Genomic DNA, 57,671 nt, shown 5'->3' on the forward strand with positions numbered 1-57,671 from the left:
CCTTTATGCCTAATGGGAATTCAAACATCGTAGACTGAACTTTTCTTTCTACCATTGTTTGGAAGTTTTTTGTTTGCCCTGTGCCCAGGATAATTGGCGCCATTGGCTCATACTCGTAAGCGACTACCCTATCACTAAAAATTAGTGAAGGCGTTGCCCTGATATCGAAGTTATCAGAGATCATTCTATTCATTACAAAACCCAATCCAAAACCTTGAGCTGGTGGGCTGGAAATAGAATTTAGTGTTGAGGTAAGCGGAACGCCTGGATTGTAAGATGGATCAAACGAATTTGGCACCTCATAAAAAGGGGATCTCCAATTTGGCTTTTTAAGGATTTTGTATTCGGACGAGATATACTGAAAATTAAAACCAAAACTCCAATCTTCATCATCTATTCCGCCACCCCAATTCTGAGCAAAGGTGGTTGCAGAAACCATAAAAAATGAAAGAATGAGGCTTAATTTTCTGATCATTTGGTCCCTACATATATCGAACTTATTCCAAACGTTAAAATTCTTTGTTTGGTACTTTTAAACCCAACTTTTTCCATCAGTCTGGTAAAATCTTCCCCGTCTGGAAAAGCAGCTACCGATTCTGGCAAATAAGTGTAGGCTCTATGGTCTTTAGAAAAGAGTTTTCCAAAAAACGGTGTTACCTGTTTAAAATAAAAACTATACAATTGTTTTACCGGGAAAACCTTTGGTTTTGAAAACTCCAGTATTACCATTTTTCCGTTAGGCTTTAATACCCTGTACATATCAGTCAATCCTTTTTCGAGATTTTCGAAATTACGTACACCATAGGCGCAGGTAATGGCATCAAAAGTATCATTTTCGAAATGCAGGCCTTCAGAGTCGCCTACCTGAACGGTAAAAACTTCATTTAAGCTGCGCTCGTTAATTTTCTTTTTGGCTACTTCTAACATTCCTTCTGAAATATCAACACCAATTACCTTTTCTGGATGCAGCTTTTTAATGGCTTCAAAAGCAAAATCGCCTGTTCCTGTAGCTACATCAAGTAAAGTTCTTGGATGGATGGAAACCAGTTCTTTAATGGCTTTCTTACGCCATAATACGTCAATCCCTAAAGAGAGAAAATGGTTTAAAAAATCGTAAGTGCCCGAAATGTTGTTAAACATGGTTGCAACCTGCTCTTTTTTAGTTGCATCTTCTACCTGGTATGGAGTAATATTCTGATTCATGATATGAGGCAAAGATAGAGAAAAGTCGGGAGTCTTTAGTCCGGAGTCCGAACTCTTTGGTGCAAAGTATTCAGTGTAATGTCAAAAATCATGTTTAAAAAATTATCGATTTGTACTTCGGAGTTCCGACTTCGGACTTCGGACTCAAAACCCTACCTTTGCACCATGATTATCAAAACGGCAACATTTGTTTGCAGCAACACCCAGATCTCGGCACTACCGGTACCAACCATGCCCGAATATGCATTTATTGGTCGCTCTAACGTGGGTAAATCTTCATTAATCAATATGCTGGTTAATCAGCATGGATTAGCTAAAACCTCTCAACGTCCTGGAAAAACACAGTTGATTAACCACTTTTTAATTAACGAGGCCTGGTACATTGTCGATTTACCGGGTTATGGTTATGCCAAGGTTTCTAAAACCAGCAGAGAGAAATGGGAAAAATTTATCCGCGCTTATATCACCAAAAGAGAAAGTTTACAATGTGTTTTTGTACTGATAGACAGCCGTTTAGAACCTCAGGGAATTGATATTGAATTTTGCTATTGGTTAGGTGAAAAACAGATCCCTTTTTCGCTAATTTTTACCAAAGCTGATAAACAGGGTATGACTACCACCCAGAAAAATGTAGCTGCCTTTAAGAAAAAATTAGGCGAATTTTTCGAAGAGATTCCAGCCACTTTTATCAGTTCTGCCGAAAAAGGAACTGGAAAAGATGAAGTTTTAAATTTCATTTATGAGGTGAATAAAGATTTCGTGGTACCAACGGATTATAAGAAGTTTTAACCAGTTTTCAGTTCGCAGTTCACAATTTTCAGTTAACCATTAAGAAATCTGTGTAATCAAATAATCTGTGTAATCATCCCCTAAAGGAATTAATCAGTTCTTAAAAAATGAAAAAATACTTTTCACTCGTATTATTCGCTCACTCCGTTTTTGCGCTTCCATTTGCCATGATTGGTTTTTTTTTGGGTGTAACCACTACAGAAAATCCATTTTCATGGTATAAACTCATTTTAGTTTTGCTCTGCATGGTATTTGCCAGAAACTCGGCCATGGCTTTTAACCGTTATCTCGACAGAAACATTGATGCAAAGAACCCGCGTACTAAAATGCGCGATATCCCTGCAGGTAAAGTTTCAGCAAATGAAGCATTGATTTTTGTTATCGCCAATTGTGTGCTTTTTGCCATTACCACCTACTTTATTAATCCACTTTGTTTCTATTTATCGCCTGTGGCTTTATTTGTGGTTTTGTTTTACAGCTATACCAAACGTTTTACTGCGCTTTGCCATTTGGTATTGGGCTTAGGCCTGGCACTTGCCCCTATTGGCGCTTATATTGCCGTAACCGGACATTTCGCCTTAGTACCTGTGCTCTATTCCTTAACAGTATTGTTCTGGGTGAGCGGATTTGATATTATCTATGCATTACAGGACGAAGAATTTGATCGCGAAGAAAAATTACATTCCATTCCATCGGCACTTGGCATTAAAAATGCTCTGAATGTTTCGGTGCTTTTGCATATACTTTCTGCAACTTGTGTTATTTTGCCTGTATTTTTTACCTCTTTTAGCTGGGTTTATTATGTAGGTATTGCGTTTTTCTGTTCAATGTTGATTTATCAGCACTTGTTGGTAAAACCAAACGATATCAGCAAAGTAAACAGGGCATTTCAAACCTTAAATGGTTATGCATCTGTTGTATTTGCTGTATGCTTTTTAATAGATGCGTATTTAAGACATAAATAAATGAGTGAATGATTGAATTTTGGATGAGAGAATATAACATTGCGCCATAAACTATTCACTCCTTCAATCATTCTCTAATTCAATAATTAACTATTATGATAACTAAGAAAATTAGAACATATATTCCACAGGAACTAAACATTACCTGGGAAAATTTAGAACCACTTTTTACTGAACTACAAAACCGCGAAATAAGCAGCACAGCGGAGTTAGAACAATGGTTAAAAGACCGTTCGGAACTTGAAGCTGCCCTGGAAGAAGACTTTGCCTGGAGATATATCAGAATGAGCTGCGACACCGCAAATGAAGAACTGGTTAAAAACTTTCAATATTTTGCGACCGAAATAGAGCCAAAAATTTCTCCGTTAGCCAACGAATTGAACAAAAAATTTGTCGAAAGTCCATTTATGGATGATCTGGACAAAGAAAAATATTTCGTGTACAGTCGCGCCATTAAAAAAGCTCTTGAACTTTACCGCGACGAAAACATTGAACTCTTCACTGAACTTCAGGTAAAACAACAGAAATACCAGAGTACTACAGGCGCCATGAGCGTTGAGCTTAACGGGCAGGAATATACCCTGGAGCAAGCCTCTATCTTTATTAAAGACTTAAACCGCGAGGTACGTGAAAATGCGTGGAAAACAATCCAACAACGCCGTTTGGTTGATAAAGATGATTTAAACATTTTATTTGATGAGCTGATTAAGCTGCGCAATCAGGTAGCTTTAAATGCTGGCTTTGAAAACTATCGCGATTATATGTTCCAGGCTTTAGGACGTTTTGATTATACCCCGCAAGACTGTTACGATTTTGCCAACGCGATTGAAAAGGAAATTGTTCCGATTTTAAAAGAACAGGCTGAAAAACGCCGTGAAGCTTTAGGTTTAGAGGTATTAAAACCCTGGGACCTTGAAGTGAGCATTAGTGGCAAACCAGCGTTGAAACCTTTTAACAACGGCGAAGAACTGATTGATAAAAGTATTGCCTGTTTTAATGCCATTGATGAAAAATTAGGTTCAAAATTGGCGACAATGAAGGAGAATAACCTTTTTGATGTGGAGAGCAGAAAAGGCAAGGCACCTGGTGGTTATAACTATCCTTTAGCAGAAACCGGGGCACCATTTATCTTCATGAATTCGGCAAATTCGTTGCGCGATTTAACTACAATGGTTCACGAAGGAGGGCATGCGATTCATACCTTTTTAACGGCAAATTTGGAGTTAAACGACTTTAAACATTGTCCATCTGAGGTGGCTGAACTGGCATCGATGAGTATGGAATTAATCTCAATGGATAATTGGGATGTTTATTTCGACAACGAAGAAGACCTAAACCGTGCTAAAAAAGAACAGCTGGCTGATGTTTTGAAAACATTGCCCTGGGTTGCGGTAATTGATCAGTTTCAACATTGGATTTACACCAACCCGAACCATACCGCGGCCGACCGTGAAGAAACCTTTAAACAGATTTTTAACCGTTTTGGCGCAGGCTTTGCCGATTGGACAGATTTAGAACAGCAGTTTGGAAATGGCTGGCAAAAACAATTGCATTTATTCGAAGTTCCATTTTATTATATCGAATATGCAATTGCCCAGTTAGGTGCCATTGCTGTTTGGAAAAACTATAAAGAAAATCCGGAAAAAGCTTTAGAACAATATTTGGCTGCACTTGCTTTAGGTTACACCAAACCGATGAATGAGATCTATGAAACCGCGGGAATCAAATTTGATTTCAGCGCGGAATATGTAAAGGAACTGGCAAGTTTTGTGAAAGATGAGTTAGAGAAATTAGGTTAATCAATATGATATTTATTAAGTCGCGGTTAATCTCCGCGACTTTTCTATTTTTAGAAAAAAACATTTTTATGCGCATCCCTAAAACAGTATTGATCATTTTAATATTTGCGAAAAGCATTTGCCATGCGCAACAAAATAATACCATACAGAAATATACCTTAACCGGTTTCATAAATAAGAAAATTCCGGTTGAATTAAACATTTCTGTCTCTAATCAGCTCATTTTAGGGGATATCAGGTATTTAAACACAAGATTGAAACAGCCAATTAAAATTATTGGCCGTGTGGAAGATCAAAATCTGTATTCGCTGCATGAATTTGAAAGAGATGGAAATATTAGCGGGAGTATTGATGCAACGCTTAAAAACAATAAACTGGAAGGTGACTGGTCTTCTACTAAATCAGATACCAGCTATACAATCATATTAGCGCTTAAAACCAATCAAAATCTTAAGCCGGAAATATTTTTACCTCTTAAACCAGATCAACTGGCAGGAGAATATGCTTATCAATACGGTGAAAAAGGGTACCAGGGAAGCATCACCATCAAAAAAATAAGTGGCAATACCTATAGTTATGATATTGGTTCGGTTACCCATGATCCTGGAAGAAACATTGCTGATGCATCCGGAAAGGCTGTTTTAAAAAATAACCAGCTGATCATTAAGGTGAACAAATCATGTGCATTCAAAGTTAAATTCTATAATGGCTTTTTAATCATTTCGCAGGAGAGTCCGTTCCAGTTAAATGATTGTGAATTCGGATTCAACGCCACACTAGAAGGCACTTATCTGAAAGTTAAATAGTAAACACCTATCTGGTCTTAGCGTCTCGCTAAGCGTTTTTTTTTGCCACGGAAACACTGAAGGCACGGAAATTAAGCAAGAATACAGAATCTCCACATAGTAAAATGTTTTTCGATAATAAAAACCAATGTTTTACCTGCTAACCCAAATAATAGACCTGATGGAAGTGAAAATCCCTTTTGGATATTGATGCATTATTTTTATCAACTATTCCCCAAAAGGATTGTAACAAACAGCAGGACAGAACCCAAACTACATAGTGCAGACGCTGCTCTTCAAAAAAGAATCATAGTTCCAATCACTTTAATGGCATCTTAACTAGTCTTATCTTCTCGCTAAGACTAAAGTTTAATTCTTATCAAGGAGCATGGATATTGTAAAAGACGCTTCGACTCCGCTCAGCGTGACAGCCCGAGGAGTACCATATAGCAAATGCTGAACTTCTGTTATACACCACTACAAATAATATAGTATGTAAAAAAATGTTAATTGGGTTAAACATTGTTAAAATCTACCAATTAATGCAACTAATGATCTAGTTTCGTTAAATTCCTAATCAGATAAAGGAAAAACTAACCATCAGATCTAATTAACAATGAAAATATTCGCTCCCTTCTTCACGATACTTGCTTTATTTTGTGTCAATCTACTTTATGCCCAAACCGTAAAAACCCATGTTACTGGAACAGTTATCGATAAAAACAACACAAAAGTTTTGGCTACGCTCACATTTAAAAGTGCAACAGACTCTTCCTTTATCAAAACCGTGACAACTAACGAACAAGGGAATTTTACATTGGATAATTTCCCGTCGGGTAAGTGTACAGTAGAAGTTAAATCACTTGGTTATAAAACACTTTTAGAAACTGTAGAGTTAGCGCCAGACAAAATCGATATCAATTTAAGCTTTACGTTACAACCGGATATAAATGAACTGGAAAGTGTTGTTATTGCCGGCCGCAAGCCTCTAATAGAACGCCATAACGATAAAACGGTGATGAACGTAGAGAACAGTATAGTTTCGACCGGAAATACTGCCCTTGAAGTGCTTGCTAAAATGCCTGGTGTAACGGTTAATCAGGATGGGATAATCAGTATCAGAGGCAGATCTGGTGTCAATGTGCTTATTGATGGAAAATCGACCTATTTATCTACCGAACAGTTGGCTACCAGATTAAGATCGTTAAATAGTAACGAAATAAAAACGATCGAACTGATTACCAATCCTTCTTCTAAATACGATGCTGAAGGAAATGCAGGGCTACTTAATATTCGGTTAAAAAAGAACACCAGCTACGGCACTAATGGAAATGTTGACTTAGGCTTCGGATATGGCAAGAATCCAAAAAGCGATGCCGGGATATACATTAACCATCGAAACAAAAACTTTAATGTTTTTGGCAGCTTCGCCAATAACAACAATAAAGCCACCGAAAACCTTGACATTTTGAGGGTAGTAAATGGCAGCGATCAAAACACCTATTTCCATCAATCGAATACACAGACGAGATCCACACATAACAACAATTACAAAGCCGGGATTGATTATTTCATCAACGACAAAAACACTTTAGGTTTCCTCACTACGGGTTATTTTAACAATGGTCACGATTCATCTAATGGCCTTACCGCTATTGGGCAAAGTTTTACAAAGGTTGATTATTCTATCGTTGCCGATAATCCAGCAAGGAATAAATACCGCAATCAGGCTTACAACCTCAATTACAAAAGTGTGGTGGATACTTTAGGTCAGGAATTTTCTATCGATTTAGATTATGCCAAATACCATAGTGAGGAAAATACCATTTATCAAAATTCCTTTTTAGATCAAAATGGCTTGAACTATAAATCGCCGGCCATCTTTAGAAATGCTACCCCATCTTTTATTAAAATCAAGGCTGCAAAAATTGACTATGTACTTCCAATCAGCGCGAAAACTAAACTAGATGCCGGCTTAAAAAGCAGCTGGGTGGGTACAGATAATGATTTTCAATTCGAAAACCTGATTGGAACAGATTGGAAGAATGATACAGGCAGAAGTAACCGCTTTATTTACGACGAAAACATCAATGCTGCTTATGCAACCCTAAAGCATGAATTTAAATCGACCAGTGTTGAAATTGGTTTACGAACGGAACAAACCAACTCAAAAGGGAATTCGATTAACGACAATAAGATTGTAAAACGCAGTTATTTTGATTTTTTCCCAAGTTTTAACATCAACCAAAGCTTAAATGCTAATCATGAAATCGGGTTTTCATACAGTAGAAGGATAGATCGACCTGATTATAAATCACTTAACCCTTTTGTTTATTTTGTTGATTTATATACTTTTAGTCAGGGAAATCCCTTTCTTAACCCGCAGTACACCAATGCTTTTCAACTGGCGTACAATTATAAAAAAACATTAAATATTTCATTGGGATACAGCATCACCAACGACTTAATTATTGACGTTTTGCTGCCAGATCATGAGAAGAAAACACTGTACCAAACCGTGCAAAACCTAGATAAACAATACGCTTACGATTTAACAATCGGTTACCCTACAACCGTTACCAAATTCTGGAGCATGGATAATACACTTACCAGCACCTATAACCAGATTAAGGCTGCTAATTTAGGTAACAATGTTTATGATCGGAAAAAGGTGAATTTTATGATCAATAGCAGTCACACTTTTACCCTAAGCCCGTCAACATCAGCAGAACTTTCAGGAGAATATGTCTCTTCGCAGATTTATGGCACTTATGCCATTAAGCCCTATTATGGAGTGGATTTCGGAATCAAAAAATCATTCCTCAATAAAAAACTAAATGTTAAACTTACGGCCAATGATGTTTTCGATACCAGAAAAGCAAGAATCAGCAGTGCACTTTCGGGTTTAGATTATAACCTCATGCAAAAACAAGAAAGCAGGGTTTACAGACTCAGTTTAAATTACATTTTTGGTAGCAGCAGTATTAAAGGTACCCGAGAGCGAAAAACCAGCGTAACTGATGAGCAAGGCCGGATCAAATAATAAATTACACTTCATCTTTTTTACGAATCCTTAAAATGATAAACATCACTAAAACCGATATTAGGATCATGATCAGATAACTATAGCTTAGGTTACGTTCATCTTTGGCAGGAATCAGGTTTACGATGCCATAACTCAAAAAAGAAACAATCACATAGGTAATCCCTCCTGTTAAGCCGCCTGCAATGCCCGCGTTTTTTGGGAATTTGCTCAGACAGAAGGTAAAGTAATTATTAAAGGTAAAGCCTGCTCCGACATGGATCAAAAAAGCAAAGAAAATTAACGACCAGATATTAGAAACAAAATTTAAGCTTACAATCATCAGGACTACAAAAGCTACCTGAAACAGCGAATTGATCATTAATCGTTTAAAGAAGGGCCTGTTAATGGTGGCCTTGCCAATAAAGCCGCCAACCATCCACGCAAAACCTAAAAATAAGGAACTATAACCTGCAATAACCGGTGAAAAATTAAAGTGGTGCTCAATAATAAACGGACCGGTCATGTTGTAAACCATCACCATACAATAGGCTAAGCCCAACATCACGATACCCAGTGTAAAACTTGTTGTTTTGATCATTTCGATATAAATACCGGTGATTTTTTTTAGTTGAAAAGCGGTAAAATGCTTTAGTGTTTCGCCACTAAACAACAACTCCAGAACCGCAAAAACAAGTGCAAAACCAGCTAAGAAATAGAAATTAGATTCCCAGCCAAATGCTGTTTGCAAGTAACCACCAATAAAAGGTGCTACAATTGGTCCGGTAGACCAGATGATGGAAAACAGACTGAGGTAGTGTTTTAACTGGTCGCCTTCGAAGAGATCGACAAAGTATGCCCTTTTCGCTACCACAATTGCGCCTACAGTAAGTCCATGGATGATGCGCATTACATAAATCAGGTAAATGTTATGGGTTGTGGCAATAACGATACTTGCTGCTGCAAAAATCAATAACGCATACAGGCAGATCTTATACCTGCCAAAGCTATCGAGCACGCTCCCGATAAAAAGTTGCGAAACACCATAGCTAATTAAAAAGATACTTAATGTAAGTTGAACCTGAACACTGCTTACCTGCATTTCGCCTGACATAGTTGGTAACGAGGGAATGTAAATATCGGTAGCAAAACCTGACAATGGAATTAAGGCAAAGGCCAGTAGAGTAGCTAAACCTTGGTGACGTTCCTTAATGTATTTTATTTGTGCTGTATTTGAATGCATATTGGTACTATAATCGTATATAAATATTCCAATCAAACATCTATTTACGCGTTCTTAGTTATTTGATTGATTATTAACTGCAAAAATAAGACTTTCACCCACCCTAAAATTATGCAAATCAAACAAAGGATTATTCACGGCAAATAATTACAAATTTTTACTTTAATCTAATAAATGCCTTTTTTAAGATGCCATTTTAACATAGAAACCTAGTGTATTGAAAATTCTATCCTGCTTTAAACGTTTTTAACCAAACTTTTTATAAGTTTGAAGAAACAAGCAAACAAAAGATGTTCGAAAAGCTATTCAGAAAGAAATCTATTTCCAAGATATTAAAAGATGCGGCAAACGGCTATGGCGACCACGAAAATACATTACATAAAACACTCGGTGTACGCGATTTAACAGCTTTTGGAATTGCAGCAATTATTGGGGCAGGAATTTTTAGTACGATTGGCAAAGCAAGTGCAGACGGCGGTCCGGCGGTAATCTTTTTATTTATTTTTACAGCGGTAGCCTGTAGTTTTGCAGCTTTTGCTTACGCAGAGTTTGCTTCAATGGTACCAGTTTCTGGTAGTGCTTATACCTATTCTTATGTGGCATTTGGCGAATTGGTGGCCTGGATTATCGGATGGTCGCTCATTATGGAGTATTCCATCGGTAATATTACAGTGGCGATATCCTGGTCTGATTACTTTACCGGACTACTCTCCACGATCAAAATACCTCCCCTCGGCATAGATGGCATCCATGTACCCGATTGGATGACAATGGACTATTTAAGCGCTTATAACGGACATCAACATGCTGAAGCACTATTGGCCGCTGGCAAAAACCTGGCAGATTTAGATTTGGCTACAGCTTTAGCGAATAATGCATGGCTTACCGCTCCAAAAATCGGCAGTTTTCACATCGTTGCAGATATCCCTGCCTTAGGCATCATCATTTTAATTACCTGGTTAATTTATCGTGGCATGAAAGAGAGTCGCAATGCCAGCAACGCCATGGTGGTGGTTAAACTTGCGGTAATTCTTTTGGTATTGGCGGTGGGTATATTTTATGTAGATACAAAAAACTGGGATCCATTTGCGCCTAATGGTGTTGCAGGAGTTCTAAAGGGCGTTTCGGCAGTATTTTTTGCTTATATCGGTTTCGATGCCATTTCTACAACTGCCGAAGAATGTAAAAACCCACAACGCGATTTACCCCGTGGAATGATGTGGGCCATTATTATCTGTACCATCCTTTATGTGGCTATTGCACTGGTTTTAACCGGCATTGTTAAATCAGACACCTTAGCCGTTGGCGATCCCTTAGCATTTGTTTTTGATCAGATTAACTTAAAATTAATGAGCGGTATTATTGCCGTAAGTGCGGTATTTGCCATGGCAAGTGTACTTTTGGTTTTTCAGATGGGTCAACCACGGATCTGGATGAGCATGAGCAGAGACGGGTTATTACCAAAATCTTTTTCTAAAATTCACCCGAAATACAAAACACCTTCATTTGCAACAATTGTGGTAGGTTTTGTAGTTGCTGTACCATCATTGTTTATGAATCTGACCATCGTTACCGATCTTTGCTCTATCGGAACACTTTTCGCTTTTGTATTGGTTTGTGCAGGGGTTTTAGTATTACAGAACAGGCCTGATGTTCAGCGTGGAAAATTCAAAATACCTTATGTAAACAGTAAGTTTATTATTCCAATCGCCTTAATTGCGACCATTATTTTTGCTTTCACAAAGTATGGGAAAGAAACTAAGGCATTCTTTTTAAATTCGCCTAAAACCATCCAAACCGTAACTTTTGTTACTTCGCTAAGTGGCGATGAACTAAAAATCGTTAAAGAGGAAATTGTTAAAAATGCTGCGCCACAAATTTTATTGACAGAAAAAGTAGATGCAGAATCTTATTTGAGTGCGTTACCTGCTGATCGTTACGAGCAGTTTATTTCAGCCTCAAAAATACCTGTAGAGAAAAAATACGAAAGTGGCTGGGGTTTATTTAAGCACAAAATCCCAATGTGGATTTTCTTGATTATTTGTGTGGTCATCACCTACTATTGCATTACCAAAAACCTATCATTAATTCCTGTTTTGGGATTGATTAGTTGCTTATATATGATGTGCGAACTTGGAATTTCAAACTGGATCGGTTTCGGCATCTGGCTGGTAGTCGGTTTGGTGGTTTATTTCGCCTATGGTTACAGACACAGTAAACTGGCAAATCCGGAGGTTTAAATTAAATGAAATACAATCCTTTAATACATCATCGAAGATCGATCAGATTAAAGGGTTACGACTATTCAAAAGCAGGGGCATATTTCATCACGATCTGCTGTGAAGATAGAATCCATAGATTTGGAAAAGTTTCAGGTGATGAAATGATCTTAAATCAGTCTGGAACTATAGCTTATAACGAATGGATTAATTTAGCGGAGAGATTTCCGAATTTTGAACTTGATGTTTTTCAGATCATGCCGAATCATATGCATGGCATAATCATTTTATCTGATGTCAGGGCGACCCTTGCGGTCGCACAAGAAGACGATAAAATAAAAAGGGCGACCGCAAGGGTCGCCCCGACAATTGCTGAAATCGTAGGAGCTTACAAATCAATTGTTTCAAATGCATGTCTGCAGTTGTTCAAATCGCATAATAAAACAATGGGAAAGCTCTGGCAGCGTAATTATTACGAACACATCATTCGTGATGAAAGAGCATATCAGAACATTTCAAATTACATCATCAATAATCCCGGCGAATGGAGCGAGGATAAATTCCATTTATAAAGAAAAATCCCCTTTCTTGAGTAGAAAGAGGATTGTATTTATTTTTTCTTGATAAATGCCATTGCGGTAATCATCACGAGTCCTAATCCAGATGCGATCATATAGTTATTCGCATGATTAAGATGGTATATTTTGGCTGCAGGACCTGCCATAAATAACACGGTACCTAAAATTAAAATCGCAGTTCTCATTTAATTAAACCGGGAGTCTGTGTAATTCAATATCATCAGGTGTAACGAAAATCAACGGTACCTTCTCTACATCCACATAACTGCTATCCAAACCAAAACTTCGTTCCTCAGACAAACTCAGTTTTTTAAGGATAAAATAGTAATCCATAATCTGTCTCTCGTAGAAACTTAACTTGGTAAACTTAGATAAATGTTTTTCCAACAGTACAAACCTGAAATCGCCTGCAATTTTATGCTTGTTTAATGAGGTGTACTGGCTGGTAATATCGATCTCACCATTTTTCACTAATTCTTCTACCACCTTACGGTATAGTAAATTTACACGTTGCTCAATCCTGAATCCTAACCTAAAGTCGATCCTGATTAATTTACCGGGAATTAAGAATTCAACTTTATAATCTAAAGTATATGGCTCATCCATTACGTCAACATGTACCAGCCAATATACGTCAGCACGTTTTGGCTCTTTTTGAATAATGGAATAGATAATTTTGGATTCGATCTCCGTTTTAAAGTTGGCACTGGTTAAATAAACCAGCTGAGAAGAGTATTTCGGAACCGATTCATCGCTGCTCAGTTCAGTTAAAATCTCATAATAATCTTCAATTTCGACATATTTAACAAATCGATTTTTGATTTTCCGGGCTACAAACCAACTCCACATCACCGTAAATAAGAAGGAACCGATTAATACGGTTACCCAACCGCCATGTAAGAATTTAGTTAAATTACTGATCAAAAATGTACCCTCAATAATGACATAGGTAAAAAAGAATAACGCGATCAGATACCTCGGAAAACGTCTGCTTCTTAAATAAAAACTCACCAGGATGGTGGTCATTAACATGGCTATGGTTATAGATAAACCATATGCCGCGTCCATTCTCTCTGCTTTCCGAAACAAGAATACAATACCACAGCAACCAATCCATAACATCCAGTTAATAGAAGGAACATATAACTGGCCTTTAGAAACTGATGGATAGACGATTTTAATTTTTGGCCAAAGGTTTAAGCGTACTGCCTCAGCAATTAAAGTAAACGACCCACTAATTAAAGCCTGACTGGCAATTACTGCTGCCATAGTAGCGAGTATAACCATTGGAATTTGAAACTGATCTGGAACGATCTGGAAAAATGGGTTCATTTTAGCTCCCGGCACATAACTGCCACTGTTCTGCAAAATCCAAACACCCTGTCCCAAATAGTTTAGAATAAGGGTCAGTTTTACAAAGATCCAACTGATTCTAATGTTATTTCTACCGCAGTGACCTAAGTCAGAATATAAAGCCTCTGCCCCGGTTGTACATAAAAACACACCGCCCAGAATTAAAAATGCCAGTTTGTTGGTCACCAATAGATGAATGGCATAGTAAGGGTTAAATGCTTTAAGGATGCTTAAATCTTTAATGACAAAAGATACACCCAAAATACCTAATACAGCAAACCAAACAAACATTACGGGACCAAATAGCTTGCCTACCATATTGGTACCGAACTGCTGGATAATAAATAAGATGGTTAAAATGGTGATTACAATTGGAATAACCGGCACATCAAATTTACTGGTAAGCCCTTCAATAGCTGATGTTACCGTAATACTGGGCGTGATAATACCATCTGCAAGTAGTGCACAACCACCTATAACGGCTGGTACCACCAGCCATTTAGCCTTTTTGCGCACCAGGGAAAATAAAGAGAAAATACCGCCTTCACCTTTATTATCTGCCCTAAGGGTAATAATAACATACTTAATGGTGGTTTGTAAGGTTAATGTCCAGATGATACAAGATAAAACGCCTAAAACGTTTGTTGGATTAATATCTTGCTTTCCCCCTAAAATCGTTGTAAAAATTGCATTTAAGGTATACAAGGGTGATGTACCAATGTCACCAAATACAATTCCTAAACTAATTAGAACACCGCCGGCGGTTAACGCATTGACATTTTTATGATTTGACACTTCGTTGATTATTTAAGTGCGGCAAAAGTAAACTAACTATAACAATTTAACAACCAAATTATTGTGTATTTTCAACACTATGAAAATTAAATTTTATTGTTAAATTGTGTTAAATTATGGGTTTTAAACAAAATGTTTAATTTCTTTGTTTTAAATTAATACATTTGCTATACCAATTTGATGAAACTCTACACTAGGATAACGTTACTCACAAAACTCGCCTGCACATTGTGCATTGTTTTGTTATGCAGCTTAAATTCCTGGTCACAACAGAGTGATAGCATTCACATCAGCTTAAAAAACAGAACAAAAAAAATAAGCCGAATTCCTGAAATCAAAGCCAATATTACCCCCTACAAGCCGTTTTACATGACAATTGGTGGTTCAGGAATGTTCAATACTTCTTCTACAGTTCCTAAAACTGCAACTGTTGTAGCAAAAGATAAATTGTTAAGTATTTTAAAAATATATCCTAATCCGGTAGAAGATCAGTTGAATATTATTTTATCTATTGGAAAAGATGGAACCCAAACAACGATCAAAATTATCGATTTATTGGGAAATGAAGTAGCAACACTTTTGAACGAACGTTTAAATGCCGGCGAGCATAATAAAAACTTTGTCGTTCCTAATAGAATTAACCCAGGCATCTACTTTTTAAGGGTTATTGCAGGCTCAGAAAGCCAGGTAAAACGGATCTCAGTTTTATAACACCATTTTCTTTTCTATTTTTGATTGATGCGGAATTAATTCCCGTCTATTTTATCATATTTCATATTCTTAAGAATGAAGATCATCGCCATTGGCCGAAATTATGCCGAACATGCAAAAGAGCTGAACAATCCAGTTCCAACCACACCAGTAATTTTCCTGAAACCTGATACAGCTGTTTTAAAAGATAATAAACCTTTTTACCTGCCCGATTTTTCTGATGATATTCATTACGAACTTGAAGTGGTATTAAAAATCTGCAAGGAAGGAAAACATATTGCCGAAAAGTTTGCAACTAATTATTATGATGAAGTGGGATTAGGAATCGATTTTACTGCACGAGATATCCAGAGCAAACATAAAGAGAAGGGATTACCCTGGGAGTTGGCCAAAGCTTTTGATCACTCTGCGCCGATCAGTATTTTTCAGCCTAAAAGTGATTATGAAGACCTTTACAATTTAAATTTTGAGTTAAAGATAAATGGCGAAAGCCGCCAGATTGGCCATACTAAAGATTTGTTATTCTCGTTCGAGAAGATAATCAGTTTTGTTTCTCAATATATAACTTTAAAAAAAGGAGACTTAATTTTTACCGGCACACCTCAGGGCGTTGGAAAAATCAATAAAGGCGATAAACTGGAAGCCTGGTTAGAAGGAAAACAACTTTTAAATTTTGATGTAAAGTAACGAATGATTAAAAAACCGATCCAATATAAGTTTAAATTTCCCATTTCAATTTGCCTTTTATTTGCTTCAACCTTTGTTCAGGCGCAACAGATTTATAGTACGAATAAATACCCGATTACAGATTTCAGGCAACCTTTAGATATTAGCCCTCCTGCCCTGGCGGGTTCATTCGGCGAAATCAGAGGCAATCACTTTCATTCCGGAATCGATTTCAGAACCAATCAGCGCGAAGGTTATCCTGTTTATGCAGTAGCCGATGGTTATATTTCGAGGTTAAGGGTTCAAAACAGTGGTTTCGGACAGGCCTTGTACATTAATCACCCTAATGGGTTTACTACTGTTTACGGCCACTTACAGCGTTTCGCTCCAAAAATTGCTACGATTGTTAAAAATCTTGAATACGAAAAAAAATCGTTTGAGATTGATGAATTTCCGGATGCCACATTAATCCCGGTACATAAAGGCGAAATTATTGCCTGGTCTGGTAACCGTGGCAGTTCAGGCGGACCGCATTTGCATTTCGAAATCAGAGATACTAAAACTGAAGAAACCATAAATCCGCAATTTTTCGGGATCATCATTCCGGATAATATTCCGCCTGTTATACATGGATTGTACGTGTACCGTTTAAATGGCAAAACCTTTAACGAAAATACACCAAAACAGGCAATTGGCATTAGCGGAGCAAATGGTAGTTATAAAACCGCTGCCCCCATCAGTTTAACCGGTGAGGTTGGTTTCGGTATCGTAGTAACCGATCGGCATAATGGTTTATCGGGCACCAATGGTGTATATTCTATTCAGCTCGAAGTAGATGGCAAGAAAGTATATACTTCAGCACTTGAACGTTTTGCTTTCGAAGATAGTAAAGCAATAAATTCGCATATCGATTATCCTACCTACCTAAATACCAAAAGAAGTATCCAGAAAAGTTTTGTTGAGCCTGGCAACCCTTTAAAAATTTATAGCGGTTTAATCAATAATGGCAGAATTAATTTTAATGATGGCGCCATGCATCAGCTTCGCTACATCATTACCGATTCGAAAGGAAATTCATCTGTTTTGCCTTTCACGGTAAATGCGGGTTCAGCACCTATCGCAGCACCGGTTATTCCCGCTGGAATAATTTATCCATATAATAAGGTGAATGAATTTAATACCGACGATATTAAGGTAGTTTTCCCGCAAGGAACATTGTACAGCGATTTAAACTTCACTTATAAAAAACTACCCAAACCAACAGGAAATGCCTGGTCGGCCCTGCATCAGATTCACAATCGGCATACTCCATTACATATTGGTTTCAATATTTCGATTAAGGCTGATAATCTTCCGGAGAACTTAAAAAACAAAGCTTTGATTGTAAACTCAAACGGCTCATCGCAAGGCGGATTTTTCGAAAATGGTTATGTTAAGGCTACGCCAAAAAACTTTGGCAGCTTTTATATTGCAATCGATACCATTCCGCCGAGGATAATCCCAGTAAATATCTCGGAAGGGAAAAATATGGCCGGTTTATCTAAAATATTTTTTAAGATCAGCGATAACCTATCCGGGATAAAAAGTTTTAATGGCTATATTGATGGTAAGTGGGCTTTGATGGAATTCGATACCAAAACCGCAACCTTATGGCACAGTTTCGACGAAAGAACAGCTTCCGGAAAACATACACTTGAGCTGGTTGTGGCAGATATGAAAGAGAATACCCGAAAATACAAGGTAACATTTATTAGATAAGGACAAGATATATTTGATTTCGTGACCATACCAATACCAACTTTTCACAAATTAAACCAAGAAATGTCATCTTTTAATATATATCCAACAGTATAATACCATAAACTGTTTAAATTGCAAGCATGAATTAAACATGCTATCATTCAAAATTCAATCGTTTAATTATACTCCATCATTAAAGCATTCAAATTCAATCATTATAAATATGGCAGAGTTAAAAGAAGGTGATCAGGCACCGGCAATTACATCAAAAGATCAAAATGGAACTGAAGTTTCGCTAAGCGATTATAAAGGCAAAATAGTTGTACTTTATTTTTACCCAAAAGATGATACTCCTGGTTGTACCGCCGAAGCTTGCGATTTCAGAGATAACTACCAGGGGTTACAGGCCAAAGGCATTGTAGTTTTAGGCGTTAGCGTCGACGATGAAAAATCGCACCAAAAATTTGTAACCAAACACAATTTACCATTTACCCTGTTGGCCGATACCGATCAGAAAATTGTAAATGACTACGGAGTTTGGGCAGAAAAAAACATGTATGGCAAAAAATACATGGGCACGGTTCGAACCACCTTCATTATAGATGGCGATGGAAAAATTAGCCATATCATCAAAAAAGTTGACACAAAAAACTCAACACAACAAGTACTCAATTTAATCAATAACTAATTATGATATAGCGGTTAAAATATTAACTTTGCTATGTAACAACAACCTCTTATTTTAATGAAACATACAATTAAAGAGCTAGAAGATATTGCCTCTCAAATCAGAAGAGATATCGTAAGAATGGTTCATGGATGCCAATCTGGCCACCCAGGTGCTTCACTTGGATGCGCTGATTTTTTTACCGCTTTATATTTTGAAGTGTTGAACCACAAGACAGATTTCACGATGGAAGGCGCAGGTGAAGATTTATTCTTCCTTTCGAATGGACATATTTCTCCGGTTTGGTACAGTACATTGGCTCATGCTGGTTATTTCGATAAAAGCGAACTGGCAACTTTCCGTAAACTGGACTCTAGATTACAAGGTCACCCAACTACCCACGAGCATTTACCAGGTATCCGTATTGCTTCAGGCTCATTAGGCCAGGGCTTATCAGTTGCCATTGGTGCAGCGTTGGCTAAAAAGTTAAATGGCGACAAATCTCATGTTTTTGCCTTATTGGGTGATGGTGAATTACAGGAAGGACAAAACTGGGAAGCAGCAATGTTCGCCCCTTTCAATAAAGTTGACCATTTAATTGCATCGGTTGATTATAACGGACAGCAGATTGATGGCCCTACGAGTAAAGTTCTTGCCTTAGATGATTTACAAGCTAAATTCGAAGCTTTCGGATGGCACGTAATCAATACTGACGGTAATGATATGCAAGCTATAGTTGAAGGTTTACATTATGCTAAAACCTTAACCGGAAAAGGTAAACCAATCATGAATTTAATGAGCACACAGATGGGTGCCGGTGTAGATTATATGGTGGGTTCACACAAATGGCATGGTACTGCACCAAATGATGAGCAATTAGCAACTGCATTAGCGCAATTACCAGAAACTTTAGGGGATTACTAAATTAGATTGGAGATGTGAGATATGAGATGTGAGTCTCATGTCTAATGTCTAAAATCTCATATCTAAAAAACAATGAAAACCTGCGAAGCAAGCTTGAACGCAGCTAATTAAAAATATAAAAACGTGAAAAAATATACATATACAGAAAAAAAAGATACACGTTCGGGTTTTGGAGCTGGCTTACATGAAGCCGGAAAGAAAAACGAAAATGTGGTTGCCTTATGTGCCGATTTAGTTGGATCGCTTAAAATGGATGCCTTTATTAAAGATTTCCCGGAGCGTTTTACACAGGTTGGTATTGCAGAAGCAAACATGATCGGTATTGCAGCAGGTATGACTATTGGTGGTAAAATTCCTTTTACAGGTACTTTTGCCAATTTTTCTACAGGCCGCGTTTACGACCAAATCCGTCAATCAGTAGCTTATTCTAATAAAAACGTTAAAATCTGTGCATCTCACGCAGGTTTAACCTTAGGCGAAGATGGAGCAACCCACCAGATTTTAGAAGATATAGGCCTAATGAAAATGTTGCCGGGAATGGTTGTAATCAATCCTTGCGATTACAATCAGACTAAAGCAGCAACTATGGCCATTGCAGAATACGAAGGTCCGGTTTATTTACGTTTTGGTCGTCCGGTAATTCCAGTATTTACAGATCCAGATCAAAAATTTGAGATCGGTAAAGCATGGATGGTTAACGAAGGAACAGATGTTACTATTATTGCTACAGGCCATATGGTTTGGAAAGCGATTGAAGCTGGTGAGAAATTAGCTGAATTGGGTATAGATGCCGAAATTATTAACATCCATACCATTAAACCTTTGGATGATGAGGCCATCTTAAAATCTGTTAAAAAAACCGGATGCGTGGTTACTTGCGAAGAGCACAATAAATTTGGCGGCCTGGGCGAAAGCGTAGCACGTTTGTTAACTACTGAATTACCAACTCCACAAGAGTTTGTAGCCACTAACGATACTTTTGGCGAAAGCGGAACACCAGATCAATTAATGTCTAAATATGGCTTAGATGCTGTAAACATTGTTGAAGCAGTTCAAAAAGTAATTGGCAGAAAAAAATAGATTTGAGACATTAGATATGAGGTTTGAGACATAATTCAAATCTCATATCTCAATTCTTACATCTCAAATCTATACAATAGAATGAAACAAGTTGAAGATTCAGAAATTCTTGCCATGTTTGCTGTCGAGCATACGCGTAATGAAGCCTTTAACCTGTTGCTAAAAAAATACCAGCAAAAAATATACTGGCACATCCGCAGGCTGGTTTTAAACCATGATGACTGTGATGACCTCTTGCAGGAAGTATTTGTTAAAGTTTGGAAAAATCTCGATAAATTTAGAAGCGATTCCCAGCTCTATACGTGGATTTACCGTATTGCCACCAACGAATCGATTACCTTCTTAAATAAACAAAAGCAGCGTAACAATACACCTTTGGATGAGGTTTCATCCGAACTTGCCGATAATCTGGTGGCATCATCATATTTTAACGGCGATAAGCTTGAGCTTAAATTGCAAAAGGCAATTCTCACCTTACCTGAAAAACAACGCATTATCTTTAATATGAAATATTTTGATGATATGAAATATGAAGAGATTTCGGAGGTACTGGGAACCTCGGTTGGCGCGCTAAAAGCATCATTTCACATTGCTGCAAAAAAAATTGAAGCTTTTATTACAAATGATGAAGTAGACTATTAAACCTTTTCACTTTAATTGTATCATATATCTGTGATGAACGAAAATATAGAAAATAACGATTGGATGAACGAGGCTCCTGCACTTGCGGCTATGGGGAAACGTAATCCTTTCTCCGTTCTTGATGGATATTTCGAAAATAGTAATGAGGCGATTTTTTCTGCTGTTTTCTTAGATGGATTGCAACAGAAAACCAGTAAAAACAATTTTGGAGTTCCGCCGCATTATTTTGAAAACTTAACGGAACAAATACAAACCCGAATTGCCCTGTCTGAAATGCCCAAGGCAGAAAATACCTTTACAGTACCTGAAAATTATTTCGACAAACTACAAAGTAGAATTACCGATAGGATTGCAGTATCGGAACCTAAAAGGGAGGCTAAAGTTATTCCTCTATGGCGAAGAAACATCTTTAAATATGCAAGTGCGGCCTGTTTCTTATTAATGGCATCGTTTGGCATTTATTTTTACCAGAATAGCACCAATACCGTTCAGCAAGTACAATCTGCCGAAACAGTAAATGAACAAATGTTATACGACATTGACGAAAGCACGATCATAGATCATTTAGAAACACAAAACGCTACATCATCTAATATAAAAACTACTTCTGCGTCAGATACAGAAATGGAAAACTACATCCTGAGTAACTTCTCGTCAAGTGATTTATCTCAGGAGCTAAATAATTAATACAGAAATGAAGAATTTACTTTTTGTTGCTTTGATATTTTTATTTCCATCTTCCTTACTTGCACAAAGGCTAAGGGGAGAAGAAATAGAATCACTTAAAATAGCTTTTTTCACTCAAAAACTGGATCTATCTCCGGAAGAGGCTAAGATTTTCTGGCCAATTTATAATAGTATGCAGGCAGAACAAAATGCCCTGCGCAAAGAACGCATGCAAAAAATGATCTCTTTCAGAAAAGTGGATGAAATTGATAATTTAACCGATGCACAGGTACAGGGCTTAATTACCAGCGAATTTGATTTCAAACAAAGAGATCTTAACCTCGATAAAAAATATTACAACAAGCTTAAATCGGTATTGCCAATAAAAATTGTTGGGAAGTTTTACCGGGCCCAGGAAGGTTTTAAACGCGAGTTACTCAACCGATTTAAAGGCGGCCAAAAGCAATAAAGAAAAAGACTTACAGCAATGTAGGTCTTTTTTGTTTTAAAGCACTCTTTCATTTCCGTACTTTTGTGCTATGCTTACCCAACGTCAGTTGTTTTTACAACACAATGCACAAACCTCTCCAGAGCCGCTAATGCTCGAATTTGTAAGGGCAAAAGGAATCTACATTTACGATGCACAGAACAAAAAACACATCGATCTTATTGCCGGTATCGGTGTAAGTAATGTTGGTCATTGCCATCCTGCGGTAGTGAAGGCCATTCAGGATCAGGCAGAAACCTATATGCACCTCATGGTTTATGGCGAATATGTACAAACTCCTCAGGTAAATTTTGCTAAAGCACTTGCCGAAATTTTACCCGAAAGCCTGAGCTGCACTTACTTTTTAAACTCTGGAACCGAGGCTGTGGAAGGCGCTATGAAACTGGCTAAACGTTATACTGGCCGAAAAGGATTTATTGCCTGCAAAAATGCTTATCATGGTAGTACGCAAGGTGCAGAAAGTTTAATGGAAAGTGATTTTTATTCGTCTGGCTACGGGCCTTTCTTGCCACATGTAAGTTTTATAGAGCATAACAACCTTGCTGACCTCGAAAAAATTACTACAGAAATTGCTGCTGTTTTTATTGAGCCTATACAAGGTGAAGCTGGAATAAGGGTTGCTGATTTGAAGTATATGCAGGCTTTACGGGATAAATGCACAGCAACAGGCACATTATTAATTTTCGATGAAATACAATCAGGTTTTGGCCGCAGCGGTAAAATGTTCGCCTTTCAGCACTATAATGTAGTACCAGATGTGCTACTGTTAGCGAAGGGAATTGGAGGTGGAATGCCAATCGGCGCCTTTATCAGTTCGTTAGCGATTATGTCGGTATTATCACATACACCAATCTTGGGTCACATGACTACCTTTGGCGGTCATCCGGTTTGCTGCGCTGCCGGATTGGCTACTTTACGCACCTTGGTTGATGGTCATATCGTGGATGAAGTTGAAGAAAAAGGTCAGTTGTTTAAACAGCTTTTAAAACATCCTGCCATTAAAGAAATCAGGGGAAAAGGTTTAATGCTTGCGGTGGAGTTTGAGAATTTCGAGATCAATAAAAAAATTATCGATGCCTGTATTTTAGATGGCGTATTGTCAGACTGGTTTTTACATTGCAGCAATTCTATGCGGATAGCTCCTCCGCTAATTATTACTAAAGAAGAAATTAAAGAAGCTTGCAAGACCATCTTAAAAAATATTAACTTAGTTGCAGGGTAAAAGCAAAGGGCATAGCTTAAATGCTGAAAAATAAAACTACTAACTGTTAGCTGAAATGAATGTATTAATCGTTGAAGATGAAAAAAGCCTGGCGCTTGAAATGGATGAATTCTTAAGCAAAGAGGGATTTATTGTAGAGCATGCCTGGAAAAAATCTTCTGCTGAAGAAAAGATATTTGTAAATAATTACGATTTTATTTTATTAGACCTGGGCTTACCAGATGGTGATGGTTTTGAAATTTTAAAACAGTTAAAAGCCATGAAAGATCGTGATGACGCTGTAATCATTTTAACCGCCCGTAGTGCTGTTGATGACCGGATTAAAGGTCTTGATGAAGGCGCAGATGATTATTTACCAAAGCCATTTTCACTAAACGAACTCTTAGCTCGAATGCACGCCATTACGCGTAGAAAACATAAGTTAGAGAAAAACGAGGTAAACATTCACGATTTCATGCTCAATATCCAGAATAGAACTGTTTCTTTTGGTGATGAAAGATTAAACCTCACTAAAAAGGAATTCGAGATATTTAACTATCTGGTGTTGAACAAAAACCGAGTGGTATCGAGAATGAGTTTAACTGAACATGTTTGGGGTGATATTTTAGAAGTCAATTCAGATTCAAACTTTGTTGATGTTCATGTTAAAAACCTGAGAAAAAAACTTGCAGGGATTAGTCCGATAGATTGGTTTGAAACGGTAAGAAGTATAGGATATAGGATTAATTGTTAGGAGTCAGAGGTCCGAAGATTAAGGGTTTGATAGTTCATAGTTTAATAGTTGATAGACTATAGCCAAACTACTAATCATATTTAATGGATAATAGCTTCAATAATTATAATTTATAACGCTATGCTATTCAACTATGAACCATCAACTACAAAACCATGAACTATAAGGTAAGTTAGGTTTGAACCTTTGGTGGTTAGCCCTTAGCTTCAATCACCAATTTAACATTTAACCAGTTAACCCAACGATAACTAAACCATAGTCCATCTTACATAAAACATCATCCATATAAATGAAGTTACAGGTTAAGTTTTCTTTATATAATGCAGTAACCAAAATTGCCATCATCCTGGTATTGGGTGCTATCATTTTATTCTCATTAGACAGACTTGCTTATAACCAGCTTGACAACCGTTTAATCAAAAAGAAGAACAAAATCATCAAAAATTTAAATGATAATGAGATCGACAGCCTTTTAAATAAAGAACAATCATTTACCGACTATAATATTTTAAAGGAAGAATTTATTGTGTTAACGGATATACCCGACAATCAAAAAGATTCTACTGCGAAGGTATTTACCGAAAAAAGAGAAATAGAGGGCGATATTGAAGTATACCGCATTTTAAACTACAAGTTCTCTTACCATACAAACTGGTACAACTTAGAGATTGGGGAAACAATGACAGCACTTCAATCTATTAAAAATTCGATCCGTTTTTATATGCTGATTGTACTTGTTGCTGCTTTGTTGATTACCCTAGTTGCCGACTTTACCTTCTCTAACTTTCTGCTCAAACCATTTTACCGCATTATTGATAAAAAAATTAACCTGGTTGATGATCCCACTCATTATAATTACCAGAATATACCTACCAGTACCAGTGATTTTAAAATCCTCGATAATAGCATAAATTCTTTAATGCGCAAAATAAACACACTTTTCGCTTTAGAAAAGCAGTTTATTGCCAATGTTTCGCATGAACTGCTTACCCCAATTTCAATTTTAAGTACCCGGTTTGAAAATATGCTCAACACTCCGGATATTCCAGTAGAGCATGAAAATAAAATATACGCCTCATTAAAAACCTTGAACCGCTTAAAGGTAATTATCAATAGTTTATTACTCATTTCGAAAGTTGAAAACAATCAGTACCTAAAAACAGAAGAAATTAGCCTCAAACAGGAAATCGATGATATATATGAAGATCTGGAAGATCGGATAACTGATAAAAACATCAGTTATAGTGCCAACCTATCAAAAGACTTCCACTTTACAGGAAACAAAGCATTAATACACACGCTATTAATCAACATCATCAATAATGCAATTAAATACAATGTTGATGGAGGAGCTATTACCATAACTGATAATACAGAAAATGAACATTATGTCCTCACCGTCAGCGATACCGGATCAGGGATGAGCGCAGCGTTGGTAGAAAATGCTTTCGATCGTTTTAAAAGAGGAAATAGCGAAGAAAATGGCTTTGGTTTGGGGCTCGCCATTGTGCAAAGTATCGCCAGATTCCATAAAATAGATGTTGATATCAAATCTGAAGAACATAAAGGAACCAATATTTCCTTATTTTTTTCAAAATGATAGGCTGCAGATAATGCTATTGCCCCCTTCTGTAAATACACGTTTATAATCAAAACTGGTCAGGATATAAAAGACGGGAAGGGTGATATTTTTGGCAAGGCCTTTGCTTACTACTAAAATCAATCCGATAAGCAAAAAACATATCTTAATGAAAAACATCATCCCAATACTTGGAGCCACAACTTTATTCATGGCATCTTGCCAGGGCGGAACAGCAAAGAAAACACAAGCCAAAATAGATTCTACTATAGTAACCAATGCAGCGGCAATAACCGATTCTACTCAATGTTATCAGTACATTAAAAATCGTGATACCGCTACCCTAACACTGAAGACAATTGACAATAAGTTAACAGGCACTTTGGGCTATAATTTATACGAAAAAGATAAAAATGCAGGCACTATAGACGGGGTTGTTAAAGGCGATACCATAATTGCAAACTATACTTTTCAGTCTGAAGGCAAAACATCAATCAGGGAAGTGGCTTTTTTGAAAAAGGGCGATCAGCTGGCAGAGGGATTTGGCGATGTAAAGGAAGTAAAAGGGGAAACCAAGTTCAAAGACCTAAGCAAACTAAAGTTTGATGGATCGATGACTTTTGACAAAATTGATTGTAAATAATACATCGTCATCTCAATCCATAAATCGTCATTTCGACCGCAGTGGAGAAATCTTTTACATAGTTTAAAGATTTCTCCATTTCGTTGCGCTTCAGTCGAAATGACGACCTTTCTTAGCTTTATTCACTATTTACTCACAGCATCCTTGGCTGCTTTTGCCCAGTCCTCGCTTACCTTAATCATATATTCAGAATACTTTTGTATTTCGTCTGGTTTTAATTTACTGGCCCATCCTGTTGCCTTATTAGCCCATACAGTGTATTTATCGCTTATGGCTTTAATTTCTGCAGCATTTTTACTTTTTAAAGCTGCAACGTATTCGTCTTTTAATTTGCTGTACTCCGCCAAACCTTTGTTTACTTCTTCACTTGAGAAAGTTGGAACGTCTGTTTTAATGGTTTCAGTGGTGGTAGTGGTAACTTTGGTAACAGTATCGCCGTTTACGGCAATTTTGCTCGAATCTTTGGTCGTTTCTGTTTTTTTTGTGCTGTCGCAAGAAACTAATGTAGTAGCCAAAAGGCCAACTGCTGCGATAGATAAGATAGTGTTTTTCATGATTAATTTGGGGTTTATATTTAACAGACTAATATGATGCCAAATCATAAAAAATCCGGTCAAATATTTAAATATTGTGACCGGATATCTTAATTATACCAAATATTGTTGTGCTATAAGTCTTCGAAGCGTTCCCAAAAACCATCAACAGGTAATTTGGCGAATATGTTTACAGGTTCTTTTTTTACCGGGTGCATAAACTGTAAGCGCCTGGCATGCAGGCAAATACTTCCTTTTCTGCTTCCCCGCGGATAACCATATTTATTATCACCCATGATCGGACATCCCATTGATGAAAGCTGAACCCTGATCTGGTGTGAGCGGCCTGTTAAAGGATCAACTTCCAGCAGGTAATAATCGCCTACCTTGGCTTTTACTTTATAAGAAAGCTCAGCCCGCTGACTGCCGGTAACTTCAGTGTTATAATAAGAAACCACATTTTTCTGTGGGTTTTTAACCAGCCAATGCACCAAAGTAGCCGACTCTTTTTCTGGCTTGTTCTTCACCACTGCCCAATAGGTTTTCTTTACTTCTCTATTTTTGAAAACAGCATTCATCCGTTCTAAAGCCTTACTGGTTTTAGCAAACAAAATTACACCGCTCACCGGGCGATCTAAACGGTGTACCACTCCTAAAAAAGCGCCATTTGGCTTATCGTACTTTTTAGCAATATACTTTTTTACCTGCTCATCCAAAGGCTCATCGCCGGTTTCATCAACCTGTACAATATCACCTGCCCTTTTATTAATGGCGATTAAATGATTGTCTTCAAAAAGGATGTCGTTATCGGTAATTGGCATCGGTTAGTTTATTGGTTCATTCGTCCTTAGTTCATTTGACAAAGCAAATCGTCTATTGCGAATTCTATTGGTTAATCTGTTAGTTGTTAAAGCTGGATAGTTTATCTGCGCTTGAAAAAGCTCCAAACTCAAAACGCCTAGCTCCAAACTTAGTATTGTTCTTTTTCGTTCGGGAAATCGTTTGCTTTTACATCACGAATGTACGATTGTGCTGCGCCTAAAATTTCATCGTATAAATTAATATACTGGCGTAAAAAGCGTGGTTTAAATCCTTTGGTTAAACCAATCATATCATTTACTACTAAAACCTGCCCATCACAGTTTTGTCCGGCACCAATGCCGATAGTTGGAATATGCAGGCTTTCTGTAACTTCTTTGCCTAGGGCAGCAGGAATTTTCTCCAATACAACTGCAAAACAACCTGCAGCCTGTAAGGCCAAAACATCTGTTTTTAACTTATTTGCTTCTTCCTCTTCCTTTGCACGAACGGTATAGGTTCCAAATTTGTAAATTGATTGCGGTGTTAAACCCAGGTGTCCCATTACAGGAATTCCTGCTGTAATGATGCGTTGAACAGATTCAATAATTTCTTCACCTCCCTCTAATTTAACACCGTGGGCTCCTGATTCTTTCATAATCCTTATCGCGGAGTTCAAAGCTTCCTTCGAGTTTCCCTGATAGGAGCCGAAAGGTAAATCAACTACCACAAAAGCACGTTTAACGGCCCTGATTACAGATGCAGCGTGATAAATCATCTGATCCAGGGTTATAGGCAAAGTTGTCTCATGACCAGCCATTACATTCGAAGCAGAATCGCCAACCAATAAAACGTCTAATCCTGCATCATCCAGTATAGTCGCCATCGAATAGTCGTAGGCTGTTAACATCGATATTTTTTCACCACGTTGTTTCATTTCCTGTAAAATGTGCGTAGTGATGCGTTTGATTTCTTTATGTACCGACATGGGATTTGTTTTGTGTTGCCAAAAGTATTGTTTTTTCTTTAATTAAGCTGAAAGACTAAAGGTAAAAGACCAAAGCTATCTAAGGCAAAAATAATTTTTCATTTAAATCATGCTTCGCTGCTTTCAGTTTAAACCTTATTTCACTTTTCTCTTTACATTTCCGATCTTAAACTCTATCTTTGTACCCCGAAATGGAAGGGATATATTCATCTTTTTTTGCACCCTGCAAATACGGCTTTAATGCCGAAAGCCATTCTTTTTTCAACTCTTTTTTAAATCAAAATCCATATTGTAATTACCATGACTAACTACACCAAGTTACCTGCGATTTTATTACTGGCCGATGGCACAGTTTTTTACGGCAAAGCGGCCGGAAAAATTGGAACTACTACTGGCGAAATTTGTTTTAATACCGGGATGACAGGTTACCAGGAAATTTTCACCGATCCAAGTTATTTTGGACAGATAATGGTTACCACCAATGCACATATTGGTAATTATGGTATCCATAAAGATGAGATCGAATCGGGTTCGATCAAAATTGCTGGTTTAGTCTGCAAAAATTACAATATCGTTTATAGCCGTAAAGAAGCAACCGAATCAATTCAGGATTATTTTCAAAATGATAATTTAGTTGCCATTTCTGATATCGATACGCGTGCGTTGGTTCGTCACATCAGGGATAAAGGCGCCATGAACGCGATCATTTCATCTGAAATTACCGACCTGGAAGAATTAAAACAAAAGCTGGCTGATGTACCATCAATGGAAGGTTTAGAGCTTTCTTCTAAAGTAAGTACTAGCGAACCATATTTTTACGGTAACCCTGAGGCAAGCCTAAAAGTTGCTGCCCTTGATTTAGGTATCAAGAAAAACATTTTGCGCAGCTTCGAAAACCGCGATATCTACGTTCAGGTTTTCCCTGCTAAAACCACTTTTGCCGAAATGGAAAAATTTGGTCCTGATGGTTATTTTATTTCTAACGGTCCTGGCGATCCATCGGTAATGCCTTACGCGGTAGAAACCATCAAAGATATATTAGCAGAAGATAAACCATTGTTCGGGATCTGCTTAGGTCACCAGTTATTGGCCGAAGCTAACGGTATTGGTACCATGAAAATGTTTAATGGTCACCGTGGATTAAACCACCCTGTTAAAAACATTATCAAAAACCACTGCGAGGTTACTTCACAGAACCATGGCTTTGGTGTAATTCCAGATGAGGTTAGAAACTCTGATAAAGTAGAAATTACACACGTTAACCTGAATGATAAATCAATCGAAGGAATCCGTGTTAAAGGTAAAAAAGCATTCTCGGTTCAATATCACCCGGAATCTTCTCCAGGCCCACATGATTCACGTTACTTATTCGATGATTTCGTTGAAGTAATGAAAGGTGAGCTGGTTTGGTAAGGTTAAGGTAGAAGGCTGGAAGGCGGAAGGTTTAAGGTAAAAGACTAAAGCATAAAGACCAAAGCTTAAAGACGAAGTCAGGTTTGAGGTAGAATGTTTGGTGCGAAAGCTCAAAAACCAATGAGTAAAGAGCAATAAACGACAAAACGATCTGCGGATTTGCGGCAAAAAGAAGCTGCCGATCCGCAGATTTCTTTTATAAGCTATTTTCGCCTACTCCAAACATCATTTTACCGACATTTTCCGTTAACTGTATTAAAATTCATTTCCTATTCATTTAAAGCTGCTTACATTCGCAACATGGAAACAAAAAAAGCCATTATCAGTGTTAAAGACCTGGTAAAAAAATACGATGATTTCGTGGCCGTTCAAGGGCTTAGTTTTGAGGTGTATGAGCATGAGATTTTTGGTCTGCTTGGCCCTAATGGCGCCGGAAAGACCACTACCCTCGAAATTATCGAAACATTGAGAGCTAAAACATCGGGTGAAATTATTGTTGATGGTTTTTCTGTTGATAAACATCCGCAGGACATTAAACAGATTATTGGTGTACAGCTACAGGCAGCTGGTTATTATCCGAATCTAAACCTGATTGAACTGATTGAACTTTTTGCCGGATTATATGGCGCCAAAATTAAACCCATGGAAATGCTGGAGAAAGTGAATCTTCAGGATAAGGCCAAAGCCAAATACAAAGCACTTTCAGGCGGACAAAAGCAGCGTTTCTCTATCGCCACAACACTCATCAATCAACCAAAGATTATTTTTTTGGATGAGCCTACAACAGGTCTGGATCCACAGGCCCGCAGGAATCTTTGGGATCTGATTACAGAAATCCGAGACGCGGGAACAACCGTAGTTATTACCACACACTATATGGACGAGGCTGAACAGCTTTGCGATCGCGTTGCTTTTGTAGAACGCGGACAAATTATCGCTCTGGATACGCCTGATAATTTAATAGACCAATTAGTAAACAGCGGTTTTGAACGCAAAAAAGAGGTTAAAAAAGCTAACCTGGAAGATGTGTTCATCAACCTTACCGGGCAAGAGTGGCGTGAATAGTTTAAATTTCAAGATCTTTTGAAAAGCAAGTGCAGTATTCTAATCAATATTACTCCCGCTTTTAGTTGCAATCTTTTTGCAAATATTCATCAAGTAGATAAAAGATACCCGGCAAAAAGGATTTACACTTCAATCGGGTTTAAAAACATAAAACAGTGCAACTATTAATCAAAATAGTAAATGAAAAAATATAACAACCTTACAGCAACCCTGGCCCTTGCCAAAGCGAGTTTCCGGTCGATTATGCGGAGTCCATCGGCAGTAGTATTTACACTTGCTTTTCCTTTGATATTTATCCTTGTCTTCGGATTTCTGGGCGGCGGTGGAACCCGCATTGATGTTGGGGTAACACCAGGCTCTGATGTAAACAACCCGGTAATGAGCATGTTGGAAAAAACAGGAATGATCCGTTTGGTCAAAGATAAATCAAAAGCCGAATTTGATAAATTACTTGAAAAGGGTAATGTTGATGCCATGATTGATGTACATAGAAAAGTAAATTCTGCCGCCTATTCGGTTAATGTGGTTTACACCTCTGCATCAAGAGATAAAGGCGGGATTTTAAAATCGGTTTTAAACAATATTTTTTACGATAAAACCTTAAAACCAACGGTAGCAGAAATAAAAGAAAGCACGATTACAGGCCGTGAGTATAAAACCATTGATTTTATTCTTCCAGGTCAATTGGGCTTTTCGCTATTAAGCACAGGCGTTTTCGGAACAGCATTCGTATTCTTAAGTCTGCGCCAGACCCTGGTAATCAAGCGTTTTTTCGCAACTCCGGTAAGGCGTTCAAGCATTGTCATTGGCGAAGGAATTGCCCGTATTGGATTTGCCTTAATAGGTGCATTATTTATCATTTTAATTGGCCATTTCTTTTTTGGCTTTACCCTGGTACATGGTGCACTCACGGTCGTCAACATGCTTATACTGGCCACAATGGGCATTATCGTTTTTATGGGCTTTGGCTTTATTATCTCGGGCATTGCCAAAAGCGAAAGTATGGTACCTCCAATATCAAATATTATTACCCTACCACAGTTTTTACTATCGGGAACATTCTTTTCTATCGAGGCTTTTCCAAGTTGGTTACAGCCGATTAGCCGGGCTTTGCCACTTACCTATTTAAATGATGCCATGCGCAAAGTAGCTTTTGAAGGTTTAGGCTTGTGGGATGTAAAATTCCAGATTATGATCTTATTGCTTTGGGGTATTGGCATTTATGCAGTAGCGGTAAAAGTATTTAAGTGGGAATAAGTACCTTAATACATTTTTAAATGATAACGTTACGTTATCATTTTTTTTTTAATAAAATGTTAATATCGGATAAGTTTATTTTTAAGTACAACCGATAATTATTATCTTTGGGTATGTGGGATTTTGATTTAAGCGATTTAGAAGAGCTATTACCGCAAATAGAAAGGTTATACGAAAAAAAGGCCAGGTTAGAAACTTCAAGGCCATTGCCTAATAGCGCCCTACACCGCATTAAAGAAGACCTCACGCTGGAGTGGACTTACAACTCAAACAGTATAGAAGGAAATACCTTAAGCCTGAAAGAAACCCAAATGGTTTTACAGGAAGGCATGACAGTAAAAGGAAAATCACTTAGGGAGCATTTCGAAGCTTACAACCATGAGAAAGCCATTGATTACTTATACACCTTAGTCAATAAAAATTACACCTTAAGAAGCATCGATATCCTATCCCTGCATGGCTTGGTATTGCGAAGTATTGAAGATGATTATGCGGGCCGTTTAAGAAATGGCGGAGTACGTATTGTAGGTGCAAACTTTACACCACCCAATGCAAATAAAGTTTCCGATTTATTAGATCAACTGATCACTTTTATTAACGATAATCCATTGGGTTTAAATGATATTGTATTGTCTACTATTTTCCACCATAAACTGGTTTGGATTCATCCGTTTTTTGATGGGAATGGGCGTACCGTAAGGCTTGCGATGAATTTACTACTTATGCGAAATGGCTTCCCTCCTGCTATCATCCTCAAAAACGACAGAAAGAAATACTACGAAGCACTTAATCAAGCTAACAAGAGCAATTACCATAAACTTTGTTTATTGATGTTGCAGGCCTTAGAGCGTTCGTTAAATATCTACATAAATGCATTGCCTGGAAACAATTATGGGGATTATGAACCTATATCACAAATTGTTTCAGAACCTGAGTTTCCTTATGGCCAGGAGTATGTGAGCCTATTGGCAAGGCAAGGCAAAATAGATGCTTATAAGGAAGGCAGAGATTGGCTTACCACAAAATCTGCAGTACAAAGTTATATCAAAACACGGAAGAGAAAACGTTAACCTTTTTTAACTTTTCGGTGAATGATATTGCTGTAATTTTACAGAAAAATTTTTAATGAAAAGTTTGATCATCTTTTGCAGTATTTTATTGGTTGCCAATACTTCGAAAGCTCAGTTTAAATTCTTGGCAAATAACAGTTCTGACCAATACAAGGCTAAAATTTTTGTTGATAAATGTGAAGGGAATGCTTGTGGTGGAAAAGCCACTGTTATTGTTTATGATAAGGTTACAGACAGGGAAATAGATACCTTCCACTCTGAAGACCTGGATTTTGGCTTAACTGAGACTCAAAATGCCAAACTTGGATGGCTGGAACTTGGCAAATACCAGACACCTTTAATTTTTGGCGATTTTAATTTTGATGGCCTTGAAGATCTTGCCATCAGAAACGGTAATAACGGCGCTTATGCCAGTCCATCATACCAGATTTATTTAACCTCAAAAGAAAACAAATTTCTGTTGAGCAATGAACTTACCAAACTGGCAAGCGAAAACCTGGGCATGTTTGATGTTGACAAAAAAACAAAGCAAATTGCTATTCATCAAAAAGATGGCTGTTGTTTTGATAAAACCATCAACTACAAATTTGATGCTAAAAACATACCATACGAAGACTCATCAGTAATTGAAGATTCGAGCATTGCTGATATTGTTACTGTGATTACTCAAAAAAATGTTGACGGAAAAATAAAAAGAACCGTGCAAAAATTTAAGATGAAAGATTATTATAATCAATAAGCCGAATTTAACCACAGATGCACACGGATAAACACGGATTTCTGGTTGTCGCCTCCCTGATCCGATAGCGATCGGATTTATTTCAGGGTCTATTGCAGGAAAGATGCTGACCACGAAGTAGCTACAAGACAGTTGAAAAAACAATTTTTACTCGTAAAATAAATTCAGCATGACGGATCACCATATATAGCTGAATAATTTAAAGTGCTGCTTTTACCAAAAATGGCAATATTTCTTTCTGGAAACTTACAAAGTTTTTACGCACATCTGAATCGCTAACTGAAGTAAATGCAAATGAAAACACGATACTTTTACTGGCTTTTAACAGAAAGGCCAGTCCTTCTCTTCTTGCAGGATTATTCTTAAAGTTATCCAGTTGCAGATAAGCGGCTAACAATAAGGCTTCGAGCTGATCTGATAAATGCTTTAAAAACTCCTGTGAGTTCGCATTTTCACGAACAAAATCCCAGCCGATAAACTCATTACACGCCGTGAATGATAAGCGACTTGTTTTCATTACCAGTGCTTTTAAGTGCTCTTCTTCTGAGCCATAACTTACTTTATTGTGCAGTATTTCGTAAAGGTTCTGATCCAGGTAATCCATCAGAATACTATCTAAAACCTGTTCTTTACTCTCAAAGTATTTGTAAATAGTGGCTTTGGCAATCCGTGCCTTTTTAGCAATTTCGTTTACACTGGTTTTATGGTAACCATATTTTCTAAATAATTCTTTGGCAGCCTTTTTAACTGTTTCTTTTATTTTTTCAGCTTCCATTTTAATTGCTTACGTGTATTAGTGTGTTGCCTTGCAGAGAAACATTATATGCTTTTAAGCTTTTTTCTGCAGGTGCTTTTTGTGGGCTACCATCACGCAATAAAAATTTTGCGCCCGAACAAGGATCGGTTGCCGTAACGCCACTGTCATCGGGCGCAACCTTGCATATTTTCTCCGGGTTTACAGTGCTGCACCGATCAAAACAAACATATCCAAAATCAGTTTTCACAATAAGTAATCCCCCTACTCCGTTGTTTGAAACTACCAGGACATTATTTACTGCTTTTAAGCTAAATTCAGTTATCGTTACATTATAATTTACAGGTACATCCGGAATGTAACCTCCATCTTTACCGCAACCTGTAGCAATTAGCAGTACAAACAATATACTGTATAGATATTTCATCATTAAATTAAAGCCGATTTAAATTGCTTTAAGAAACGTGCATCGTTCTCAGAGAATAAGCGCAAATCTTTAATTACATATTTCAGATTAGCAATACGTTCTATTCCCATTCCGAATGCAAAACCACTGTATTTTTTTGAATCAATTCCACAGTTTTCCAAAACATTTGGATCTACCATACCACAACCCAAAATTTCTACCCAACCACTGTATTTACAAAACTGGCAGCCAGCACCTTTACAAATGGTACAAGAAATATCCATTTCTGCAGATGGCTCGGTAAAAGGGAAATATGACGGGCGGAAACGTACTTTGGTACCTTCTCCATATAATTCCTGAACGAAATAAAACAAAGTCTGTTTTAAATCGGCAAATGAAACATTTTCATCAACATACAAACCTTCCACCTGATGAAAAAAACAGTGTGCACGGGCAGAAATGGCTTCGTTACGGTAAACACGGCCTGGCATAATTGCCCTGAATGGTGGCTGGCCTTGCTCCATCATGCGCACCTGTACTGAAGATGTGTGCGTACGTAAAGCAATATCACCTTTCTCTCCACCTTTTTTAATAAAGAAAGTATCTTGCATATCTCTTGCAGGATGCTCTTCAGGGAAGTTTAGTGCCGAGAAATTATGCCAATCATCTTCAATTTCAGGTCCCTCTGCTACTGTAAAGCCAAGTTTTGCAAAAATCTCTACAATTTCTCTACGTACCAAGGCTAAAGGATGGCGTGAACCAATCTCGAAACCTTCGCCAGGCAAAGTTAAATCCAATTGCGAATTTTCACTTTTAGTATCAGTGCTTTCGGTTGATTCTTTTAAAGTTTGGTATTTTGATTCTGCAAGTTGTTTAAATTCGTTTAAAACCTTGCCCAACGATCTTTTTTCTTCAACAGAAACAGATTTGAATTCGTCGAAAATTTCTTTTATGATGCCTTTGCTTCCTAAATATTTAATACGGAATTGCTCTAACTCATCTGCTTTTTCAGTTACGAAAGCATTAATTTTATCGGTATATTGTGTTATTTTATCCTGTAACATGGCTTCAAATATACAGCAAATTATCTAATAATTTTAAGGTAAGCGGGTTCAAATAATCTGTTTACAATATCATTATAAAAGAAAATGAACCCATAAAGCACAAAAGCCACTTAAAGCGGCTTTTGTAATTATAGTTGATCTATAAGTTTTAAATCACACCCAATTCTTTACCTACTTTGGTAAATGCTGCGATTGCTTTATCTAAATGATGTTGCTCATGTCCGGCTGATAACTGTACACGTATCCTTGCTTTGCCCTGAGGTACCACCGGGTAAAAGAAACCAATTACATAAATTCCTTCTTCTAACATTTTAGCAGCAAATTGCTGCGCAATTTTAGCATCGTATAACATTACCGGAACAATAGGATGGAAACCTGGTTTAATATCAAAACCGGCCTCGGTCATTTTCTCACGGAAATATTGAGTATTGCTTTCTAATTTATCTCTTAATGAGGTGGTTTCGCTCAACATATCCAATACTGCAATTGATGCACCTGCAATAGCCGGAGCAAGCGTATTAGAAAATAAGTAAGGACGTGAACGCTGACGTAACATGTCGATAATTTCTTTCTTGCCAGAAGTAAAACCGCCTGATGCACCACCTAAAGCTTTACCTAAAGTACCTGTAATAATATCAATACGGTCCATCACATTGAAATGCTCGTGTGTTCCGCGGCCGTTTTTACCAATAAAACCTGTACAGTGCGATTCATCAATCATGATCAATGCCTCATATTTATCAGCTAAGTCTGCAATTTTATCGAGCGGAGCAACAGATCCGTCCATAGAGAAAGCCCCATCGGTAACAATAATCCTGTGTCTGCAATCTTTGGCAGCGATTAATTGTTTTTCCAAATCTTCCATATCGGCATTTTTATAACGGAAACGTTGTGCTTTACACAAACGCACCCCATCAATAATGGATGCATGGTTTAACTCATCAGAAATAATGGCATCTTCGGCATTAAACAATGGTTCAAAAACTCCACCATTTGCATCAAATGCAGCAGCATATAAAATGGTATCTTCAGTACCTAAAAATTTGGAAATTTTAGCTTCCAGCGCTTTGTGCACATCTTGCGTTCCGCAGATAAAACGCACTGAAGACATTCCATAACCATGATCGTCGATTGCTTTTTTAGCTGCTTCTATCACCTTTGGGTGAGAAGAAAGGCCTAAATAATTATTTGCACAAAAGTTAACCACTTCAGCACCACCGCTTACTTTAATGTCGGCACCCTGAGGTGTAATAATTATACGTTCGCGTTTAAATAATCCAGCGTTTTCGATTTCTTCAAGTTCTTTTTGCAGAACAGGTTGTAATGTTTTATACATGGCCTTTTGATATGGTTGATTTTGCCTCAAAGTTATAAAAAAAAGTCTTTTCAGACTCAAAAAGGCAATTTTACACCTACATTTTGCAGACAAAAGTTTTGACTGATCAAACGATCTATGCGCTTGTGTAATATTTATTTCTAAAAACCGCCTTTCCAGATTATTTTTTTTTCGATCTTAACAAACTTTAACATGTACCTGTGTGTATAGTGTTAAAGTTATTCGATCTTTATAGCTTACTAATCTAACGTATGATAAGAATTTGCGCGCTCCTGTTTTTTTGCGGCCTCACCAATTTTGTATTTGCACAACATTTTACAGTTACTGGTATTATTAAAGATACGAACGGACAACCTGTTCCGTTTGCATCGGTTTATTTAAAAAGCACTACCTCGGGAACCTCTGCAAATATTGACGGAAAATATTCGATTAAGCTGAAAAGCGGTGAGCATACCTTAAGTTTTAGAGCTGTAGGTTACAAACAGCAAGAGCATATTGTGAATGCATCGGCAGATCTTGTGCTTAATGTAGCACTAACGGCAGAAAGTTATACTTTGGAAAATGTTAACATCAGGGCCAATGCCGAAGATCCTGCCTACTCCATTATCCGTAAGGCTATTAAAGAACGAAAAGTACATTTAAATGAAGTGAAAGCATTTAGTTGTGATGTTTACATAAAAGGGGTACAACGGTTAAAGGGTGCACCGAAAAAATTCTTCGGACAGGATATACAGAAAATTTTAGAGCTGGATACCAACCGGAAAGGTATTATATACCTGTCAGAATCGCAGAGTAAGTTTAATTTCAGACGGCCAAATGATGTGCATGAAGAAATGATCTCCTCAAAAGTTGCAGGTAGGAACAACTCATTCAGTTTTAACAAGGCATCGGATCTGATCATCAATTTTTACGATAACTACCTGCTCGAAAATAAATTAAGTTCAAGAGGATATATTTCACCAATTGCAGACAATGCGCTCTTCTATTATAAATATAAATTACTGGGCGAAAGCAAGGAAAACGGAGAAATCATCCATAAAATAGAAGTGATTCCCCGCCGTGAAAACGATCCTGTTTTTAGGGGGATTATCTATATTATTGACGATAGCTGGAGAATTTACAACACAGATGTATACCTCACCAAAAACGCAGGTATTAACTTTATCGATACACTGAACATCAGCCAACAGTTTACCAAAGTTAATGAAGTTTACATGCCTACTGCTATTAATTTTCAATTTGCAGGTAATGTGCTGGGATTTAAAATAGCCGGTTATTATGTGGGAATTTATAGCAATTATAATCTGGATCCTAAATTCCCAAAAAACTTTTTCAGTGGAGAGATCTTAAAAGTTACTGAAATGGTTAACAAAAAAGATTCCGTTTACTGGAAAAATAACAGGCCTATCCCTTTAACGGAAGATGAAAAAATCAATTATGTAAAAAAAGACAGTATCGCGAAGCTAAAAGAATCAAAAAAATATCTTGATTCTCTTGAAAGAGAGAATAATAAATTTGGTATTGGTAAGCTTTTGCTTAGGGGAGTAAGTATTAATGACCGGTATGATAAGGAATATTGGCAGTTCGACCCGGTATTAAAAGCCATATTCTATAATACTGTAGAAGGATTTGCCATAAAATATGGTGTGACCTACAGAAAGGATTTTGAGAATAGAAGATCTTATTCTATTCGACCTGAATTGCGGTATGGTTTTGCCAACCAAAAACTTACCGGAAGTTTAACAGGAAGTTACTACTACAATCCGCTCAAGAGAGCAAGTGTAGGTGCATCTTTCGGAAACGGCATCTTTGATTTGAATAATTTAGGCTCAATGACACAGCTGGGTAACACCATCAACTCGTTATTTTATGAGAAAAACTTCGCCAAGTTTTACGAAAAAAGTTTTATCAATATTAATACCACCCGCGAACTGGCCTCTGGCCTGCAGGGAAGTGTGGCTGTAGATTACAACCGGAATAAAAGCCTCACCAATAACTCAACCTTTAAATTTATAGATGCGAAAGACCGTGAATTTACTTCAAACAACCCTTTCAAGCCAACGGAAGACACACCGCTTTTCCCAACCTATAACGCTTTCAGCGCAACAGCAAGTTTAACCTATACTTTCGGACAGAAATACATTACCCGTCCGGATGGTAAGTTTTACACGGAATCAAAATTCCCTAAAATTACGCTATTGTATAAAAAAGGATTTAATGGTGTATTGAACAGCGATGTTGATTACGATTTCGTGAAGCTTGAGGTTTCTCAGGACAGGATCGGATTCGGATTATGGGGTTACACTTCATTTTTGGCAGGTGTGGGCAAATTTCTGAACAACAAACACATGTATTATCCTGATTTTAAACATTTCGCAGGTAACATCTCCACCATCTTCCCTCCCAATTTAAGGAAATTTCAATATTTAGATTTTTATCAGTTCAGTACCAACCAACAATATTTTGAAGCCCATTTAGAGCATAATTTTGCGGGTTTCTTTATGAATAAAATTCCATTGTTGCGTAAAGCAAAACTTGAAGAATTTATCGGTGGCGGTTATTTATCTTCTCCTGAAAAAAGGAATTACAAAGAATTCTATTTCGGTATTCAACGTCTGGTATTGCGGGCAAGTTATGGCTTCGCTTACGATGGCGCAACCAAGTTAACGCAAGGATTTAGGATATCCTACGGTTTCTAGAATGGAAAATGTTTGATGTAAGATGGATGATGGCAGGCAACACACATCCATCTTACATTTTCCATTTTTACATCTTACATAATTCCCTTATCTTTGCACCGCTTTAAACGCCGTTTGCAACGGTATCAACAGCGTTATGAAAAAATATCAGACACTACTTTACTATTGCTATAGTTACATAGCAGAGGCAGAACAATTTGCTGCCGATCATCTTAAATTTTGTAAATCGTTAGATTTAGTCGGGCGTATTATCGTTGCCGACGAAGGTTTAAACGGTACCGTTTCTGGAACTGCTGAAGCCTGTAAAGCCTATATGGAAGCTATACATGCTGATGAAAGATTTGCCAAAACTGAATTTAAAATCGATAACGTTGAGGAACCTTCTTTCCTTAAGATGCACTGCCGTTACAAATCGGAAATTGTACATTCTGGTTTAAGGGATACTTCGATTATTAATCCGAACAAACAAACGGGTAAACATTTAGAGCCGGTAGATTTCATGAAAATGAAAGATGATGAGGATGTAATTATCCTTGATGTGCGTTCTAATTATGAGCATAACCTTGGTAAGTTTAAGAATGCAGTAACGTTGGATATTGAGAATTTCCGCGATTTCCCTGAGCAGATTAACCAGCTTGCCCAATATAAAGACAAAAAAATATTAACTTATTGTACCGGAGGCATTAAATGCGAAAAAGCTTCGGCTTTGCTTTTACACCATGGCTTTAATGATGTTTATCAATTGCATGGTGGCATTATCAAGTACGGGAAAGAAGCTGGTGGAAAGGATTTTGAAGGCAAATGTTATGTTTTCGACAACCGTATCGCTGTTGACGTAAACGAAGTAAACCCTACTATTGTTTCGGTTTGCTATAATTGTGGCAAAACCACACCAAAAATGATCAACTGTGCCAATCCTGAGTGTAACGAGCACATTACCCAATGCGATGAATGCGGTAACGAACTTCAGGGCTGTTGCTCAACAGCATGCACTACGAACCCACGTAAACGTCCTTATGATGGTACAGGTTATTATGTGAAGGTTCCGCAGCCGGTAGCGGTGAAAATCGGTTAATGGTTCATAGTTTTATTGTTGATAGCCTATAGCCATAGTTAATTATTCTATCGGTTAATGATCCATAGTTTTATGGTTGATAGCCTATAGCCATATTTACTATTGGTTCATGGCCCGTGCTTTGTAGCCAAGAGTAATTAAACTTAGCTAAAATTCAAATAATTATAAGCCATAATATTGAGGGAGATGATTATATTTATTTCAAATTCAATGATATGGCTTTCAAATTTGAAGAACTAAAAGTTTGGCAAATCTCATTAAATCTCAGTAAACGAAATAGACATTATTGCTAAAAACTTCCCACGGATAGAGCTATTCAGTCTCTCCAATCAAATTAAAAAAGCAGCAGATTCAGTAAACCTTAATATTGCTGAGGGCTGCATGGGCCAGTCAAAAGCTGAGTTCAAAAGATTTCTAACCTATTCTGTCCGATCTGGATTAGAGGTCGTGAGTTGTCTTTTTATGGCTTCATCAAGAAATTATATCACGGAATCCGAATTTAAAAGGTTATACATGGAATACGAGCAGCTTTGTAAAATGATTTCGAAGTTGAAAACTTCTCTTTAAGAAAGGTAATTTATTTTTGGTTGATGGTCAGATAGCCACATTTTATAAACTCAGCACACTCAAAGCATTTCCAGCTAAGTCATGAACAACTTGCCTAAGCAATTTGGCTATTAACCATGAACTAAAAAACCATCAACCTTATAGGGAGCCTCGGGCTAAACTTAGCCATTGGCCTAAAAAATTTGGCAAACCATCAACTAAAAAACCATCAGCCTCAGAGGGCCATCAAACCCCGAGCTAAACTTAACCATTGGCCTAAGCAATTTGGCTATCAACCATGAACTAAAAAACCATCAACCCCAGGCAATCATTTAACTCTCTCCTATATTAAACAATTTTTCACTTACTTTGCGTAATAATGGCTTTATCGAGTAACCATTTTATGCTAAACTATTTCCGTTTTTTATTACTGCTTTCCTGTTTTACTATAAGCGCCTATGCATCAGAAATTAAAAGCATTGGTGTACCCTATATCGAAAATTATCCTAAAGCTGTTTATTCATCAGGGAACCAGAACTGGAGTATAGCAAAAGATAAAAATGGGGTAATGTACTTCGGCAATGCGGAAGGATTGTTAACTTTCGATGGCCGTTACTGGCAGAAATACCAGTTGCCTAACCGGCAGATTGTAAGATCAGTCGCGACAGATAACAAGGGAAGAATTTATACAGGCAGTTTTGGTGAATTTGGTTTCTGGGCGATTAAAAACAATAAATTAGGCTACAACTCACTCATCAATTTATTGCCAAAAGGCATTAAAATAAATGACGAGGTATGGAAAATTTATGTAGATCAAGACCGGGTCATCTTTCAGTCTTTCTCCAAAATCTTTATTTATAAAAACAATAAAATCGAAGTGGTAAAATCGCCATCTTCTTTTTTGTTTTTACATAAAGTACGTAATAAGTATCTTATTGAAGTGCTTGAAAAAGGTTTATTCGAACTGGTTGGCAATAAATTAATCCACATTCCGAATAGCGAAAAGCTGGGTAAAGAGGGCATTCTGTCCATCCTGCCCTATAAAACTGATGGTCTTATTATCGGCACCAGTAAAAACGGCCTATTTACTTACGACGGGAAAGATTTTGCGCCTTTAAATACTTCAGCCAACAGCTATTTAAAAACCTATCAGCTCAATAACGGAGTAAGTTTACTCGGCAAATATTTTGCTTATGGCACCATCCTCAACGGATTAATTATTATCGATGAAAATGGAAGGGTGGTACAACGCATTAACAAATCGAGCGGTTTACAAAACAATACGGTTTTAAGTTTATACGCCGATAATGAACAAAACCTCTGGACCGGGCTTGATAATGGAATCGACAGGATAGAACTCAACTCTCCCCTATATTTCTATTTTGATAAAACCGGTCAGTTTGGAACGGTATACTCCAGCATTATTTTTAACAACAAAATTTACCTTGGCACCAATCAGGGTTTATTTTACAGTGAGTGGTCGCCTGATAATCTCCTGCCCTTTAATTTTAGGTTGATCCCAAATTCGCAGGGACAAGTTTGGGAACTGACCATTATTGATAATGAACTGATTTGCGGGCACAATAGCGGTACATTCAAAGTGAATGGTGATCAAATTAACTGGTTATCCAGATCTCCTGGCGGATGGACAATCAAAAAGCTAAACTCCAACCCAAATTACCTCGTTCAAGGTACCTATACCGGACTTTCGCTCTTTACAGAATCTCCGGGTTCAGGATTAAAATTTGCAACAAAAATTGCAGGATTTGATGCACCATCGAGATATGTAGAGCAAGATAATAAAGGTGATATCTGGGTAGCGCATGCCTATAAGGGTTTATACAAATTGAGTTTAAGTCAAAATTACAGCAACGCAACCAGTATTAAATATTTCGACGAAAAGAATGGTCTGCCTGGCAATTACAACATTAATATATTCAATTTAGAAAACAAAATTGTCTTTTCTTCTGATGCGGGCTTTTATACTTATGATGAATTAAGCGATAAATTTACCAAGTACGCCGCACTGAATAAAGAACTCGGTTCATTTCAATCGTCCAATAAAATTATCAATGCTGGCGGCAAAAAATATTGGTTTATCAATCACGGCAAAACAGCACTGGTTAATTTTAGCGAACCGGGCAAGGTGGAGATCGATTCTAATCAATTCAGTATTCTGGATGGCCGCATGGTACAATATTATGAAAACATCAGCCGCATCAGTAATTCTATTTACCTGATTAGCGTAGATGATGGTTTTGTGATTTATAATCCAACTGCGCAGCTCAATATGCAGAAGCAAAAACTTCCTGCCGTTCTGATCAGGCGTATAGAAGATATTACCGATAAATTTTCGCTCATTAGCGAGGCCGGAAACAGTGAGGAAGCAACTGAGATCCAGAACAGCCGTAACAATATCCGTATTTCTTACGCACTGCCCTATTACAGACAGGCTAAGGTTAAATACCAGATTTATCTTGAAGGTTACTCCCGTACCTGGTCTGACTGGAGTTATGCCACCCAAAAAGATTTCACCAATTTAAGTGCCGGAAACTATGTTTTCAAGGTTAGGGCAAAGATAGATGACAGTACGGTGAGCGAAGAAACCATTTATAAGTTTACCATTTTGCGCCCATGGTACCTGAATAACTGGGCCATACTGCTTTATGCCATCCTTTTTGTGATCGTATTGATTATGGGCAAGAAAATTTACGAAAGGAAGCTGCAAAGGGATAGTCAGAAAATAAGCGAGCGCCTGCAGGCTGAGCAGGAAGAAATATTAAGGCAGGAAGCAGAAACTAGTGAGAAACAGATCATCAAACTTCAAACAGAAAAACTTCAGGCCGAACTGGCTTCAAAAAACAGGGAACTGGCCAATTCTGCCATGACATTAGTCTATAAAAATGAGCTGCTCCAAAAACTGAGCGACGAGATTACTAAGTTAAAGGATGAAAATGGCAAGAAACTTTCTGACGATCAAACCCGAAAAATTCAGAAAGTAATCAATGATGGCATGAACGATGAGCGCGATTGGCATCTATTCGAAAATAGCTTTAACGAGGCACATGAAAGTTTCTTCAAGAAATTAAAAGCACAGCATCCTGATCTTGTTCCAAACGATTTAAAGCTATGCGCCTATCTTAGGATGAACATGAGCAGTAAAGAAATGTCGTCGTTATTGAACATCAGTTTACGTGGGGTAGAAATTCGCCGTTATCGTCTCCGTAAAAAGCTCGAAGTACCTCATGATAAAAACTTAACCGAGTTTCTGATGGAACTTTAATATGACATCAAGAAACAGATTTTAAAAATCAAAAATATTCAATAACTATCCTTGGGAACGTTTGCATAAAAAATGGTTTTGAATCTTTTTCCCGTTATATGATTAAATAACCACTACATCATTACCTCTCATACGCAATTTTTAAACCCCACAAAATACTTAGTGTTAATTGTACACTTGTGTGTATATTAATATTATGTTAAAATCCAAAAAAAATGCGTTTTTGGCCTAAAATCGCATTTGGTTTAATGAATTGAGATACCCCACAAACCTGTATGATGTATTAATGTAGAGGTAAAAACACTTGCACATCAGCAAAAACAACCTCACATTTAACTAACAATTAAACTAAATTTATAATAAAGCATGAAAAGAATCTTTACAAGACTTTCTGTTCTCGCTGCACTTTGTTTGCTAACAATTAACGTAGCATTTGCGCAAAACATTACCATAAAAGGTAAGGTAATTGATGGGGGTGACAAAACACCTTTACCTGGCGTAACTATATTAGTTAAGGGCACACAAACAGGCACTCAAACAGATGCGAACGGCGGTTACTCCCTTAGTGCGCCGGCCAACGCCACATTAGTATTTAATTTTGTAGGCTATACAGCACTTGAGCAGGCTGTAAACAATCAAACAACAATTAATGTATCATTAGCATCATCAACACAACAATTAGAGCAGGTTGTGGTTGTGGGTTATGGTACACAAAGAAAAATTGATGTTACCGGATCTGTGGCTTCAGTTAAAGGAGAAGATATCAACAAGCAACCTTCTACCAACCCAATTAGTGCTTTGCAAGGTAAAGTTGCCGGGGTTTCAATCAGTAATAACGCCACTCCAGGTTCTGCACCGCAGATCACGATTCGTGGAACAGGAACTATTTATGGCAATACCGGACCATTATATGTGGTTGATGGTGTTTGGTATGATGACATTACCTTTTTAAATCCTGCAGATATCGCGAGCATCAACATCCTTAAAGATGCTTCAAGTCAATCTATATATGGAGTTAGAGCTGCTAATGGTGTTGTATTGGTTACTACAGTTAAAGGTAAAAATGGAAATGCAACTGTTAATTACAATGGAACAGTTGGTCTACAAAGCGTAACTAACCAGGTTAAAATGACCAATGCAAGCGAGTATGCAACAGCTGTAAATGAAGCTTACGCAATAAATAAAGCAGCTAACCCATTGTTTTCAAGTACAAATTTAGGCGAAGGTACAGATTGGTACGATCAGATTCTACGTAACGCCATGATCAATAACCATCAGGTTTCTATTAATGGTGCAAGTGAAAAATCAAGTTATAACTTTTCATTAGGCTATGTTAATCAGGATGGGATTATTACAAATAACAATTATAAACGGTATACCGCCCGTTTATCTAATGACTTTCAGGTTTCCAAAAACTTAAAAGTCGGATATAATGTTACCGGAAGTTCAAGCAAATCAAACAATGCTCCAGCATCAATTTACCGTGCTTTATACACAGCTTCTCCTGTTGTACCTGTATTTAATGCTGACGGTAGTTATGGGGATCCAGCTAGTTTTCAACTTGGTAATGGAAGTAATGTAAATCCTCAAGCTACAATAGATTTTAATAACAGCATCACTTCAAAATATAGAGTTACCGGGAATGTTTATGCAGAATTAAAATTTGCCAAGCATTTTACCTTTAAAACAAGTGCTGGTGGTGATTTTGGACAAGAAGAAAATAGAATCTATACCCCACAATACACTGCTACTACTGGACAAAACAGTAATATAAGTACACTTTCAATCGGTAGAGTAGAAACTAGAAATTGGATTTTAGAAAATACCTTAACATATGAGAACAAATGGAATGATCATAGTTTAACCATCTTAGCAGGACAAACTGCGCAGCGCTATAAATCTTATACCATTACTGGAACAGCACAAAATGTACCCTTTGCTAAAGAAGGAGATTTGTATTTAAGCCTAGGCAATGCGGCAGGTAGAACCATTGAAGATAAAGGCTCATTAAACACGGCAACTTCTTATTTCGGTAGAATTAACTACGGTTTCAAAAACAAGTATTTATTAAATGCTTCTTTAAGAGGTGATGCAGCCTCACAATTTTTCGGTGGTAGTGATTTATGGGGATATTTTCCATCAGTTGGTGCCGGCTGGGTAATAAGCAACGAAGATTTCATGAAAGATCAAAAGATCTTTAGCAACTTAAAATTACGTGGTAGCTGGGGTAAGGTAGGTAATGCAGGTGTTCCGATTAACCCTACAACCTTAACGGTAAACCAAAGTGCAGCTTTAATTGCCTTTTACAACGGGATTGCCAACACAGGTGCAAGTGTAACTACAATTGTTCCTCCAGCACTTTTCTGGGAGCGTAGTGCGGGAACGGATATTGGCTTAGAGATGGGCTTTTTAAACAATAGATTATCAGTTGAAGCCGATTATTATAACAGAAAAACGGAACAGGCTATTTTCAACATTCCAATTTTAGGCTCGCTAGGCACATCAAATAGTGTATTATTAGGCAATCAAGCCGATTTCAGAAACCGTGGTTTTGAATTATCTGCCACATGGTCTGATAAAACTTCTGGTGGTTTAACCTACTCAATTAGTGGCAACATTGGTATTAACAACAATAAGGTATTAAATGTAACTTCTGGTTCAAATCCGATTGATGCAGGAGGCGATGGTTTAAACAATGCTGTAGTTCCAACAAGAACAGTGGTAGGTATGCCGATCGGTTCTTTCTTCGGTTATCAGGTAGTTGGGATTCTCCAAACTGCACAAGAAGCAGCTGCTTCGGGTATGCCTGGTGCAAGAGCCGGTGATTTTAGATATGCCGATTTAAATGGAGATGGAATTGTTGATCAAAAGGATAAAACATTTATAGGCAATCCTAATCCTAAATATACCTATGGTGTAAATACAAATTTCGCGTACAAAAACTTCGATTTAACGCTTGATATTCAAGGCGTAGCAGATGTAGATGTATTTAATGCTAACCTGGGTAACAGATTTGGTAACGAGAACTATACCAAAGACTTTTACGATAACAGATGGACAGGACCTGGATCAACCAACACTTATCCATCAACAAGTTTAGCCGGTGGAAATAATAACCAAACCAATTCATTTTATGTTGAAAGCGGTGCTTACATAAGACTGAGAAATATTCAATTGGGTTATAACCTGCCTCAATCACTAGTATCTAAATGGAAAATGCAGAAATTAAGGGTATTTGCTAATGCACAGAATGCGGTTAATTTGTTTGGATATAAAGGTTTTACTCCAGAGGTTGGAGGTGTACCAACAAAAGCAGGTATAGATTTCAATGTATATCCAATGTTTGCTACCTATAACATCGGTATAAACTTAACCTTTTAATTGATTTGAATATGAAAACATATATAAATATAAGTTTACAAAAATGGTGTGCAGTTGGTGTATTATCAACTTTAATATTTGCATCATCTTGTAAAAAAAGCTTTTTAGATGTCGATCCACAAGGTCAGCAAGCCGCCCAACAATTCTGGAAAACACAAGAAGATGCCACCAAAGGCGTAAATGCCATATATGCAAATTTACGTACCTGGGAAAATCTGGCTTTTCCTGCTTTAGCCATCGAAAGTACAGGATCTGATGAAGCGGATAAAGGTAGTACTCCAATAGATGCTCCATTTTTTGACTTGTATGACACCTTTACCGTTACCTCTTCTGAAGGAAGTTTACAGAGTTTCTGGACAGGTCAATACAGAAATATAAACCTTTGTAACCAGGTTTTAGATAACATCCCTAATATTTCAATGGATGAAAGTTTAAAAACCCGGTATTTGGCTGAGGCAAAATTTGTTAGGGCTTATTCTTATTTCAGACTCGTTAGGGCTTATGGCGGTGTTCCTTTAAGATTAAAAGTCCCCGCTGACGCATCCGAATACAATATCCCTAGAGCAGATAAAGCAACTGTTTATGCGCAAATTGAAAAAGATTTAAACGAAGCCGCAGCGGCATTACCAGCATCCTATGGCGCTTCAGATATCGGTAGGGCTACAAAAGGTGCAGCCATTGGTATGCATGCTAAAGTAGCCATGTATCAACAAAAGTGGAATGATGTTTTATCGTTGACCAATCAGGTAATCGGTATGGGTTATTCACTTTTCCCTGATTTTGAGAAAGGATTTCGTACCCAAAATGAGAATAATGTTGAATCATTATTTGAGGTTCAATGTGAATTCCTTGCAGGAAATAACGATGCATCAAACTCTCAATACAGTCAGGTGCAAGGTGTAGCTGGAGAGCCAGCTGGAGGTTGGGGATTTAATACTCCATCTGCAGAACTAATTGCTGCTTTTGAGCCAGGTGATCCAAGAAAAGAGGCAACCATTCTATTTCCTGGAGAAACAACTCCACAAGGAGATCATATCAAATCTAATATTATAAACATAGGCTACAATCAAAAATCTTATGTTCCTTTTGGAATGTTTGTTTCGGGTAACCAAGGTTCTCAGCAAAATTTCAGGGTATTAAGATTTGCCGATATTTTATTAATGAATGCTGAAGCAGCTAATGAGCTTAATAATACATCACTTGCACTAACATCATTAAATAAAGTTCGTGCACGTGCAAGAGGTACGGCCACAGGTATTCTTCCTGATGTTACAACTACTGATAAAGTAGCACTTCGAGCTGCAATTTATAAAGAAAGACAAGTTGAATTAGCTTTAGAAAATGACAGACTTTTTGATGTAATCCGTCAAGGAAGAGGCGCTGAAGTTTTTGGTGTTAAAGGCTTTAAAGCCAATAAAAATGAAGTGTGGCCAATTCCACAAACAGAAATTGATTTAAGTGGTGGTTTGTTAACGCAAAACCCTGGTTACTAAAATTATTTTTTTTGATAAAGGTTGTCAGCAAATGCTGGCAACCTTTTCTTCCTTACCCTAATAATATGCTAAACATTATCCCAAGCAAAATTACTTGCCTACTGATAACAATCTTGTGTCCTTTTTTGCTCTTTGCAGCTTGTAATAAAAGCAAAAACACAACTGATGTTCCTGATTTAACGATTAAAAAAAACCTTTCCGATATTGAATTATTGGATCTCGTTCAAAAACAGACCTTCCAATACTTTTGGGATGGTGCCGAACCAACATCAGGTGCAAGCAGAGAGCGTTTCCATGTTGATAATGTTTATCCGGAAAATGATAAAAACACAGTAGCTACAGGTGCAACAGGTTTTGGTTTAATGGCCATTTTGAGTGGGATTGACAGGAACTATGTAACCAAAAAAGAAGGATTAGACCGTTTGAATAAAATATTGGATTTCCTATCCAAAGCCGATCGTTTTCATGGTGCATGGTCGCACTGGATAAATGGTGAAACAGGCAAAGTACGTCCATTCGGGCAAAAAGACAATGGAGGTGATTTAGTGGAGACTTCATTTGTTGCGCAGGCTTTAATCTGTATCAACGAATATTATAAAAATGGTTCTGAAACCGAAAAAGCATTAGCAAAAAAAGCCGATGACCTATGGAAGGGTATCGATTTTAATTGGTTCCGTAACGGACAAAACGTATTGTACTGGCATTGGTCGCCAGAGTATAACTGGGAAATGAACTTCCCGGTAAAAGGCTATAACGAATGTTTAATCATGTACGTAATGGCAGCTTCCTCCCCTACTCATACCATACCCGCCGAAGTTTATCACGAAGGTTGGGCAAGAGGAGGAGCAATTAAAGCAGATTTCGATCTTTATGGACATCATATTCCATTAGATTATCAAGGTGCAAAAAATTCTGTGGGTCCATTATTTTGGGCGCATTATTCATATTTAGGTTTAAATCCTAAGGGATTAAAAGACCGATATGCCGATTATTGGCAAAACAACGTCAATCAAACACTGGCCATACACGATTACTGTGTAGCCAATCCAAAGAAATTTAAAGGTTATGGCGAAAATAGCTGGGGTTTAACAGCAAGTTACTCGGTAAAAGGTTATGCCGCCCACAGCCTTCAGGAAGATTATGGTGTAATCTCCCCTACCGCGGCTATTTCTTCAATCCCATATACTCCAAAAGAATCGATGAAGGTAATCAGACACCTTTACGAGGATTTGGGCGATAAGGTTTGGGGCAAATACGGTTTTTATGATGCCTTTTCAGAAACAGATAACTGGTATCCTAAAAGATATCTGGGCATTGATCAGGGCCCAATGGTCGTAATGATCGAAAATTATCGTTCAGGTCTGCTATGGAAGTTATTTATGGGAAATAAAGATGTTCAAAATGGTTTAAAGAAATTAGATTTCCAGTTTCAGCCATAATATTGAATTGTATATAAATGTTTAGCCATCATATATTTTAAATTAAATCTACAGAACCATGAAAAAAGTAATTTTAATATTAACAGCAATGATAGGATGTGTAATCCTAAACTCAAGTTTTACTTCCATATCCAATGCTAAACATAAAACCACAAAAGCAAAATTTGCTACTGTAAATGTAACGGCCACCAACTCAACCAGTGATGGTGTGTATGTAAGATTAGAAAATAATACCAGTGGCGGTGCTTATGTTTTCTTTATCCAGCCCAATTCTCCAAACGGAACGGTAATCGGACAGATACCAGAAAACAGCGACAGTTATACCGTAAAATTAACCTCAACTGGTGGCGCCCATGATATGTGGGTTTACTGGGAGCATCAATCGCATGTTACCGGACTAAGCGTTAGCGGCATGTCGATAGGATGTTCGAGCTGCGCCAGAATAAATATTTTTAATTAATATCAAAGCGAATAATGGCTAAACATTTATTCAGAATATTTTTAATAATAACACTGCTTTGCGGTAAGTTTACAGCTTCTGCACAGCAAAAAACCTACTGCAATCCTATCAACGTAGATTATGGTTATACACCTTTCGAATCTTTTACCGAATGGGGCAAGCACCGCGCTACTGCCGATCCGGTAATCGTAAATTATAAAGGTGATTTTTACCTTTTTAGTACGAACCAATGGGGTTACTGGCACAGCGCCGACATGCTGAACTGGAAATTCCATGAAAGAAAGTTTCTTCGCCCATGGAATAAAACCAAAGACGAACTCTGTGCACCTGGTGTAGGCATTATTGGCGATACCATGGTGGTTTTCGGGAGTACTTACACTAAAAACTTCACCTTATGGGGCAGTACCGACCCTAAAGGCAATAAATGGTTTCCATTGGTTGATTCTTTAGAAATAGGCGGTTGGGATCCATCATTCTTTACCGACGACGATGGCAAATTTTACATGTACAACGGTAGCAGCAATAACTACCCCATGTACGGTGTAGAATTAGATCGTAAAACTTTTCAACCAAAAGGCACCCGCACACCAATGTACCTGCTTGAAAGCTGGCGATATGGATGGCAACGTTTTGGCGAATATATGGACAATACATTTCTTGATCCTTTTGCCGAAGGTGCCTGGATGACTAAACATAATGGTAAATATTATTTCCAATACGGTGCACCGGGAACCGAATTTAGTGGATATTCAGACGGCGTGGTAGTGGGTACCAAACCTCTTTTCTATGATACGCCTACAACCCCACAATCCGATCCTTTGAGTTATAAAGGCGGCGGATTTTCTCGCGGTGCTGGTCATGGCGCAACCTTTCAGGACAATAGCAAAAATTACTGGCATATTTCTACCAGTATCATCTGTGTAAAAAATACCTGGGAACGCCGAATGGGGATTTGGCCTACTGGTTTTGATCAAGACGACGTAATGTGGACCAATACTGCCTTTGGCGATTACCCACTTTATTTACCGGCTGAAAGAAAAGAAGGCGGACCTACAGGGCCAGGCTGGATGCTCATCAATTATAAAAAACCGGTAACCGTTTCTTCTACTCTGGGAAGCTTTAATGCCAATAATGCGGTTGACGAAAGCATTAAAACTTATTGGAGTGCAAAAAGCGCAAACAATGAAGAGTGGATCCAGACTGATTTGGGAAGCCTTGCTACCGTTAATGCCATCCAGATTAATTATGCCGATCAGGATGCTGAATTTTTAGGAAAACAGACCGGAATTTACCATCAATATCAAATTCTTTCCTCAACAGATGGAAAAAAGTGGAGTGTTTTGGTGGATAAAAGCCGGAATAAAACAGACGTTCCGCATGATTACATTGAACTCCGGAAACCAGTAAAAACCAGGTTCATCAAAATGGTAAACATCCACATGCCTACCGGAAAATTTGCCATTAGTGGTTTGCGTGTTTTTGGGAATGGAAATGGTGAGAAACCGACAAAGGCGAAAAATCTGATCGTTTTAAGGACAGAAAAAGACAAACGCAGTGCCTATATTAAATGGGAGCCTGTTGATAATGCCTTTGCTTATAACCTTTATTACGGTACCGCACCTGATAAACTATACAACTGCATTATGATCCACGATTTTAATGAATATTGGTTTAAAGCAATGGACAGCCAGAAAGCTTATTATTTTTCTATAGAAGCAATAAACGAGAACGGCGTATCTGTAAAAACCGATGTAAAGAAAGTTGATTAAAATAAATGCTCATGCTCGTTTGTAACGAGTACCAGCTAAAAGTTGATTAATAAAGAATAAAACACATATATAATGAAGAGAGCGAATATCCTGGTTGTTTTTTTAACCCTGCTGGTACTGAACGGATCGGCACAGACCAAAAAGCCTGTTTCAGCAGAAGAGGCGAAGATGAACACCTTCATCAGCAACCTGATGGCGAAAATGACTGTTGATGAAAAAATTGGCCAGCTGAATTTGCCAAGTTCTGGAGATATCACCACAGGACAGGCCAACAGCAGCGACATTTCTAAAAAAATTAAAGCCGGACAAGTTGGTGGTTTATTCAACATCAAAGGGGTAGATAAGATCAAAGCGGTCCAAAAAATAGCTGTGGAAAACAGCCGTATGAAAATTCCGTTGCTTTTCGGAATGGATGTTATCCATGGATACAATACCGTTTTCCCAATCCCTTTAGGCGTTAGCTGTATCTGGGATATGGCAACCGTGCAAAAATCGGCACGTATAGCTGCAATTGAAGCCAGTGCAAGTGGTATCAACTGGACTTTCTCTCCTATGGTTGACATTTCGAGAGATCCACGCTGGGGCCGTATTTCTGAAGGCAGCGGAGAAGATGCTTATTTAGGCTCACAAATTGCCGCAGCAATGGTAAGAGGCTATCAGGGAAAACTCCAGGCCAATAATGAAATTTTAGCCTGTGTAAAACATTATGCGCTGTATGGTGCCGCTGAAGCTGGTAGAGACTATAATACCACAGATATGAGCAAAGTACGCATGTACAACGAATATTTTCCGCCATACAAAGCCGCTGTTGATGCAGGAGCAGCCAGCATTATGGCTTCTTTTAATGAAGTTGACGGCATTCCAGCTACAGGAAGCAAATGGTTAATGACGGATGTTTTGCGTAACCAATGGGGTTTTAAAGGCTTTGTAGTAACCGATTATACTGGTATCCCTGAAATGATTGCACATGGCATGGGCGATCTACAAACTGTTTCTGCCCTGGCATTAAATGCTGGCGTTGATATGGATATGGTGGGTGAAGGCTTTTTAGGCACTTTAAAAAAATCTTTAGCTGAGAAAAAAGTAGGTATCGCTCAGATCGATAGGGCCTGTAGATTAGTACTTCAGGCAAAATACAAATTGGGTTTATTTACCGATCCTTATAAATTTTGTAATGCAGAAAGAGCAGAAAAAGAGGTTTTTAGTCCGGCTAACCGCCAGGTGGCACGCGAAGTTGCAACAGAAAGTTTTGTGCTGTTGAAAAATAACAACCACCTGCTTCCATTAAAAAAATCAGGCACCATTGGATTAATCGGCCCTTTGGCAGATAATACAGCCAATATGTATGGTACCTGGAGTGTTGCTGCCCTTTTTGACAAGTCGGTAACCGTACTTCAAGGTTTAAAAAATGCCTTGGGTAATAATGCAAAAATATTAACCGCTCGCGGTGCCAACTTCCTGGCAGATTCTGCTATGGAGCAGCGTTATGTAAACATCCACAACCCAACATACAAACGTGATCCACGTACTGAAGCCGAAATGATTAAAGAAGCTTTAGAAGTGGCGAAAAAATCAGATGTTATTGTAGCTGCTATTGGCGAAGGTTCTGAATTTACAGGCGAAAGTAGTAGTGTAACCGATATCCAGATCCCTGAAACACAGAAAAACCTTTTAAAAGCTTTGGCTAAAACAGGTAAGCCAGTAGTATTAGTGCTGTTTACAGGCCGTCCATTGGCATTGAATTGGGAACAGCAAAATATCCCGGCGATTTTAAATGTATGGTTCCCGGGCAGTGAAGCTGGAAATGCAATTGCTGATGTACTTTTCGGCGATGTTAATCCATCGGGTAAGCTGAGCGCAACTTTTCCTCAGAATGTGGGTCAGGTGCCTTTGTATTATGCACACAAAAATACCGGCCGCCCATTGGCTGAAGGTAAATGGTTCGAAAAATTCCGCTCCAACTATTTAGACGTAAGCAATGATCCATTATATCCGTTCGGTTTTGGTTTAAGTTATACATCATTTAATTATAGTGATGTTAAACTAAGCGCCAATACGTTAAGCAAAGGAAAATCGATCACGGCATCGATTACTTTAAGCAATACAGGCAAATATGACGGCAAAGAAGTTGTTCAATTGTACATTCAGGATCTTGTTGGAAGTATTACCCGCCCGGTTAAAGAGCTCAAAGGTTTCCAAAAAATTAATTTAAAAGCCGGAGAAAGTAAAACCATTACTTTCAACATTTCGGAGAACGACCTTAAATTTTACAATTCCGCGCTAAAATTCGTGGCAGAATCTGGTGATTTCAAGGTATTTATTGGTACAAATTCACGCGATGTAAAAGAAGCATCTTTTACGTTGAAATAAAGACAATTAGGTTTGGTTATAAACCCTGAGCTATTGTAAAGTAGCCAGGGTTTTCTATTTTTGTTGAATAAAATTATCATGAGTTACCAAACACACCCTATAAAAACAAGTGATGAGAACTTCATCACCACAATAAACAAATCGAACTTGCGAGCTCAGTAATACCAGACAAAACAATAAATAACTAATTAATAAATAAAACAGATGAAAAAGATTATTCTAACCATTTGCATTCTTTTTTCTGTACTCTTTTTAAACGCTCAGGACTTAAAAAAATATGACAGGGGAAGCTTTATTAAAGGAAAGGATTCTATTTACTACAGGATTTTATTTCCAGAAAATTTTAATCCCGACCAAAAATATCCAATCGTTTTCTTTTTGCACGGAAGTGGAGAAAGAGGTAATGATAACGCCAGTCAACTGGTTCATGGCGGAAAACTGTTTCTAAAAAGTGACGTTCGCAAAAATTTCCCTGCTATTGTAGTTTTTCCTCAATGTCCACAGAATGATTTTTGGGCCAATGCCAATTTTGGTCAGGATGCCAAAGGCAAAAGAAAAATCAGTTTTGTTGAAGGTGGTAAACCCACCAAAGTAATGCATGCACTGCAGGGAATGGTTAAAGATTTCCTCAAAAAACCTTTTGTAGATAAAAACCAGGTTTATGTTGGTGGCTTATCAATGGGTGCAATGGGTACGTACGAGCTGTTAAGAAGAGAACGCCGTAAATTTGCCGCAGCTATTGCAATTTGTGGTGGCGATAATACCAATAACATTAAAAAATATCAGAAAACACCATTGTGGATCTTTCACGGTGCAAAAGATGACATTGTAGATCCGGCATTCTCAATTGCCATTGCTGAACGTTTAAAAACCGTTGGCGACGAGGTGAAATTTACACTTTACCCTAACGCAAACCACAACAGCTGGGACAGTGCCTTTGCCGAACCGGAATTATTGCCCTGGTTGTTTTCGCATAAGAAATAGCTAAACTAAAATTCGCAAATCGCCAAATTTATGACAAAATCCGTTTTAATCTATTTCATTCTCACACTATTTTTGGCATGCAAATCGATTAAAAACTATGATCTCATTATTACTAATGCAAAGGTTTTAAACATCAAAACCGGAGAGATAAAAAACAATCAAACTATTCTTATTTCAAATGGATATATCGAAGAAATAGAAAGTAGTTCAAATTCAT

The 57,671-nt window shown here is 37.6% G+C and carries 49 protein-coding genes (2 of these 49 running past the window's edge); 37 read left to right on the forward strand and 12 right to left on the reverse strand.

Going from position 1 to position 57,671, the window contains the following annotated elements; all coding sequences use genetic code 11:
* Positions 1 to 475: the 5' portion of an outer membrane beta-barrel protein gene (locus KYH19_RS14350; protein WP_219075610.1), read on the reverse strand. The gene continues 317 nt to the left of window position 1, outside the view; 475 of the gene's 792 nt are visible here — the first part of the coding sequence; its start codon is at positions 473 to 475; its stop codon lies off the left edge, out of view.
* Entirely contained in the window at positions 472 to 1,203 is a 732-nt protein-coding gene (gene ubiE / locus KYH19_RS14355; protein ID WP_219075611.1) for a bifunctional demethylmenaquinone methyltransferase/2-methoxy-6-polyprenyl-1,4-benzoquinol methylase UbiE, read from the reverse strand. The genes KYH19_RS14350 and ubiE overlap by 4 nt, the downstream gene beginning before the upstream one ends.
* A 165-nt stretch (positions 1,204 to 1,368) precedes the next feature.
* On the opposite strand from ubiE, the gene yihA reads away from it, so the two are divergent.
* The 5 genes from yihA (at position 1,369) to KYH19_RS14380 (ending at position 8,584) form a co-directional block, all read left to right on the forward strand.
* Positions 1,369 to 1,992 (forward strand): ribosome biogenesis GTP-binding protein YihA/YsxC, encoded by a 624-nt coding sequence (gene yihA, locus KYH19_RS14360; RefSeq protein ID WP_121283552.1) that lies wholly within the window; start codon positions 1,369 to 1,371, stop codon positions 1,990 to 1,992.
* 107 nt (positions 1,993 to 2,099) lie between these two features.
* On the forward strand, positions 2,100 to 2,957 hold the full coding sequence (locus KYH19_RS14365) for a UbiA-like polyprenyltransferase (RefSeq protein WP_219075612.1): 858 nt from the start codon (positions 2,100 to 2,102) through the stop codon (positions 2,955 to 2,957).
* A 95-nt stretch (positions 2,958 to 3,052) separates the two neighbouring features.
* The gene (locus tag KYH19_RS14370) at positions 3,053 to 4,756 is read left to right on the forward strand and encodes a M3 family oligoendopeptidase (protein WP_219075613.1); all 1,704 of its coding nucleotides are present in this window, start codon (positions 3,053 to 3,055) and stop codon (positions 4,754 to 4,756) included.
* 68 nt (positions 4,757 to 4,824) lie between these two features.
* Positions 4,825 to 5,562 (forward strand): hypothetical protein, encoded by a 738-nt coding sequence (locus KYH19_RS14375; protein ID WP_219075614.1) that lies wholly within the window; start codon positions 4,825 to 4,827, stop codon positions 5,560 to 5,562.
* A gap of 595 nt (positions 5,563 to 6,157) precedes the next feature.
* A complete protein-coding gene (locus tag KYH19_RS14380; protein WP_219075615.1) occupies positions 6,158 to 8,584 on the forward strand; it encodes an outer membrane beta-barrel family protein in 2,427 nt (808 codons plus the stop codon).
* Between the two features lie 4 nt (positions 8,585 to 8,588).
* On the opposite strand, the gene KYH19_RS14385 is transcribed toward KYH19_RS14380, so the two are convergent.
* Entirely contained in the window at positions 8,589 to 9,806 is a 1,218-nt protein-coding gene (locus KYH19_RS14385) for an MFS transporter (protein WP_219075616.1), read from the reverse strand.
* A gap of 290 nt (positions 9,807 to 10,096) precedes the next feature.
* On the opposite strand from KYH19_RS14385, the gene KYH19_RS14390 reads away from it, so the two are divergent.
* Together KYH19_RS14390 and KYH19_RS14395 are read left to right on the forward strand one after the other, a co-directional pair.
* Entirely contained in the window at positions 10,097 to 12,046 is a 1,950-nt protein-coding gene (locus KYH19_RS14390) for an amino acid permease (RefSeq protein ID WP_219075617.1), read from the forward strand.
* A 5-nt stretch (positions 12,047 to 12,051) separates the two neighbouring features.
* Positions 12,052 to 12,597 carry a transposase gene (locus tag KYH19_RS14395; RefSeq protein ID WP_219075618.1) on the forward strand — a complete coding sequence of 182 codons (546 nt, stop codon included), beginning with the start codon at positions 12,052 to 12,054 and terminating at the stop codon, positions 12,595 to 12,597.
* Between the two features lie 38 nt (positions 12,598 to 12,635).
* Here the strand turns inward: KYH19_RS14395 and KYH19_RS14400 are convergent, their stop codons facing one another.
* Both KYH19_RS14400 and KYH19_RS14405 read right to left on the reverse strand, forming a co-directional pair.
* Positions 12,636 to 12,788 carry a hypothetical protein gene (locus KYH19_RS14400; RefSeq protein WP_219075619.1) on the reverse strand — a complete coding sequence of 51 codons (153 nt, stop codon included), beginning with the start codon at positions 12,786 to 12,788 and terminating at the stop codon, positions 12,636 to 12,638.
* Positions 12,789 to 12,792: 4 nt separating this feature from the next.
* Positions 12,793 to 14,751, reverse strand: a complete 1,959-nt coding sequence (locus KYH19_RS14405; protein WP_219075620.1) for a KUP/HAK/KT family potassium transporter — start codon at positions 14,749 to 14,751, stop codon at positions 12,793 to 12,795.
* A gap of 180 nt (positions 14,752 to 14,931) precedes the next feature.
* On the opposite strand from KYH19_RS14405, the gene KYH19_RS14410 reads away from it, so the two are divergent.
* The 13 genes from KYH19_RS14410 to KYH19_RS14470 all read left to right on the forward strand — a co-directional run bounded on the left by KYH19_RS14410 (position 14,932) and on the right by KYH19_RS14470 (position 26,532).
* Positions 14,932 to 15,462, forward strand: coding sequence for a T9SS type A sorting domain-containing protein (locus KYH19_RS14410; RefSeq protein ID WP_193425973.1), 531 nt, complete (start codon positions 14,932 to 14,934; stop codon positions 15,460 to 15,462).
* 75 nt (positions 15,463 to 15,537) lie between these two features.
* Positions 15,538 to 16,149 carry a fumarylacetoacetate hydrolase family protein gene (locus KYH19_RS14415; protein ID WP_219075621.1) on the forward strand — a complete coding sequence of 204 codons (612 nt, stop codon included), beginning with the start codon at positions 15,538 to 15,540 and terminating at the stop codon, positions 16,147 to 16,149.
* A gap of 3 nt (positions 16,150 to 16,152) precedes the next feature.
* On the forward strand, positions 16,153 to 17,886 hold the full coding sequence (locus KYH19_RS14420) for a M23 family metallopeptidase (protein ID WP_219075622.1): 1,734 nt from the start codon (positions 16,153 to 16,155) through the stop codon (positions 17,884 to 17,886).
* A gap of 205 nt (positions 17,887 to 18,091) precedes the next feature.
* The gene (bcp, locus tag KYH19_RS14425) at positions 18,092 to 18,556 is read left to right on the forward strand and encodes a thioredoxin-dependent thiol peroxidase (RefSeq protein WP_219075623.1); all 465 of its coding nucleotides are present in this window, start codon (positions 18,092 to 18,094) and stop codon (positions 18,554 to 18,556) included.
* Positions 18,557 to 18,613: 57 nt separating this feature from the next.
* Positions 18,614 to 19,459: a transketolase gene (locus tag KYH19_RS14430; RefSeq protein WP_219075624.1), complete on the forward strand. Its 846-nt coding sequence runs from the start codon at positions 18,614 to 18,616 to the stop codon at positions 19,457 to 19,459.
* Positions 19,460 to 19,582: 123 nt separating this feature from the next.
* Positions 19,583 to 20,539 carry a transketolase family protein gene (locus KYH19_RS14435; RefSeq protein ID WP_029274068.1) on the forward strand — a complete coding sequence of 319 codons (957 nt, stop codon included), beginning with the start codon at positions 19,583 to 19,585 and terminating at the stop codon, positions 20,537 to 20,539.
* An 81-nt stretch (positions 20,540 to 20,620) separates the two neighbouring features.
* Entirely contained in the window at positions 20,621 to 21,181 is a 561-nt protein-coding gene (locus tag KYH19_RS14440; protein WP_132402533.1) for an RNA polymerase sigma factor, read from the forward strand.
* A 33-nt stretch (positions 21,182 to 21,214) separates the two neighbouring features.
* The gene (locus tag KYH19_RS14445; RefSeq protein ID WP_219075625.1) at positions 21,215 to 21,868 is read left to right on the forward strand and encodes a hypothetical protein; all 654 of its coding nucleotides are present in this window, start codon (positions 21,215 to 21,217) and stop codon (positions 21,866 to 21,868) included.
* Positions 21,869 to 21,875: 7 nt separating this feature from the next.
* The gene (locus KYH19_RS14450) at positions 21,876 to 22,316 is read left to right on the forward strand and encodes a hypothetical protein (protein ID WP_219075626.1); all 441 of its coding nucleotides are present in this window, start codon (positions 21,876 to 21,878) and stop codon (positions 22,314 to 22,316) included.
* A 70-nt stretch (positions 22,317 to 22,386) separates the two neighbouring features.
* A complete protein-coding gene (locus tag KYH19_RS14455) occupies positions 22,387 to 23,577 on the forward strand; it encodes an aspartate aminotransferase family protein (RefSeq protein WP_219075627.1) in 1,191 nt (396 codons plus the stop codon).
* A 55-nt stretch (positions 23,578 to 23,632) separates the two neighbouring features.
* Positions 23,633 to 24,310 (forward strand): response regulator transcription factor, encoded by a 678-nt coding sequence (locus tag KYH19_RS14460; RefSeq protein WP_193425959.1) that lies wholly within the window; start codon positions 23,633 to 23,635, stop codon positions 24,308 to 24,310.
* 289 nt (positions 24,311 to 24,599) lie between these two features.
* Positions 24,600 to 25,910 carry a HAMP domain-containing sensor histidine kinase gene (locus tag KYH19_RS14465; RefSeq protein ID WP_219075628.1) on the forward strand — a complete coding sequence of 437 codons (1,311 nt, stop codon included), beginning with the start codon at positions 24,600 to 24,602 and terminating at the stop codon, positions 25,908 to 25,910.
* Between the two features lie 148 nt (positions 25,911 to 26,058).
* Positions 26,059 to 26,532, forward strand: coding sequence for a hypothetical protein (locus KYH19_RS14470; RefSeq protein WP_219075629.1), 474 nt, complete (start codon positions 26,059 to 26,061; stop codon positions 26,530 to 26,532).
* Between the two features lie 125 nt (positions 26,533 to 26,657).
* Here KYH19_RS14470 and KYH19_RS14475 read toward each other — a convergent pair whose 3' ends face one another.
* The 3 genes from KYH19_RS14475 to panB form a co-directional block, all read right to left on the reverse strand.
* Positions 26,658 to 27,086: a hypothetical protein gene (locus KYH19_RS14475; RefSeq protein ID WP_219075630.1), complete on the reverse strand. Its 429-nt coding sequence runs from the start codon at positions 27,084 to 27,086 to the stop codon at positions 26,658 to 26,660.
* Between the two features lie 113 nt (positions 27,087 to 27,199).
* Positions 27,200 to 27,886: an RluA family pseudouridine synthase gene (locus tag KYH19_RS14480; RefSeq protein ID WP_132402554.1), complete on the reverse strand. Its 687-nt coding sequence runs from the start codon at positions 27,884 to 27,886 to the stop codon at positions 27,200 to 27,202.
* Positions 27,887 to 28,035: 149 nt separating this feature from the next.
* Positions 28,036 to 28,851 (reverse strand): 3-methyl-2-oxobutanoate hydroxymethyltransferase, encoded by an 816-nt coding sequence (gene panB / locus KYH19_RS14485; RefSeq protein ID WP_219075631.1) that lies wholly within the window; start codon positions 28,849 to 28,851, stop codon positions 28,036 to 28,038.
* A 300-nt stretch (positions 28,852 to 29,151) separates the two neighbouring features.
* Here panB and carA point away from each other — a divergent pair, with 300 nt between their 5' ends.
* The 5 genes from carA (at position 29,152) to KYH19_RS14510 (ending at position 34,395) form a co-directional block, all read left to right on the forward strand.
* A complete protein-coding gene (carA, locus tag KYH19_RS14490; RefSeq protein WP_219075632.1) occupies positions 29,152 to 30,264 on the forward strand; it encodes a glutamine-hydrolyzing carbamoyl-phosphate synthase small subunit in 1,113 nt (370 codons plus the stop codon).
* A 300-nt stretch (positions 30,265 to 30,564) separates the two neighbouring features.
* Positions 30,565 to 31,329, forward strand: a complete 765-nt coding sequence (locus KYH19_RS14495; RefSeq protein ID WP_219075633.1) for an ABC transporter ATP-binding protein — start codon at positions 30,565 to 30,567, stop codon at positions 31,327 to 31,329.
* Between the two features lie 180 nt (positions 31,330 to 31,509).
* Entirely contained in the window at positions 31,510 to 32,586 is a 1,077-nt protein-coding gene (locus tag KYH19_RS14500; protein ID WP_219075634.1) for an ABC transporter permease, read from the forward strand.
* A gap of 113 nt (positions 32,587 to 32,699) precedes the next feature.
* Complete coding sequence (locus KYH19_RS14505) at positions 32,700 to 33,656, forward strand: Fic family protein (protein WP_219075635.1); 957 nt, start codon at positions 32,700 to 32,702, stop codon at positions 33,654 to 33,656.
* A 55-nt stretch (positions 33,657 to 33,711) separates the two neighbouring features.
* Complete coding sequence (locus tag KYH19_RS14510; protein WP_219075636.1) at positions 33,712 to 34,395, forward strand: hypothetical protein; 684 nt, start codon at positions 33,712 to 33,714, stop codon at positions 34,393 to 34,395.
* 199 nt (positions 34,396 to 34,594) lie between these two features.
* On the opposite strand, the gene KYH19_RS14515 is transcribed toward KYH19_RS14510, so the two are convergent.
* The 4 genes from KYH19_RS14515 to kbl form a co-directional block, all read right to left on the reverse strand.
* Positions 34,595 to 35,170: a TetR/AcrR family transcriptional regulator gene (locus tag KYH19_RS14515; protein WP_056094783.1), complete on the reverse strand. Its 576-nt coding sequence runs from the start codon at positions 35,168 to 35,170 to the stop codon at positions 34,595 to 34,597.
* Between the two features lies 1 nt (position 35,171).
* Positions 35,172 to 35,579 carry a hypothetical protein gene (locus KYH19_RS14520; RefSeq protein ID WP_219075637.1) on the reverse strand — a complete coding sequence of 136 codons (408 nt, stop codon included), beginning with the start codon at positions 35,577 to 35,579 and terminating at the stop codon, positions 35,172 to 35,174.
* Entirely contained in the window at positions 35,579 to 36,619 is a 1,041-nt protein-coding gene (pheS, locus tag KYH19_RS14525; RefSeq protein ID WP_121283580.1) for a phenylalanine--tRNA ligase subunit alpha, read from the reverse strand. The genes KYH19_RS14520 and pheS overlap by 1 nt, the downstream gene beginning before the upstream one ends.
* A gap of 148 nt (positions 36,620 to 36,767) precedes the next feature.
* Positions 36,768 to 37,955, reverse strand: coding sequence for a glycine C-acetyltransferase (kbl, locus tag KYH19_RS14530; protein WP_219075638.1), 1,188 nt, complete (start codon positions 37,953 to 37,955; stop codon positions 36,768 to 36,770).
* Between the two features lie 251 nt (positions 37,956 to 38,206).
* Here kbl and KYH19_RS14535 point away from each other — a divergent pair, with 251 nt between their 5' ends.
* From KYH19_RS14535 to KYH19_RS14590, 12 genes are all read left to right on the forward strand, one after another.
* Entirely contained in the window at positions 38,207 to 40,654 is a 2,448-nt protein-coding gene (locus KYH19_RS14535) for a DUF5686 and carboxypeptidase regulatory-like domain-containing protein (RefSeq protein WP_219075639.1), read from the forward strand.
* A gap of 136 nt (positions 40,655 to 40,790) precedes the next feature.
* Positions 40,791 to 41,729 carry a rhodanese-related sulfurtransferase gene (locus tag KYH19_RS14540; protein ID WP_219075640.1) on the forward strand — a complete coding sequence of 313 codons (939 nt, stop codon included), beginning with the start codon at positions 40,791 to 40,793 and terminating at the stop codon, positions 41,727 to 41,729.
* Between the two features lie 306 nt (positions 41,730 to 42,035).
* Positions 42,036 to 42,296 carry a four helix bundle protein gene (locus KYH19_RS14545; protein WP_255562639.1) on the forward strand — a complete coding sequence of 87 codons (261 nt, stop codon included), beginning with the start codon at positions 42,036 to 42,038 and terminating at the stop codon, positions 42,294 to 42,296.
* A 382-nt stretch (positions 42,297 to 42,678) separates the two neighbouring features.
* The gene (locus KYH19_RS14550; RefSeq protein WP_219075641.1) at positions 42,679 to 45,558 is read left to right on the forward strand and encodes a transcriptional regulator; all 2,880 of its coding nucleotides are present in this window, start codon (positions 42,679 to 42,681) and stop codon (positions 45,556 to 45,558) included.
* Positions 45,559 to 45,924: 366 nt separating this feature from the next.
* Positions 45,925 to 48,939 (forward strand): TonB-dependent receptor, encoded by a 3,015-nt coding sequence (locus KYH19_RS14555; RefSeq protein ID WP_219075642.1) that lies wholly within the window; start codon positions 45,925 to 45,927, stop codon positions 48,937 to 48,939.
* A gap of 11 nt (positions 48,940 to 48,950) precedes the next feature.
* Positions 48,951 to 50,432, forward strand: coding sequence for a RagB/SusD family nutrient uptake outer membrane protein (locus tag KYH19_RS14560; protein WP_132402587.1), 1,482 nt, complete (start codon positions 48,951 to 48,953; stop codon positions 50,430 to 50,432).
* A gap of 65 nt (positions 50,433 to 50,497) precedes the next feature.
* Positions 50,498 to 51,871: a glucoamylase family protein gene (locus KYH19_RS14565; protein ID WP_219075643.1), complete on the forward strand. Its 1,374-nt coding sequence runs from the start codon at positions 50,498 to 50,500 to the stop codon at positions 51,869 to 51,871.
* Between the two features lie 58 nt (positions 51,872 to 51,929).
* Complete coding sequence (locus KYH19_RS14570; protein WP_219075644.1) at positions 51,930 to 52,331, forward strand: hypothetical protein; 402 nt, start codon at positions 51,930 to 51,932, stop codon at positions 52,329 to 52,331.
* 14 nt (positions 52,332 to 52,345) lie between these two features.
* Entirely contained in the window at positions 52,346 to 54,100 is a 1,755-nt protein-coding gene (locus KYH19_RS14575) for a family 43 glycosylhydrolase (protein ID WP_219075645.1), read from the forward strand.
* A gap of 72 nt (positions 54,101 to 54,172) precedes the next feature.
* Complete coding sequence (bglX, locus tag KYH19_RS14580; RefSeq protein ID WP_219075646.1) at positions 54,173 to 56,470, forward strand: beta-glucosidase BglX; 2,298 nt, start codon at positions 54,173 to 54,175, stop codon at positions 56,468 to 56,470.
* 204 nt (positions 56,471 to 56,674) lie between these two features.
* Complete coding sequence (locus KYH19_RS14585; protein WP_219075647.1) at positions 56,675 to 57,454, forward strand: prolyl oligopeptidase family serine peptidase; 780 nt, start codon at positions 56,675 to 56,677, stop codon at positions 57,452 to 57,454.
* Between the two features lie 30 nt (positions 57,455 to 57,484).
* A protein-coding gene (locus KYH19_RS14590; protein WP_219075648.1) for an amidohydrolase family protein crosses the window boundary here: on the forward strand, positions 57,485 to 57,671 show its start. 1,202 nt of this gene lie beyond the right edge of the window; only the first 187 of its 1,389 coding nucleotides appear in the window; its start codon is at positions 57,485 to 57,487; the stop codon falls past the right edge of the window.

Source organism: Pedobacter sp. D749, assembly GCF_019317285.1.
In the GTDB taxonomy this organism is placed as follows: domain Bacteria; phylum Bacteroidota; class Bacteroidia; order Sphingobacteriales; family Sphingobacteriaceae; genus Pedobacter.

Excerpts from the sequence above, each read along its gene's own strand:
- ubiE (WP_219075611.1), bottom strand. The coding sequence starts at position 1,203 with ATGAATCAGAATATTACTCCATACCAGGTAGAAGATGCAACTAAAAAA.
- yihA (WP_121283552.1), top strand. The coding sequence starts at position 1,369 with ATGATTATCAAAACGGCAACATTTGTTTGCAGCAACACCCAGATCTCG.
- KYH19_RS14365 (WP_219075612.1), top strand. The coding sequence starts at position 2,100 with ATGAAAAAATACTTTTCACTCGTATTATTCGCTCACTCCGTTTTTGCG.
- KYH19_RS14370 (WP_219075613.1), top strand. The coding sequence starts at position 3,053 with ATGATAACTAAGAAAATTAGAACATATATTCCACAGGAACTAAACATT.
- KYH19_RS14375 (WP_219075614.1), top strand. The coding sequence starts at position 4,825 with ATGCGCATCCCTAAAACAGTATTGATCATTTTAATATTTGCGAAAAGC.
- KYH19_RS14380 (WP_219075615.1), top strand. The coding sequence starts at position 6,158 with ATGAAAATATTCGCTCCCTTCTTCACGATACTTGCTTTATTTTGTGTC.
- KYH19_RS14385 (WP_219075616.1), bottom strand. The coding sequence starts at position 9,806 with ATGCATTCAAATACAGCACAAATAAAATACATTAAGGAACGTCACCAA.
- KYH19_RS14390 (WP_219075617.1), top strand. The coding sequence starts at position 10,097 with ATGTTCGAAAAGCTATTCAGAAAGAAATCTATTTCCAAGATATTAAAA.
- KYH19_RS14395 (WP_219075618.1), top strand. The coding sequence starts at position 12,052 with ATGAAATACAATCCTTTAATACATCATCGAAGATCGATCAGATTAAAG.
- KYH19_RS14400 (WP_219075619.1), bottom strand. The coding sequence starts at position 12,788 with ATGAGAACTGCGATTTTAATTTTAGGTACCGTGTTATTTATGGCAGGT.
- KYH19_RS14410 (WP_193425973.1), top strand. The coding sequence starts at position 14,932 with ATGAAACTCTACACTAGGATAACGTTACTCACAAAACTCGCCTGCACA.
- KYH19_RS14415 (WP_219075621.1), top strand. The coding sequence starts at position 15,538 with ATGAAGATCATCGCCATTGGCCGAAATTATGCCGAACATGCAAAAGAG.
- KYH19_RS14420 (WP_219075622.1), top strand. The coding sequence starts at position 16,153 with ATGATTAAAAAACCGATCCAATATAAGTTTAAATTTCCCATTTCAATT.
- bcp (WP_219075623.1), top strand. The coding sequence starts at position 18,092 with ATGGCAGAGTTAAAAGAAGGTGATCAGGCACCGGCAATTACATCAAAA.
- KYH19_RS14430 (WP_219075624.1), top strand. The coding sequence starts at position 18,614 with ATGAAACATACAATTAAAGAGCTAGAAGATATTGCCTCTCAAATCAGA.
- KYH19_RS14440 (WP_132402533.1), top strand. The coding sequence starts at position 20,621 with ATGAAACAAGTTGAAGATTCAGAAATTCTTGCCATGTTTGCTGTCGAG.
- KYH19_RS14445 (WP_219075625.1), top strand. The coding sequence starts at position 21,215 with ATGAACGAAAATATAGAAAATAACGATTGGATGAACGAGGCTCCTGCA.
- KYH19_RS14450 (WP_219075626.1), top strand. The coding sequence starts at position 21,876 with ATGAAGAATTTACTTTTTGTTGCTTTGATATTTTTATTTCCATCTTCC.
- KYH19_RS14455 (WP_219075627.1), top strand. The coding sequence starts at position 22,387 with ATGCTTACCCAACGTCAGTTGTTTTTACAACACAATGCACAAACCTCT.
- KYH19_RS14460 (WP_193425959.1), top strand. The coding sequence starts at position 23,633 with ATGAATGTATTAATCGTTGAAGATGAAAAAAGCCTGGCGCTTGAAATG.
- KYH19_RS14465 (WP_219075628.1), top strand. The coding sequence starts at position 24,600 with ATGAAGTTACAGGTTAAGTTTTCTTTATATAATGCAGTAACCAAAATT.
- KYH19_RS14470 (WP_219075629.1), top strand. The coding sequence starts at position 26,059 with ATGAAAAACATCATCCCAATACTTGGAGCCACAACTTTATTCATGGCA.
- KYH19_RS14475 (WP_219075630.1), bottom strand. The coding sequence starts at position 27,086 with ATGAAAAACACTATCTTATCTATCGCAGCAGTTGGCCTTTTGGCTACT.
- KYH19_RS14480 (WP_132402554.1), bottom strand. The coding sequence starts at position 27,886 with ATGCCAATTACCGATAACGACATCCTTTTTGAAGACAATCATTTAATC.
- panB (WP_219075631.1), bottom strand. The coding sequence starts at position 28,851 with ATGTCGGTACATAAAGAAATCAAACGCATCACTACGCACATTTTACAG.
- carA (WP_219075632.1), top strand. The coding sequence starts at position 29,152 with ATGACTAACTACACCAAGTTACCTGCGATTTTATTACTGGCCGATGGC.
- KYH19_RS14495 (WP_219075633.1), top strand. The coding sequence starts at position 30,565 with ATGGAAACAAAAAAAGCCATTATCAGTGTTAAAGACCTGGTAAAAAAA.
- KYH19_RS14500 (WP_219075634.1), top strand. The coding sequence starts at position 31,510 with ATGAAAAAATATAACAACCTTACAGCAACCCTGGCCCTTGCCAAAGCG.
- KYH19_RS14505 (WP_219075635.1), top strand. The coding sequence starts at position 32,700 with ATGTGGGATTTTGATTTAAGCGATTTAGAAGAGCTATTACCGCAAATA.
- KYH19_RS14510 (WP_219075636.1), top strand. The coding sequence starts at position 33,712 with ATGAAAAGTTTGATCATCTTTTGCAGTATTTTATTGGTTGCCAATACT.
- KYH19_RS14515 (WP_056094783.1), bottom strand. The coding sequence starts at position 35,170 with ATGGAAGCTGAAAAAATAAAAGAAACAGTTAAAAAGGCTGCCAAAGAA.
- KYH19_RS14520 (WP_219075637.1), bottom strand. The coding sequence starts at position 35,579 with ATGATGAAATATCTATACAGTATATTGTTTGTACTGCTAATTGCTACA.
- pheS (WP_121283580.1), bottom strand. The coding sequence starts at position 36,619 with ATGTTACAGGATAAAATAACACAATATACCGATAAAATTAATGCTTTC.
- kbl (WP_219075638.1), bottom strand. The coding sequence starts at position 37,955 with ATGTATAAAACATTACAACCTGTTCTGCAAAAAGAACTTGAAGAAATC.
- KYH19_RS14535 (WP_219075639.1), top strand. The coding sequence starts at position 38,207 with ATGATAAGAATTTGCGCGCTCCTGTTTTTTTGCGGCCTCACCAATTTT.
- KYH19_RS14540 (WP_219075640.1), top strand. The coding sequence starts at position 40,791 with ATGAAAAAATATCAGACACTACTTTACTATTGCTATAGTTACATAGCA.
- KYH19_RS14550 (WP_219075641.1), top strand. The coding sequence starts at position 42,679 with ATGCTAAACTATTTCCGTTTTTTATTACTGCTTTCCTGTTTTACTATA.
- KYH19_RS14555 (WP_219075642.1), top strand. The coding sequence starts at position 45,925 with ATGAAAAGAATCTTTACAAGACTTTCTGTTCTCGCTGCACTTTGTTTG.
- KYH19_RS14560 (WP_132402587.1), top strand. The coding sequence starts at position 48,951 with ATGAAAACATATATAAATATAAGTTTACAAAAATGGTGTGCAGTTGGT.
- KYH19_RS14565 (WP_219075643.1), top strand. The coding sequence starts at position 50,498 with ATGCTAAACATTATCCCAAGCAAAATTACTTGCCTACTGATAACAATC.
- KYH19_RS14570 (WP_219075644.1), top strand. The coding sequence starts at position 51,930 with ATGAAAAAAGTAATTTTAATATTAACAGCAATGATAGGATGTGTAATC.
- KYH19_RS14575 (WP_219075645.1), top strand. The coding sequence starts at position 52,346 with ATGGCTAAACATTTATTCAGAATATTTTTAATAATAACACTGCTTTGC.
- bglX (WP_219075646.1), top strand. The coding sequence starts at position 54,173 with ATGAAGAGAGCGAATATCCTGGTTGTTTTTTTAACCCTGCTGGTACTG.
- KYH19_RS14585 (WP_219075647.1), top strand. The coding sequence starts at position 56,675 with ATGAAAAAGATTATTCTAACCATTTGCATTCTTTTTTCTGTACTCTTT.